This is a genomic window from Leisingera sp. S2M4 (assembly GCF_055398055.1).
Window position 1 is genome coordinate 2,491,240 of record NZ_AP040861.1, and the last position, 53,821, is coordinate 2,545,060.

58 protein-coding genes and 2 riboswitches (2 of these 60 running past the window's edge) are annotated in these 53,821 nt (G+C 65.3%); of the genes, 22 read left to right on the plus strand and 36 right to left on the minus strand.

Going from position 1 to position 53,821, the window contains the following annotated elements:
• The 4 genes from ACZ52D_RS12060 to ACZ52D_RS12075 all read left to right on the plus strand — a co-directional run.
• On the plus strand, window positions 1-727 hold the 3' portion of the coding sequence (locus ACZ52D_RS12060) for a response regulator transcription factor (protein WP_222455737.1). It extends 11 nt beyond the left edge of the window; the window shows 727 of its 738 coding nt (coding positions 12-738); its start codon lies off the left edge, out of view; its stop codon occupies window positions 725-727.
• Window positions 724-2,175: a sensor histidine kinase gene (locus ACZ52D_RS12065; RefSeq protein ID WP_464441466.1), complete on the plus strand. Its 1,452-nt coding sequence runs from the start codon at window positions 724-726 to the stop codon at window positions 2,173-2,175. Before ACZ52D_RS12060 ends, ACZ52D_RS12065 begins: the two co-directional genes overlap by 4 nt.
• A gap of 321 nt (window positions 2,176-2,496) precedes the next feature.
• A complete protein-coding gene (locus ACZ52D_RS12070) occupies window positions 2,497-4,245 on the plus strand; it encodes an ATP-binding protein (RefSeq protein WP_464441467.1) in 1,749 nt (582 codons plus the stop codon).
• 177 nt (window positions 4,246-4,422) lie between these two features.
• Window positions 4,423-5,079, plus strand: a complete 657-nt coding sequence (locus tag ACZ52D_RS12075) for an acyl-homoserine-lactone synthase (RefSeq protein WP_464441468.1) — start codon at window positions 4,423-4,425, stop codon at window positions 5,077-5,079.
• An 84-nt stretch (window positions 5,080-5,163) separates the two neighbouring features.
• Here ACZ52D_RS12075 and cobF read toward each other — a convergent pair whose 3' ends face one another.
• The 10 genes from cobF to cbiE form a co-directional block, all read right to left on the minus strand.
• Entirely contained in the window at window positions 5,164-5,922 is a 759-nt protein-coding gene (cobF, locus tag ACZ52D_RS12080) for a precorrin-6A synthase (deacetylating) (RefSeq protein WP_464443136.1), read from the minus strand.
• A 72-nt stretch (window positions 5,923-5,994) separates the two neighbouring features.
• On the minus strand, window positions 5,995-6,498 hold the full coding sequence (locus tag ACZ52D_RS12085) for a hypothetical protein (protein ID WP_464441469.1): 504 nt from the start codon (window positions 6,496-6,498) through the stop codon (window positions 5,995-5,997).
• A gap of 67 nt (window positions 6,499-6,565) precedes the next feature.
• Window positions 6,566-7,264: a CbtA family protein gene (locus ACZ52D_RS12090; protein ID WP_417474792.1), complete on the minus strand. Its 699-nt coding sequence runs from the start codon at window positions 7,262-7,264 to the stop codon at window positions 6,566-6,568.
• 4 nt (window positions 7,265-7,268) lie between these two features.
• Window positions 7,269-7,439 carry a CbtB domain-containing protein gene (locus ACZ52D_RS12095; protein WP_222455744.1) on the minus strand — a complete coding sequence of 57 codons (171 nt, stop codon included), beginning with the start codon at window positions 7,437-7,439 and terminating at the stop codon, window positions 7,269-7,271.
• A gap of 33 nt (window positions 7,440-7,472) precedes the next feature.
• A riboswitch (cobalamin riboswitch) is annotated at window positions 7,473-7,691 on the minus strand.
• Between the two features lie 94 nt (window positions 7,692-7,785).
• Window positions 7,786-8,112: a DUF1636 family protein gene (locus tag ACZ52D_RS12100; RefSeq protein ID WP_464441470.1), complete on the minus strand. Its 327-nt coding sequence runs from the start codon at window positions 8,110-8,112 to the stop codon at window positions 7,786-7,788.
• Entirely contained in the window at window positions 8,109-8,843 is a 735-nt protein-coding gene (gene cobA / locus ACZ52D_RS12105) for a uroporphyrinogen-III C-methyltransferase (protein ID WP_464441471.1), read from the minus strand. The genes ACZ52D_RS12100 and cobA overlap by 4 nt, the downstream gene beginning before the upstream one ends.
• Window positions 8,840-10,150, minus strand: coding sequence for a cobyrinate a,c-diamide synthase (locus ACZ52D_RS12110; RefSeq protein WP_464441472.1), 1,311 nt, complete (start codon window positions 10,148-10,150; stop codon window positions 8,840-8,842). The genes cobA and ACZ52D_RS12110 overlap by 4 nt, the downstream gene beginning before the upstream one ends.
• 117 nt (window positions 10,151-10,267) lie before the next feature.
• A complete protein-coding gene (gene cobM / locus ACZ52D_RS12115) occupies window positions 10,268-11,062 on the minus strand; it encodes a precorrin-4 C(11)-methyltransferase (RefSeq protein WP_464441473.1) in 795 nt (264 codons plus the stop codon).
• Window positions 11,059-11,436, minus strand: a complete 378-nt coding sequence (locus tag ACZ52D_RS12120; RefSeq protein WP_464441474.1) for a cobalamin biosynthesis protein — start codon at window positions 11,434-11,436, stop codon at window positions 11,059-11,061. Before ACZ52D_RS12120 ends, cobM begins: the two co-directional genes overlap by 4 nt.
• On the minus strand, window positions 11,433-12,620 hold the full coding sequence (gene cbiE / locus ACZ52D_RS12125) for a precorrin-6y C5,15-methyltransferase (decarboxylating) subunit CbiE (RefSeq protein WP_464441475.1): 1,188 nt from the start codon (window positions 12,618-12,620) through the stop codon (window positions 11,433-11,435). The genes ACZ52D_RS12120 and cbiE overlap by 4 nt, the downstream gene beginning before the upstream one ends.
• Between cbiE and ACZ52D_RS12130 the strand changes: the two genes are divergently transcribed.
• The gene (locus tag ACZ52D_RS12130; RefSeq protein WP_464441476.1) at window positions 12,619-13,362 is read left to right on the plus strand and encodes a cobalt-precorrin-6A reductase; all 744 of its coding nucleotides are present in this window, start codon (window positions 12,619-12,621) and stop codon (window positions 13,360-13,362) included. The two genes, cbiE and ACZ52D_RS12130, sit on opposite strands and share 2 nt — an antisense overlap.
• On the opposite strand, the gene cobJ is transcribed toward ACZ52D_RS12130, so the two are convergent.
• The 7 genes from cobJ to ACZ52D_RS12165 form a co-directional block, all read right to left on the minus strand.
• A complete protein-coding gene (gene cobJ / locus ACZ52D_RS12135) occupies window positions 13,344-14,108 on the minus strand; it encodes a precorrin-3B C(17)-methyltransferase (RefSeq protein WP_417474805.1) in 765 nt (254 codons plus the stop codon). The two genes, ACZ52D_RS12130 and cobJ, sit on opposite strands and share 19 nt — an antisense overlap.
• On the minus strand, window positions 14,105-14,821 hold the full coding sequence (locus tag ACZ52D_RS12140; RefSeq protein ID WP_464441477.1) for a precorrin-2 C(20)-methyltransferase: 717 nt from the start codon (window positions 14,819-14,821) through the stop codon (window positions 14,105-14,107). The genes cobJ and ACZ52D_RS12140 overlap by 4 nt, the downstream gene beginning before the upstream one ends.
• A 3-nt stretch (window positions 14,822-14,824) precedes the next feature.
• Window positions 14,825-15,454: a precorrin-8X methylmutase gene (locus ACZ52D_RS12145; RefSeq protein WP_464441478.1), complete on the minus strand. Its 630-nt coding sequence runs from the start codon at window positions 15,452-15,454 to the stop codon at window positions 14,825-14,827.
• 1 nt (window position 15,455) lies between these two features.
• Window positions 15,456-16,619, minus strand: coding sequence for a precorrin-3B synthase (gene cobG, locus ACZ52D_RS12150; RefSeq protein WP_464441479.1), 1,164 nt, complete (start codon window positions 16,617-16,619; stop codon window positions 15,456-15,458).
• On the minus strand, window positions 16,616-19,861 hold the full coding sequence (cobN, locus tag ACZ52D_RS12155) for a cobaltochelatase subunit CobN (protein WP_464441480.1): 3,246 nt from the start codon (window positions 19,859-19,861) through the stop codon (window positions 16,616-16,618). The genes cobG and cobN overlap by 4 nt, the downstream gene beginning before the upstream one ends.
• Window positions 19,862-20,022: 161 nt before the next feature.
• Window positions 20,023-21,057 (minus strand): cobalamin biosynthesis protein CobW, encoded by a 1,035-nt coding sequence (gene cobW / locus ACZ52D_RS12160; protein ID WP_222455757.1) that lies wholly within the window; start codon window positions 21,055-21,057, stop codon window positions 20,023-20,025.
• A 3-nt stretch (window positions 21,058-21,060) separates the two neighbouring features.
• Window positions 21,061-21,468, minus strand: coding sequence for a DUF1636 family protein (locus tag ACZ52D_RS12165; RefSeq protein WP_222455758.1), 408 nt, complete (start codon window positions 21,466-21,468; stop codon window positions 21,061-21,063).
• Between the two features lie 96 nt (window positions 21,469-21,564).
• Window positions 21,565-21,771: riboswitch (cobalamin riboswitch) on the minus strand.
• A 50-nt stretch (window positions 21,772-21,821) separates the two neighbouring features.
• Between ACZ52D_RS12165 and cobO the strand changes: the two genes are divergently transcribed.
• Window positions 21,822-22,457, plus strand: coding sequence for a cob(I)yrinic acid a,c-diamide adenosyltransferase (cobO, locus tag ACZ52D_RS12170; RefSeq protein ID WP_222455759.1), 636 nt, complete (start codon window positions 21,822-21,824; stop codon window positions 22,455-22,457).
• A gap of 80 nt (window positions 22,458-22,537) precedes the next feature.
• Here the strand turns inward: cobO and glpD are convergent, their stop codons facing one another.
• The 11 genes from glpD to ACZ52D_RS12225 form a co-directional block, all read right to left on the minus strand.
• Complete coding sequence (gene glpD / locus ACZ52D_RS12175) at window positions 22,538-24,115, minus strand: glycerol-3-phosphate dehydrogenase (protein WP_464441481.1); 1,578 nt, start codon at window positions 24,113-24,115, stop codon at window positions 22,538-22,540.
• A complete protein-coding gene (locus ACZ52D_RS12180; protein WP_464441482.1) occupies window positions 24,108-24,893 on the minus strand; it encodes a DeoR/GlpR family DNA-binding transcription regulator in 786 nt (261 codons plus the stop codon). The genes glpD and ACZ52D_RS12180 overlap by 8 nt, the downstream gene beginning before the upstream one ends.
• Before the next feature lie 140 nt (window positions 24,894-25,033).
• Complete coding sequence (locus tag ACZ52D_RS12185) at window positions 25,034-26,113, minus strand: DUF1513 domain-containing protein (RefSeq protein ID WP_464441483.1); 1,080 nt, start codon at window positions 26,111-26,113, stop codon at window positions 25,034-25,036.
• Window positions 26,113-27,120, minus strand: coding sequence for an imelysin family protein (locus ACZ52D_RS12190; protein WP_464441484.1), 1,008 nt, complete (start codon window positions 27,118-27,120; stop codon window positions 26,113-26,115). The genes ACZ52D_RS12185 and ACZ52D_RS12190 overlap by 1 nt, the downstream gene beginning before the upstream one ends.
• Entirely contained in the window at window positions 27,120-28,619 is a 1,500-nt protein-coding gene (locus ACZ52D_RS12195; RefSeq protein ID WP_464441485.1) for a di-heme oxidoreductase family protein, read from the minus strand. The genes ACZ52D_RS12190 and ACZ52D_RS12195 overlap by 1 nt, the downstream gene beginning before the upstream one ends.
• A gap of 19 nt (window positions 28,620-28,638) precedes the next feature.
• Complete coding sequence (gene bfr, locus ACZ52D_RS12200) at window positions 28,639-29,127, minus strand: bacterioferritin (RefSeq protein WP_222455765.1); 489 nt, start codon at window positions 29,125-29,127, stop codon at window positions 28,639-28,641.
• Window positions 29,075-29,368, minus strand: a complete 294-nt coding sequence (locus ACZ52D_RS12205; protein ID WP_369925565.1) for a (2Fe-2S)-binding protein — start codon at window positions 29,366-29,368, stop codon at window positions 29,075-29,077. The genes bfr and ACZ52D_RS12205 overlap by 53 nt, the downstream gene beginning before the upstream one ends.
• 206 nt (window positions 29,369-29,574) lie before the next feature.
• Entirely contained in the window at window positions 29,575-30,843 is a 1,269-nt protein-coding gene (locus ACZ52D_RS12210; RefSeq protein WP_464441486.1) for an imelysin family protein, read from the minus strand.
• Between the two features lie 26 nt (window positions 30,844-30,869).
• Window positions 30,870-31,358, minus strand: coding sequence for a hypothetical protein (locus ACZ52D_RS12215; protein WP_222455768.1), 489 nt, complete (start codon window positions 31,356-31,358; stop codon window positions 30,870-30,872).
• A 10-nt stretch (window positions 31,359-31,368) separates the two neighbouring features.
• On the minus strand, window positions 31,369-31,539 hold the full coding sequence (hemP, locus tag ACZ52D_RS12220) for a hemin uptake protein HemP (protein WP_008554566.1): 171 nt from the start codon (window positions 31,537-31,539) through the stop codon (window positions 31,369-31,371).
• Window positions 31,540-31,865: 326 nt separating this feature from the next.
• Window positions 31,866-32,669, minus strand: coding sequence for a LysR family transcriptional regulator (locus ACZ52D_RS12225; RefSeq protein ID WP_464441487.1), 804 nt, complete (start codon window positions 32,667-32,669; stop codon window positions 31,866-31,868).
• 94 nt (window positions 32,670-32,763) lie between these two features.
• On the opposite strand from ACZ52D_RS12225, the gene ACZ52D_RS12230 reads away from it, so the two are divergent.
• On the plus strand, window positions 32,764-33,660 hold the full coding sequence (locus ACZ52D_RS12230) for an MBL fold metallo-hydrolase (RefSeq protein WP_464441488.1): 897 nt from the start codon (window positions 32,764-32,766) through the stop codon (window positions 33,658-33,660).
• A gap of 82 nt (window positions 33,661-33,742) precedes the next feature.
• Here ACZ52D_RS12230 and metG read toward each other — a convergent pair whose 3' ends face one another.
• The 4 genes from metG to ACZ52D_RS12250 all read right to left on the minus strand — a co-directional run bounded on the left by metG (window position 33,743) and on the right by ACZ52D_RS12250 (window position 38,151).
• Window positions 33,743-35,461, minus strand: a complete 1,719-nt coding sequence (metG, locus tag ACZ52D_RS12235) for a methionine--tRNA ligase (RefSeq protein ID WP_464441489.1) — start codon at window positions 35,459-35,461, stop codon at window positions 33,743-33,745.
• Between the two features lie 105 nt (window positions 35,462-35,566).
• Entirely contained in the window at window positions 35,567-36,790 is a 1,224-nt protein-coding gene (locus ACZ52D_RS12240; protein WP_222455772.1) for an MFS transporter, read from the minus strand.
• Window positions 36,791-36,889: 99 nt separating this feature from the next.
• On the minus strand, window positions 36,890-37,660 hold the full coding sequence (locus tag ACZ52D_RS12245) for a hypothetical protein (RefSeq protein WP_464441490.1): 771 nt from the start codon (window positions 37,658-37,660) through the stop codon (window positions 36,890-36,892).
• Window positions 37,661-37,749: 89 nt separating this feature from the next.
• Window positions 37,750-38,151 (minus strand): rhodanese-like domain-containing protein, encoded by a 402-nt coding sequence (locus ACZ52D_RS12250; RefSeq protein WP_222455774.1) that lies wholly within the window; start codon window positions 38,149-38,151, stop codon window positions 37,750-37,752.
• A gap of 122 nt (window positions 38,152-38,273) precedes the next feature.
• On the opposite strand from ACZ52D_RS12250, the gene ACZ52D_RS12255 reads away from it, so the two are divergent.
• Window positions 38,274-39,317, plus strand: a complete 1,044-nt coding sequence (locus tag ACZ52D_RS12255; RefSeq protein WP_464441491.1) for an aldo/keto reductase — start codon at window positions 38,274-38,276, stop codon at window positions 39,315-39,317.
• A 152-nt stretch (window positions 39,318-39,469) separates the two neighbouring features.
• On the opposite strand, the gene ACZ52D_RS12260 is transcribed toward ACZ52D_RS12255, so the two are convergent.
• Window positions 39,470-40,459 (minus strand): GlxA family transcriptional regulator, encoded by a 990-nt coding sequence (locus ACZ52D_RS12260; RefSeq protein WP_222455776.1) that lies wholly within the window; start codon window positions 40,457-40,459, stop codon window positions 39,470-39,472.
• Window positions 40,460-40,592: 133 nt separating this feature from the next.
• On the opposite strand from ACZ52D_RS12260, the gene bcoG reads away from it, so the two are divergent.
• From bcoG to ACZ52D_RS12280, 4 genes are all read left to right on the plus strand, one after another.
• Window positions 40,593-41,510: a 3-dehydrocarnitine:acetyl-CoA trimethylamine transferase BcoG gene (bcoG, locus tag ACZ52D_RS12265; protein ID WP_464441492.1), complete on the plus strand. Its 918-nt coding sequence runs from the start codon at window positions 40,593-40,595 to the stop codon at window positions 41,508-41,510.
• Between the two features lie 92 nt (window positions 41,511-41,602).
• On the plus strand, window positions 41,603-42,151 hold the full coding sequence (locus ACZ52D_RS12270) for a lipocalin family protein (protein WP_464443137.1): 549 nt from the start codon (window positions 41,603-41,605) through the stop codon (window positions 42,149-42,151).
• 12 nt (window positions 42,152-42,163) lie between these two features.
• On the plus strand, window positions 42,164-43,639 hold the full coding sequence (locus ACZ52D_RS12275; protein WP_464441493.1) for a carnitine 3-dehydrogenase: 1,476 nt from the start codon (window positions 42,164-42,166) through the stop codon (window positions 43,637-43,639).
• On the plus strand, window positions 43,636-44,394 hold the full coding sequence (locus ACZ52D_RS12280) for an SDR family oxidoreductase (RefSeq protein ID WP_464441494.1): 759 nt from the start codon (window positions 43,636-43,638) through the stop codon (window positions 44,392-44,394). The genes ACZ52D_RS12275 and ACZ52D_RS12280 overlap by 4 nt, the downstream gene beginning before the upstream one ends.
• Window positions 44,395-44,545: 151 nt before the next feature.
• On the opposite strand, the gene ACZ52D_RS12285 is transcribed toward ACZ52D_RS12280, so the two are convergent.
• The gene (locus ACZ52D_RS12285; protein ID WP_464441495.1) at window positions 44,546-45,409 is read right to left on the minus strand and encodes a helix-turn-helix domain-containing protein; all 864 of its coding nucleotides are present in this window, start codon (window positions 45,407-45,409) and stop codon (window positions 44,546-44,548) included.
• Between the two features lie 113 nt (window positions 45,410-45,522).
• Between ACZ52D_RS12285 and ACZ52D_RS12290 the strand changes: the two genes are divergently transcribed.
• From ACZ52D_RS12290 to ACZ52D_RS12300, 3 genes are read left to right on the plus strand one after another with little or no spacing between them, the layout of a single operon-like run.
• Complete coding sequence (locus ACZ52D_RS12290; RefSeq protein ID WP_369925320.1) at window positions 45,523-45,729, plus strand: DUF2061 domain-containing protein; 207 nt, start codon at window positions 45,523-45,525, stop codon at window positions 45,727-45,729.
• The gene (locus ACZ52D_RS12295; RefSeq protein ID WP_464441496.1) at window positions 45,722-46,660 is read left to right on the plus strand and encodes a fatty acid desaturase; all 939 of its coding nucleotides are present in this window, start codon (window positions 45,722-45,724) and stop codon (window positions 46,658-46,660) included. Before ACZ52D_RS12290 ends, ACZ52D_RS12295 begins: the two co-directional genes overlap by 8 nt.
• 18 nt (window positions 46,661-46,678) lie before the next feature.
• Entirely contained in the window at window positions 46,679-47,581 is a 903-nt protein-coding gene (locus ACZ52D_RS12300) for an EamA family transporter (RefSeq protein WP_464441497.1), read from the plus strand.
• 20 nt (window positions 47,582-47,601) lie between these two features.
• Here the strand turns inward: ACZ52D_RS12300 and ACZ52D_RS12305 are convergent, their stop codons facing one another.
• Window positions 47,602-48,333 carry an NUDIX hydrolase gene (locus tag ACZ52D_RS12305; protein ID WP_464441498.1) on the minus strand — a complete coding sequence of 244 codons (732 nt, stop codon included), beginning with the start codon at window positions 48,331-48,333 and terminating at the stop codon, window positions 47,602-47,604.
• Window positions 48,334-48,584: 251 nt separating this feature from the next.
• Between ACZ52D_RS12305 and ACZ52D_RS12310 the strand changes: the two genes are divergently transcribed.
• The 5 genes from ACZ52D_RS12310 (at window position 48,585) to ACZ52D_RS12330 (ending at window position 51,337) form a co-directional block, all read left to right on the plus strand.
• Window positions 48,585-49,064 (plus strand): EF-hand domain-containing protein, encoded by a 480-nt coding sequence (locus ACZ52D_RS12310; RefSeq protein WP_222455786.1) that lies wholly within the window; start codon window positions 48,585-48,587, stop codon window positions 49,062-49,064.
• Window positions 49,065-49,131: 67 nt separating this feature from the next.
• Window positions 49,132-49,719: an RNA polymerase sigma factor gene (locus ACZ52D_RS12315; protein WP_464441499.1), complete on the plus strand. Its 588-nt coding sequence runs from the start codon at window positions 49,132-49,134 to the stop codon at window positions 49,717-49,719.
• Entirely contained in the window at window positions 49,712-50,131 is a 420-nt protein-coding gene (locus ACZ52D_RS12320; RefSeq protein ID WP_464441500.1) for a hypothetical protein, read from the plus strand. The genes ACZ52D_RS12315 and ACZ52D_RS12320 overlap by 8 nt, the downstream gene beginning before the upstream one ends.
• Window positions 50,128-50,619: a periplasmic heavy metal sensor gene (locus ACZ52D_RS12325; RefSeq protein WP_464441501.1), complete on the plus strand. Its 492-nt coding sequence runs from the start codon at window positions 50,128-50,130 to the stop codon at window positions 50,617-50,619. Before ACZ52D_RS12320 ends, ACZ52D_RS12325 begins: the two co-directional genes overlap by 4 nt.
• Window positions 50,620-50,833: 214 nt before the next feature.
• Entirely contained in the window at window positions 50,834-51,337 is a 504-nt protein-coding gene (locus ACZ52D_RS12330; RefSeq protein ID WP_464441502.1) for a GAF domain-containing protein, read from the plus strand.
• Here ACZ52D_RS12330 and ACZ52D_RS12335 read toward each other — a convergent pair.
• Window positions 51,325-52,719 (minus strand): diguanylate cyclase, encoded by a 1,395-nt coding sequence (locus ACZ52D_RS12335; protein ID WP_464441503.1) that lies wholly within the window; start codon window positions 52,717-52,719, stop codon window positions 51,325-51,327. The two genes, ACZ52D_RS12330 and ACZ52D_RS12335, sit on opposite strands and share 13 nt — an antisense overlap.
• Before the next feature lie 126 nt (window positions 52,720-52,845).
• Here ACZ52D_RS12335 and ACZ52D_RS12340 point away from each other — a divergent pair, with 126 nt between their 5' ends.
• On the plus strand, window positions 52,846-53,130 hold the full coding sequence (locus tag ACZ52D_RS12340) for a DUF3572 domain-containing protein (protein ID WP_222455792.1): 285 nt from the start codon (window positions 52,846-52,848) through the stop codon (window positions 53,128-53,130).
• A gap of 38 nt (window positions 53,131-53,168) precedes the next feature.
• Window positions 53,169-53,821: the 5' portion of an HAD family hydrolase gene (locus ACZ52D_RS12345; protein WP_464441504.1), read on the plus strand. It continues 37 nt past the right edge of the window; 653 of the gene's 690 nt are visible here — the first part of the coding sequence; its start codon is at window positions 53,169-53,171; the stop codon falls past the right edge of the window.

The window sequence follows — 53,821 nt, forward strand, 5'->3', positions numbered from 1 at the left end:
TCGGCTTCTTGTGGTCGATGACGATCAGGACACGCGGCAGATGCTGACCCAGTTTCTGCAACAGAACGGGTCGATCGCACTGCCGGCCGCGTCAGAGGCCGATGTGCGCAGGCATCTGGCAACCGGGCGCATTGATCTCATCCTTCTTGACGTGATGTTGGGGGATGAAAACGGGCTGGAGATCTGCGCCCGCCTGCGTGCCGAACAGGATGTGCCGATCATCATGATCTCTGCCTTGTCGGCCGACCACCAACGCATGTCAGGCTACCAGGTTGGCGCTGACGACTACATCGCGAAACCGTTCAACCCGCAGCTGCTGCTGGCCCGCATCAAGGCCGTTCTGGCGCGCGCGCATCGGTCGTCGTCGCTGGCCCATCGGCGCCAGAACAAGACATTCCGTTTTGCGGGGTGGACCTATGACGCCAAGCATGACGAGGTGCGCTCGCCGGAAGGATTTCAGGTGGCGTTATCGCGCCGCGAAACGGCGCTGTTGCAGGTGCTGCTGGCCAATCCACGCATCCCCCTGACGCGCGAGGAGATCGCCACGGCGCTGGATGTCACGGCGGAGTCCGACAGCGCCATGGGCGCCAGTGGCAGGGCCATCGATGTGCTGGTGGGGCGGCTGCGTTCAAAGATCGAGAAACAGCCGAAATCACCGCAGCTGCTGCGCACGGAGCGCGGCGTCGGCTACGTTTTTGCTGCCGATGTCATCGCCGAGGAGACATGAAGCAGGCGTTGCATTCGCTGCGGTTCTTCGGAATTGCCCTCGCCCTGACAGCCTTTGTCTGCGGTCTGGCCAGCGCGGTGCTGTGGATGCAGTCCGCCGCTGCATGGGAACGACATCTGACCCGCTCTTACTACACTGGCAAGGCGCTGTTTGCGACGCTGACCGCTGGGGGCAACCCGCCCGCGGGGGTGGAGATCACGCCGCTCTCACCGGCCGATCAGGCGTTGGCGGCGGAAGCTGCCTTCAGCCGGATCAGTGGCACGCCACGACCTGCGCTGGTCACCAATGTCACCATCCAGCAGGCGGCATCGGCGCAACAGCCTGCCCACACGCTGTCACTGGCGGTCGTCGCGGCGGAGCTGCGCTATCCGCTGGCAAAGATTTCGTTCCGGGACGACACCGGTGCGGCGGACACCCTTGGTGCCTTGACGCGTATCATGGCAAGCCATTGCAGTGATCCGGTCATGTTTGCCTCCGTCGACACTCAGCCGTGGCAACGCATTGATGGCACTGCCGTCTGGGGCTGTGCCGCGGCGCCGAGCGACTATCGCCTGATTGCGGTTCTTCTGGCCGTTGTCAGCCTGGGTGTGATGGTTACAGTGTTCCTGGACATGACTAGCCATTTCGACCGCTTTGCCGCGCTGTTGCGCAGTCGACGTCGGCTTGGGGGGCCGGACAGTTACGAAACCTCGGGACCGCGTGAGCTGCGTGCGATCGTGGCGGCGGTGAACAACTATCTGGAAACCGGGCGCGAGCAGCTTGAGAAACGCGCGATGGTGTTGTCCGGCGTGAGCCACGATCTGGGCACCCCGGCGACCCGTCTGCGGCTGCGGGCGGCCCTGATCGACGACCCTGATCTGCGTCAGCGGCTGGAGCGTGATATCGACCAGATGACCGGGATCATCGATAGCGTGCTGACCTATACCCGCACAGAGCTGGACTCAGAGGAACCGCGCCAGATCTCGTTGACCTCGCTGGTCGAAGCACTTGTTGCCGATTACAGCGATACGGGCCAGCCGGTGACGTTCCGCCCGTCTGGTGCCCAGAAGGTGCAGGGCGGGCGTTCGGTCTTCATGCTGCGGCGGGGGCAAGGCACGCTGCCTGAGGAACGCCGTGTCGTCGTAACGGCGCGGCCTGTGGCGCTTCAGCGGGCGCTCTCCAACCTGATCGACAACGCGTTGAAATATGGCCGTCGGGCCACGGTTGAACTGGAAGCCGATGCCGACACGGCCACGCTCATTGTCGAGGACGAGGGTGCGGATTATCTGCCCGAAGACCTTGAAAAACTGGTTGCGCCCTATCGGCGTGGCACGAACACGGACTCGGTTCAGGGGTTTGGCCTTGGCCTGACGATCGTCGCCAGCATTGCCAGCATGCACGGCGGGACCCTGAGCTTTGAGGCCGGGGCGACCGGCATCCGCGCACGGCTGAGTATTGAGCGGAATTGAAGGGCGCGCGTTTCGCGTCGTCGCCAACGGCTCGCGCCCGTGACGCGGAGGGCACGGACACCGCCCTGTTTGCAGCGCAATCCGGAGCGTCCAGCCGATAGACCTGGCTGTCGCAGAACCCAACTTCGATAACAATTGTTTAAGATTGCGCCTTTTTTTACGGGCGTCGGAGCGTCGGCAGCTGTTTGCGGGCCTTGTTTTGGCCTCAATCCCAAATGAAAAAAGAAAGGCCGCCTTTTTGAACGGGTGGAGAGTGTTTTTTCTTTGGCGCCCGTTGTCTTGGTATGAAGCGGCGCGGCCAGCAACGCAGTGAGGACGCGCATGCTGACTCTACGATCAAACCTCGAAAGTTCGGTGGCTGCCCAGAATGAGCTGGTGCGCGCGGATCTTCCGTCCCGGTTTGCGTCGATCTCGCTGGTCTCGGTTCTGTCGCTCCATTACCTGCCGGTGCAGATGGTCGGGATGGTCTATCTTGCCTATGTGCTGGTCGAAGCCATCGGCCTGATGGTCTACCGATGGTTGGAGCATCGGGTGACCTGGGGCGGGATCCTGCTGCTGTGCTCCTCTGCGTTCATCGGGGTGTGGGTGTTCAATGCCATCCCCTTGCTGTTGTTCGTACAGCCCGAGCCGTTTCCCAAGCTGATCGGGGTGATGCTGCTGATCATCGCGCTCAACCATTGTGTTGTCGCCCGATCGGCCTGGATGTTTTTTGGCGTTCTGACGGCCGTGCCCATCATTTGCGCGGTGGGCTACATGATCTTCAGCTTTCTCAATGCCTTCGCCAGCCCGATGGAAAAACTGATCGCCGCGGTGATCCTGATCCTTGGGGCAGCCTATGTGGCGCATAGCATGTGGGCGCTCAATCGGCTCACCGGGCGATTGCGCAGGGCTTTGCGGGATGCCAAGGCCGGGAGCCGCGCAAAGAGCCGCTTCCTGGCGGCCATGAGCCATGAGATCCGCACCCCCCTGAACGCAATTTGCGGGATGGCCGAGCTGATCGAAGAAGAGGATGTCGACCCTGAGACCCGCCGGGAGCGCACGGCACTGCTGCGCAAATCGGCGCAGGCGCTGACCAGCATCCTCGATGATGTGCTGGACCACGCCAAGGTTGAGGCCGGGCATTTCGAGTTGAGCCTCGCCGCCGCCGCGCCACGGCTGGAAATCATGAGCGTGGTGGAAATGTTTCGCACCTCCGCCGACGAAAAGGGGCTTCGCCTGGATGTCAGCATTGGACCGGGGCTGCCGGCTTATGCCGAGTTCGATGCGCTGCGGTTGCGTCAGGTGGTCGGCAATCTTCTGTCCAACGCGATCAAGTACACCGAAGCGGGCCATGTGTCTGTCGCTGTGAGTAGCGAGCAGGACGGTGGTCAGTCGACGCTCAAGATCGAGGTGTCCGACACTGGCCGTGGCATGACGGCGGAGCAGCTCTCGCACCTCTTCACCGACTTCTACCGGGTCGAGGACAAGAACGCCCCGAGCGTGCCCGGCACCGGTCTCGGCCTGGCGATCGCGCGTCGGCTGGCACAGATGATGGGCGGCGATATCACGGTTCAGTCCTGCCCGGCTGAAGGCAGCTGCTTTACCTTCACTTGCCGGGTCCGGGTGCTGGAAGCCTCCGAGATTGCCATTGACCAGAGCCAGTCGGAGACGCCGGATCAGGACGAAAGTGCCTTGGACCTTGGGGTGAAGTCGATCCTCTTGGTGGATGACACCCGCTCCAACAGAATGGTGGTCAGCGCCTTTCTGAAGAAGGGTGATTTCGAGATCATCGAAGCCACCAATGGGGCCGAAGCGCTGAGCTGTCTGGAGAGCAGACAGGTGGATCTTGTGCTGCTCGACATGAAGATGCCGGTGATGAATGGACGTGAAACCCTGACCGAGATGGCGCGGCGGGGCGGACGGATCGGCGCCACGCCCGTGATCATGCTCACGGCCAATGCCGCGCCCGAGGACCGCGCGCAATACCTGGCGCTGGGGGCTGCGGGGTATATCGCCAAGCCGGTCAAGAAATCCGTGCTGCTGTCGGAAATCCGCAAGGTTGCCACGGGGCGGGACACCCAAGCGGCCTGACCGGCCACTCTTAGGGGATTGGGCTCAGCCGTGTCGCGCGCCGCGGCGCGGCGCATCCGTCGCAATTTGGGCGCTGGCGTTAATCCAAAATTTACCTTTCTCAACAATGATTTTTAAAAATTTAGACAAATACCTCGATTCTTTTATCCAAATAGGCGCTATGAGTGGCCAGAGCCCATGCAGTCGACTGAAATCACCTTCGACAATCTGGGCAAAAGCGGCGGTCTGCTGACGTCGCTTTTGCGCGCAAGATATCATCATTTCATAGAAGCACGCGGCTGGGATTTGCCGAACACCCGCGGGCTGGAATTTGACCAGTACGACACGCCGGAAAGCATCTACTGCGCGATTCATGACGGCGGTATCATCCGTGGCGGTTTCAGGGTGACGCCGACGACGGCGCAATGCGTGAATGCGAGCTACATGCTCCGGGATGCGCAGCGGGGCTTGCTTCCGGGATTGCCCACAACCGTGCTTGACCATCCCGCCCCGCAAGATCCGAACATTTGGGAGGTCAGCAGGGTGTTCGTGGATGATAAGCTGAGCAGCCGCGACCGGATGCGTGTCAGGCAGGCGCTGGGAGTGAATTTTGCCCGGCTATCGCAGGAGCGTAGCATCGACAGCTTCCTGTGCCTGACCTCGGTATCGGCGGCCTTGCTGACGCGCCGGGCCGGGCTGGTGATGACCCCCGCCGGGCCGCGGTTCGAGGTGGCGGGGGAAACCTGTCAGGCGTATCGGATCACGGTGGACGTGGAGAAACTGCACGAGCAGGCGCCGGGGCTGCCGGAACCGGAGGCTGCGCATCTGCCGCTTCAGCAATCCAGTGGCGGCTAGTACCGTGGAAGGCTCACACGCGCGGCGCGCGAGGGGAGCCTAGGCTGAGCCGAGATCGACGCCGTCGCCCGCTCTTGCAGGTCTTCAGACCACGCGGCGGCGCAGCAGGTAGATGTCCATGATCCAGCCATGCTCGGCCCGGGCCGCCGCGCGGGTGCGGATGATCTCATCGCGCATTTCGCTCAGAGGTCCGGACAGGGAAATCTGGTTTTCCATTCCCGCATAGGCAGTCCAGTAGATCTCTACCCCCTGCGGCGCGATGGACTGGAAGGAACATTCTCCGTCCAGCATGATCACCAGCGTATCGGCGCTCTCCGGCCAGCCCTGTTCGCGCAGCTGGCGCCCGGTGGTGATGGTGAAAGGGGCACCGATCTCGTTGAGAGGGATCGCATGAGCCGCGGTCAGGGCCTGGATCGAGGTAATGCCCGGGATCACCGTCAGCTTGAGGTCAGCGCGCTGTTGCAGACGGCCGGCAATGCGCATGGTGCTGTCATAGAGCGAAGGATCGCCCCAGACGAGGAAACCCGCCTTGCCGCCGTCGGGCAGATGCGTGCTGATGTTCTGCCACCAGATCTCGGCAATGGCATCGTGCCAATCGTCGACCCGTTTGCGGTAGTCGCGGATGGTTTCGTCCCGCACCGGCAGGGAGAACTCGACGATCCGTGGGCCGTTGCCCTTGATTGCCTGGTGGCAGATTTCGCGCCGCAGCCCGGCCAGATCATCCTTGCCGACCCCTTTGTTGGGGATCAGGATCAGGTCCTGCGCGTTCAGCGCGTCGATTGCCTGCAGGGTCATGTGCTGCGGGTTTCCGGTGCCGATACCGATCAGGCTGAGTTCGATCATGGCGGGGCCTTTCATGCGTGGACACGCCCCCTATGGAGCCGTGCCGCTGGTCTTGCAAGCGCGGGGTGACGGTCAGGTGCCCTCAGCGTCGGACGGCACGGTTGTCGTGGCCTCGACGGGCTGTCCCCCCACCGTCAGCGCGCTGTGGTTGTTGGTGTTCAGCGAGACCTTGACGACTGCCCCGGCAGGCAGCGACGGCAGGTGAACCCACTCTGCATAGAGCCGGGCAAGCTTGTCACCGTTCACGTAGACATGGGCGTGGCCTTCACCGGGAACATTCTCCGCCGAAGCATTCTGCGGGGCAAAGCGGAAGTTCTGCGGCAGCACCTGCAGGTTCCAGCCGGACATGGGATCCTTGTGCAGACGTATGGCAACTCGGGGTGCATCCGGGCCCGACGGCAGATCGACCGCCGTCGCGTGGTCATGGGCCATCGCGCCCGCGTGGCCACCGCCGTGATGTGCCGGGTCGCCGTGGTCGTGGCCGTCAAAAGTGATGCCATTGCCAGCCGCGGTGACAAAGCCGATGCCGCCTCCGAACAGCAGTCCGATGGCAAAGAGAGCGAGAGAACGGGACATCAAGTCTTCCTCGGACAAGAACTGTCCCCGCCGGACTTCTCCGGCGGGGCGCAAGAGGGCAGCCGGGTCAGGCCGCTGCGAGCGAGCGCTTGCCTTCGGTCTGCCAGAAGTGGCCGGCAAAGGCCCCCAGCAGCACCCAGGCCGCCATTCCGATCCCGAAGGCACGGGCGGCAAACAGCGCGCCGATCTCGGTCGGCACCGGTCCCGAGAAACTCTCGGGTTCGGGGGCGCCGATGACATGCGGCGCCAGCAGCAGCAGCGCGGCGATCAGGTAGCTGACCATGTTGCCGCCAAAGGCGATCAGCCACATGGCCACGCCCGCGGTGGCTACGGTGGCGGTCCACCAGATCTGGCGCAGGCCGACATCCGCGGCCGCGACGCCGGGCACCTCGGGGGCCAGCGACAGGCCGGGCGCGAAGTGGAAGGTCACGAAGCCTGCCACACCCCAGAGCAAACCGCTGCGCGCGTTGATCGCATGGCCCTGACGCTCGGCCACCGACATCAATGCAACCATGACCAGCGCATAGCCGGTGTAGGTGAGCATGGTGAAGATGACGCTCAGCCCGTCGCGCACCGGATCGGCGAACAGGCCGGGCAGGTCGGGATGGGCCGACACGGCCTCGGCGCCGAAATGCACCAGTTCACCGCCCTCGTAGAGTTCGGCATGGAGCAGAACAGGCTGCACGAAATAAAGCTGCAGCAGGGCGGTGATCAGCCCTGCTGCAGCGCCAGCGAACAGGCCGCTGGTCAAAATACGACTGAACATGGCCTTAGTGGCAGGGGAAGCCGGTTGCGTGGCGTACATCGTGCGCCGCGTCATGCAGCGCGGATGCCTGCACATGGCCGGTCAGCGTGAGGATCCCCAGCCCGAGAACCACGGCAAACAGGGCCGGGATTACGGAAGTGCCTGCGGCAGAAGCGTTGAGCGTCTTGGTCGTCATTGATGGTCTCCTTGCCGTCACACCCGACGGCGTAAGTTTTCATTCGCACACGGCCGGTCTCCTGACTCGCGGGTCGCTGCTGCTCTCCTCCTTCCCGGCGTCTTACGCGCCAGTGGATGCCGAAGAGCCGCTCGCCGCTCACAGTCGCGGGGGCGGTTGAGGCTGCGGTGCCGCGATTTGGTCCACCGTCCTCATTCCCGTTTCAGTCCTGGTGCTTGGGCACCTTTGGACACCGTATCCAATGGTAATGCCTCGCGGGGGCGATTCCGGTCAAGGAAGAAACCGCCCCTTGACCGGTTGTCTGCGGCATATCTGCGGGCCGCGGGGGCAGATTGGCGGTGCGAGGTCAGCCCGGGATGCGGGCAATCGCCTTGTAGCGCAGCTTGCCCAGCGGGCGGGCATCGGCGAAATTCCCGTCAGCGCTGCGGGCGTACAGGTGCAAAAAGGTCAGCACGTCCGGCAGATCGTCAGCGGAGATTTCACCGAACAGATAGGCGGTCTTGCCGGATTGGCGCACCGCCAGTGTCTGCGGCCTGTGGCAACCGGACATGCAGTCCACCTGCGTCAGGCGGGCCGCGATCCCTGCGCGCTCCAGTGCCGCGGCGACCTGCCCGGGCAGGGCAGGGTCCGCATCGCGGCATGTGCGGCACAGGGTGAGGGTCGGCACGCTCATACGCCGGGCAGGTCCTGATCTGCCAGCGGCCCATAAAGGATCAGCACCGGGGCGGTGGTTTCCATGGCGCGCAGCACCTGCGGCAGTTCACCGACTGTGTGGCAGAACAGCTTCTGCTCCGGGGTGGAGACGCCCTGCGCCACCAGCGCGTGGGTCTCCGCAGGCAGCCCGGCCTCCATCAGCTTTTCCGCCAGCGCGGCGAAGGTACGCTTGCCCATGTAGACCACGGTGGTGGCCTGCGGGTCGGCCAGCGCCGCCATGTTCAGATCGTCCGGCAGCCCGCCGGTCACGTCATGGCCGGTGATGAACTGCAGCCGCCGCGCGGTCAGCCGACGGGTGAGCGGGATATTGGCCGCCGCCGCCGCCGCCGAGGCCGCGGTGACGCCGGGCACAATCTCAAACCCGATCCCGGCTTCGCGCAGGGCGGTGATTTCTTCCTCGAGGCGGCCGAAGACGCCCGAGTCGCCGGATTTCAGCCGTACCACCCGCAGCCCGGAGGAGGCATAATCGACCAGCAGCTGGCTGACATGGTCCTGCTTGGGCGAAGGTCGCCCGGCGCGTTTGCCCACGCCCACCAGGTCGGCATCGGCACGGGCATGGCTCAGGATCGGGCCAGAGGACAGATCATCGAACAGGATCGCATCCGCCGTCTCCAGCCGCTTGACGGCTTTCACGGTCAACAGCTCCGGATCGCCGGGCCCGGAGGAGACAAAGCTGACAAAGCCGCTCATGCGCGTTCTCCGGTGATCAGGTGGAAGAAGGTGCCGGTCACGTTGCCCTTGACCGATCCGGTCTCGGGCACCGGATTTCCATCGGCGTCCATGACATTGGCCAGCGGCGCGTCGGGTTCTTCCAGAATGGTGGAATAGTGGAATTCGTGTCCGCGCAAGGCGGTGCCGGCAGCAAAGCCGGGCATCTCCGCCTGCAGCACCGCGCGGCGGTAGCCGAGGTGGAACTTGCGCTTCTCGTAAGACGTCACCAGCCCCAGCAGGCCCAGCATCTGGTGGCGGTTGCCCTGCTTGTCGATCAGCGCTTCGCCAAGCGCCATGTAGCCGCCGCATTCGCCGTGCACCGGCTTGGTCTGCGCGTGTTTCTGAACGCCCGCGCGGAAGCTCTCTGCCGCTGCCAGCGCCCCGCCGTGCAGTTCGGGATAGCCTCCGGGCAGCCAGACCAGGTCAGCGTCCAGGGCCGGGGCCTCATCCGCCAAGGGCGAGAACGGCAGGATCTCGGCGCCAGCGGCACGCCAGCCCTCCAGCAGATGCGGGTAGGTGAAGGAAAACGCCGCATCGCGCGCCAGCGCAATGCGCTGTGCGGGCGGTGTGGGCAGGCTGGCGGGTGCCGGGGCCTGACCGGCCAGCGCCGCGGATTTGATTGCTTCCAGATCGACATGCTCGCGCAGGAAGGCGGCGTAGCCTGCGATCGCGGCTTCCAGATCGGGGTGTTCGACCGCCTGGATGAGGCCGAGATGCCGCTCCGGCAGGGTCAGATCACCGCGGCGGGGCAGAGAGCCCAGCACCTTGATGCCCGCCTTTTCCATCCCCAGACGGGTCAGCCGCTCATGCCGCGGGCTGGCGACGCGGTTTAGGATAACGCCGGCAAAGGGCAGCTCAGGGTCGTAGTTCCTGAACCCCAGCGCCGTGGCCGCAGCGGACTGTGCCTGGCCGCCCACATCGACGACCAGCACCACCGGCCAGCCCATGCGCTTGGCGGTCTCGGCAGAGGAGCCAAAGCCCGACTGGCCGCGGGTGGCAACGCCGTCGTAAAGCCCCATGGAGCCTTCGCCGATGCAGATTTCGGCACCTGCCGACTGGCCGGTGACCGCATCCAGCAGCCCGCCGTCCATCGCCCAGGTGTCCAGGTTGAAGCTGGGGCGCTTGGCGGCTGCCAGATGAAAGGCGGGGTCGATATAATCCGGCCCGCTCTTGTAGGGCTGCACGGTGAGGCCGTCCTCGGCCAGCGCCCGCAGCAGGCCCAGCATCACGGTGGTCTTGCCAGTGCCCGAAGAGGGTGCCGAGATCATCAGTCCGGGAGGTGTCATTGAACGATCTCCTCTTTGCCCGCCCGGGTCGCTTGCGGCCCGGGCTGCGCCCGCCCGCCCCCACGGCGGGCGCATTCGCGCCCACCACGGACGGGCGCCGCCCTTAGTTGCTTAAAATCAATCATCGCCATGGCTCCAGCTCGACCACGGGCTGTCGGCGCTCTGCGGCCGGTAGCGGCGGTCGTAGTCGGTGGAATAGAGGCAGCTTTCGTCAAAGCCTTCGCCCTTCAGCACCGGCCCCACAAGGATCAGCGCGGTGCGGGAGATCTTCTCGTCCAGCGACTCTTTCAGGGTCGCCAGCGTGGCGCGGATGATCTGCTGGTCCGGCCAGCTGGCGCGGTAAACCACGGCGACAGGGCAGTCCGGGCCGTAGTGCGGGGTGAGGCTGTCGACCACATGGTCGAGATTGCCGATCGACAGGTGGATCGCCAGCGTGGTGCCGGTGCGTGCAAAATTCTCCAGCGTCTCACCTTCGGGCATCGAGGACGCCCGGCCCGGAGTCCGCGTCAGCACCACCGACTGGCCGAGGCCGGGCAGGGTCAGCTCGGTTCCCAGCGCCGCAGCCGCAGCGGCAAAGGACGGCACGCCGGGAGTGACGCTGACGGGGATGCCTTCGGCTTTCAGGCGGCGGATCTGTTCGCCCATCGCCGACCACACCGACAGATCGCCTGAATGCAGCCGCGCCACGTCCTGTTCCGCCTCATGCGCCGCCTTGATCTCGGCCACGATGGCATCCAGGTCCATCGACGCGGTGTTCACGATTTTCGCGTCCGCCGGGCAGTGGCTCAGGATTTCCTCCGGCACCAGCGAGCCCGCATAGAGGCACACCGGACAGGCGGCGATGATGTCGCGTCCGCGCAGGGTCAGAAGGTCGGCAGCGCCCGGTCCGGCGCCAATGAAGTGAACGGTCATGGCTCAAGTCTTTCTGCTATGGCCGCGGTGGCAAGCCCATCCGCGGTGACAACTCTGGGGGCGATCAGGCGCGCACGCGCACCCGGCACCCCGTGGCGCGCGCCCGCAAGCGCCGCGGCTTCCGCCAGCGACCCGGTGCCGAACCGCGCCTTGATCCGGGGCGAGCAGGTGAGGGTCTGCTCCCCGGCAATATCCTGATCTTTCAGCGCAATCACCGGCAAGCCGGTGCTGCGCGCAAGGTCCTGCATGGCCGGGGCCGCGGCTTTCTCAGCAATGGAAGCCAGCGCATCCACGTCTTCGCCTGCCAGCGCCAGCGCTGCCTGCAAATCGGCTGCCGTGGCAGCGCTACGAAATCCGATGCCTGCCACCCTCATCGCGTAACACTCCACTGGATGACGGGCCGGGCCCGCTGCCAGCCGCGCATCGACCCCAGGGGGGCGGCCTCGGCGATCTCTGCCTTCAGAAGATGGCCGCCGCGCCGGGCATGGGCCTGCATCAAGAGGGTCTCGGTTTCCAGAGTGACGCCATTGACGACCAGCCGTGTGCCCTTGGGCAGGATCTCCCACAGATGGTCCAACAGCGCTTGCGAGCCGCCGCCGCCGATGAACACGCAATCGGGCAGCGGCTGGCCTTCCAGCACCTGCGGTGCCTTGCCCAGAACCGCTGTCATCCGGTGGTTCAGCCCAAAGGCGGTTGCGTTCGCCCGGATGTTGTCCAGTCGGCTCTCGCGCGGCTCAAAGCTGATCGCCCGCGCGCCTGAAGCCGCGAGGCACCACTCAACCGAGACCGAGCCGGAGCCGCCGCCGATATCCCACAGCAGCTCCCCCGCTCGCGGAGCGAGGGCCGAAAGGGTCAGCGCCCGGATGGGACGTTTGGTGATCTGCCCGTCACTGGCAAAGAGGTCGTCCGCCAGACCGGAAGCCTGCGGCAGGCCCTTGCTCCCGGCGGCTTCGATCGCCACCGCAACAGGCGCCTCAATGTCCTGAAGCTCAAAACCGTCCGCAGTGGCCGGTCGCACCCGCTGGCGCGGCCCGCCCAAGGCCTCCATCACGGTCAGCTTGGAAGCGCCAAAGCCTTCAGCGGTCAGCCATTCCGCCAGTTCCGCCGGGGCAGCCCCGTCCCGCATGGTGCAGATCACGCGCGTGCCGCGCCCCAAGAGCGGGCGCAGCCGCGCGTAAGGGGCCGCGTGCAGGCCGAGGCACAGCGTCTCTTCCAATTTCCACGCAAGATGGTTCGCGGCCAGGGCAAAGGTGGAGGGAACCGGGTGCGACACCCATTCGCCATCCTCCAGGTGCCGCGCGAGCGAACCGCCTGCGCCGTGCCAGAACGGATCACCAGACGCCAGAACGGCCACCTTGCGGCCGCGCATCTCCAGCACCGGGTCTATGGAGAACGGCACGGGCCACGGCTGGCCCTTGCTGCCTGCGCCTGCCAGTTCCAGATGCCGCGGGCCGCCGAATACGACCTCGGCCTGCGCCAGCGCCTTCCGGCTTGCATCGCCCAAGCCTTCCAGTCCATTTTCGCCCAGACCGATAATCGTAAGCCATGGATCAGACATGACACGCATCCTTCTTCTCGGCGGCACCACCGAAGCGTCGGCGTTGGCCAAAACCCTGGCCGAGGCAGGGATGGATGCGGTGTTTTCCTACGCGGGCCGCACGGCGCGGCCTGTCAACCAGCCCCTGCCGACCCGCGTGGGCGGCTTTGGCGGTGCGGAGGGGCTCGCGGAATTCCTGAGGGCCGAAGGCATCACGCATATGGTGGACGCGACCCACCCGTTCGCGGCCCAGATGAGCCTCAATGCGGTTTATGCCTGTGACGCAGTGGATGTGCCTCTGTGTGCCTTCGAACGCCCGGCCTGGCAGGAGAGGGACGGCGATCAATGGGTGCATGTGGACACTCTCGCCGAGGCCGTCAACGTGCTGCCAGAGGCCGCTGCGCGGGTGTTCCTGGCAATCGGAAAGCAGAACCTTCCCCTGTTTGCTGCTAAGCCCCAGCATCACTACCTGCTGCGGCTGGTGGATGCGCCGGAGGCCCCGTTGCCGTTGCCGCACACTGCGGTCGAGATTGCGCGCGGACCGTTTGATGTTGCGGGGGACAGTGCACTGATGCAGCGCCATGGCATCACCCATGTGGTCGCCAAGAACGCGGGCGGCGCGGGGGCCGCAGCCAAGCTTGCCGCCGCGCGCAGGCTGGGGCTGCCGGTCATCATGATCGGCAGGCCGCAGGTGCCTGACCGCCCCATCAAGGGCAGCGTGGCAGAGGTTATGGAGTGGCTCGCTCATCCCTCAGCCGCGTAGCGTGGGGTGTAGACATGCTTGCCCACCCGGCGGGTGTCACGATTGCCGACGATCACCACGGTGCGCATGTCTGCCATTTCCGGCGTGGCCTCTTTCAGCGGTACCGTCAGCAGCTCCTGCCCGGGTTTGGTCACGTCGCGGGCGAAGGTGATGAGGGTGTCCTCACCGCAGGCCTCGCGCAGGATTTCCAGCGCGCGGGCAAACTGATGCGGCCGTGACTTGGAGCGCGGGTTGTAAAACGCCATCGCCAGACCGGCCTCGCCGACCAGCTGCAAGCGCTTTTCGATCAGGCTCCAGGGCTTCAGGTTGTCGCTGAGGTTGATGGCGGCAAAGTCATGTCCCAGAGGTGCGCCGATGGCAGCAGCGGCGGCCAGCATCGCGGTGATGCCCGGCAGCACCCTGATGTCCAGCTCCAGCCAGTCCGGGTGGCGTTCGGCGTTATTCTCCAGCGCCTCGAACACGGCGGAGGCCATGGCAAACACTCCCGGATCACCAGAGGATACAACGACGACCCGCTTGCCCTCGGCGGCCATCTCCAGCGCGTGGGTGGCGCGGTCGACCTCAACCCGGTTGTCGCTGGCGTGCAGGGTCAGGCCTGCACGCGGCTCGATGCGTTTGACGTAGGGAATGTAGCCGACGATATCGGTCGCCTCCGCGATGGCGTCGCGCACTTCCTGCGTCACCAGCGCCTCGTTGCCGGGCCCAAGCCCCGCGATCACCACCCAGCCATCTTGCGAAACAGTCATGGCCGCCGCCCCTGTCCATGAACCAGCACGATAGAGAAATAGGGCACCTCGCCCGTGACCTCGGAGAGTTTCTGCACGGTCTGGCCCGGCATGGTGCCACGCTCGACCAGCCAGGCGTCCTCGGCACGGCCCGCGCGTTCCAGTGCGCGGCGCAGCTTGGGAAGGTTGCGGCCGATCTTCATGACCACCAGCGCATCGGTCTCCGACGCGCGCTTGGTCAGTTCGTCCTCGCTGAGCGTGGCCATCGCCACCGTCAGCACGTCATCCCCCCAGGTGATCGGCTGGCCGGAGGCGGTCCAGCAGCCGGACATGCCGGTGATGCCGGGCACGATCTCCTGCTCGGCGCGGCCCTGCAGGCGGGTGTAGAGGTGCATGTAGGAGCCGTAGAGAAACGGATCGCCCTCGCAGAGCACCACCACGTCTTCGTCCTGGGCGATTTCGGCCAGCGTGTCGGCCCAGCGGTCATAGAACTCCGCCAGCACCCGGTTGTATTCGGGGTCGGAAAAATGGATCTCGGTCGTAACCGGGTATTCCATCGCGTGTTCCGTTGCCCCCTCGGCAAGCAGCCCTTCGACGATTGCACGGGCCTGCCCCTGACGCCCCGCCTTGCGGAAATAGGCAACGTGGCGCGCCGAGCCGATCAGCCGGTGCGCGCGCACGCTCATCAGGTCGGGGTCTCCGGGGCCAAGCCCTGTGCAGATAACCTTGCCCATCGCTTACTCTTTCCAGCTCGCCAGGGCGTTGACGGCAGCAACGGTGATGGCAGAGCCCCCAAGACGGCCTTTCACAATCATCGAGGGGACCGGCAGGTCTTCCATCAGCGCCTCTTTCGATTCCATAGCGCCGACAAAGCCCACCGGGCAGCCGATGATGGCGGCGGGGCGCGGGCAGGCGGGATCTTTCAGCATGTTCAGCAGGTGGAACAGCGCCGTGGGGGCGTTTCCGATGGCCACCACGGCGCCTTCCAGTTTCGGGCGCCACAGCTCCAGCGCCGCGGCCGAGCGGGTGTTGGACATTTCCTTGGCCAGCTCCGGCACCTTCGGGTCGCGCAGGGTGCAGATTACCTCGTTGTCCGCAGGCAGGCGCGGACGGGTGATGCCTTCGCTGACCATATACGCGTCGCAGAGGATCGGCGCACCGTTGGCAAGTGCTGCGCGGGCGGTCTCGGCCATGCCGTCGGAAAAGCGCACGTGCTCTTCCAGCCCGACCATCCCCGCCGCGTGGATCATGCGCACGACGACGACTTCCTCGTCCTTGGTGAACCGGGCCAGATTGGCCTCGCGGCGAATGGTGGCAAAGCTTTCGGCGTAGATCTTGGCGCCGTCGGTTTCATAGGTGTGGAGCATGTCAGCTGCCCTCTGTCAGAAGTTCGGGAGCGGCGCGCAAGCGGTCGGCGCTCAGGTTGGTTATTAGCGGTTGATCCGCGGCGGTGCCATTGCGGATCAGAGAGAATTCGTCCGCGCCGGTTGCTGTAAGGGCAACAGGCGAGGGGCCAGGGCAAGCGCAGCCTTTGGCGCAGCCGGAGACATGCAAGCGCGTGCCTTCGGGGAGCTGTGGCGCAAGATCACGCGCCAGGTCGCGGGTTGCGGAGAGCGCCTGCAGGCAACCGGGCGCTCCGGTGCAGGCGGTCACTTGCAGGCGCGGATCCGTGGCGTCCAGGATCAGGCCGGGCAGGGGCGGCAGGTCGCGCGCGCCCTCGATCAACAGCATCCGCCAGGGCGTGAGGCGGATCTCGCCGTGCGCGGCCAGTTCCACGAGTGTCGCGGCGGGCGTCTGGCCGAACTCCAAAGCAGCAAGCGTCCCCGCGGGCGTGTCGCCCGGTGCGGCGGCAAACGGGCGCTGGAGCGCCGTTGCGTCATGCGACGGCGGCGGCCCGCGGCGCGCGATGAGACGCTGCATCCTGCCGCGACCCTCCGGCGCGCCGCCCTGGTCGAGGAACCAGCGCGCCAGCGCAAGAGCCTCGGCAGCGGCCGATTCACGTGTGACGGTTTTGCCAGTCGTGGCCCCATCCGCGCGCAGGATCAGCCCGGCAGGGCCGCGCTCGATGCGGATGTCGGCGGCGCAGTCCTGCAGCACCGGGGCCGCGCCGCAGTCGACGGCAAAGCCGAATTTGCCGGGCAGGGTCAGCCCGGTTGCCGCCGTCAGCGCGGCGCTGAGGGCTGAGGCGATGGTGTGGGTGTCGTCGCCTTCCTCCCAGAACGGGGCAAGCACGATATTACGGCGGGCTTCGGCGGCGGCATCGAGGTCGACAAGGCCAAGGGTGCGCAGGCCTGCAATCAGGTCCTCAAACCTGTCTTCGCGGATGCCACGCAGCTGCAGGTTCGCGCGAGCGGAGATGTCCAGAAGACCATTGCCGAAGGTCTGCGCAAGTTCTGCTACGCCGTTCGCCTGTGCTGCGGACAGCCTGCCCAGCGGCGCGCGGATACGCACCACCAGCCCGTCGCCGGACATCATCGGCCGCAGGGCGCCGGGGCACCAGCCATAGACCTTAGGGGCGGCGGACCCGCTCATGCGGCGCCCTCCAGGGCTGCCATGATGGAGTTGCGCCGGGTGGTCCAGAGACCCGCATCGTGCAGCGCACGGAAACGGTCCCGCATGGCCTGGAGGGCGGCCGGGTTTTCGCGCTGCATGAAGTCGACCAAGTCCTCGCGTCCCAGGGTGGCCTCGAAGTAGAGGTCGAAAAGATGCGGCTGCACCACCTGGGCAAGATGCGCAAAGGCCGCCATATGGTCGAGCGTCGCCGCGATCTCGGCGGCGCCGCGGAAGCCGTGAGACATCATCGAGGTGGCCCAGTCCGGATTGGCGGCGCGGGCGCGGGTCACCCGGGCGATTTCCTCGCCCAAGCTGCGCGCCTGCGGCTTGTCCGGCCGGGTTGCGTCGAGGTGATAGAGCGCGGGCGCGGCCTGGCCGATGCGGGCCATGGCGGCGGCAAATCCTGCCTCATGCGCGGCGTAATCAGACGCGATGAGTAGGTCTGTCTCCGGCAGGTCCTGCAGATGTACGAAACTGTCGGCGCCCTGCAGCCGGGTTTCCAGCGCCTCGCGGGCATCGGTGATTGCGCCCTTGGCGTCGATGGCGTGCGAGGAGGCGTTGAGCCAGGCCTCGCCCGCGGCCAGTCGCGCCTCGTCGGTGTAGTCGTCCAGATGCGGGGTCATCGACAGGCCGTATTGGCCGGGCTTGGGGCCGAAGACGCGCGGCGTTTCGGTCAGATAGGGGTTGTCGGCCGCGGCTTCCTCGCGCGCGGCCAATGCGGCGGCGGCGGTTTCGAACATCTGCGCAAGGCCCGGAAAGACATCGCGGAACAGGCCGGAGACGCGCAGGGTCACGTCAATGCGCGGCCGGTTCAGCATCGACAGCGGCAAAACCTCGAAGCCCGACACCCGCTCGGAGCCTTCATCCCATTTGGGCGCGAGCCCTGCGAGGTGCAGGGCCATGGCAAATTCCTCGCCCGCGGTGCGCATGGTGGCCGAGCCCCAGAGGTCGATCACCAGCCCCTTGGGCCAGTCGCCGTGGTCCTGAAGGTGGCGGCGCAGCAGCTCTTCCGCCAACTTGACCCCCTGCGCATGCGCCGCCCGCGACGGTACCGCCCGCGGGTCGGTGGTAAAGAGGTTGCGCCCCGTCGGGATCACATCCTCGCGGCCGCGAAAGGGCGAGCCGGAGGGGCCGGGGGTGACGATCTTGCCGTCCAGCGCGGCAATCAGCCCGGCGCGTTCCTCAGCCCCGCATTGGCCGGTGCCGAAGATATGCAGGCCTTCGCCGTACTGGCTTTCCTTGATGTCGCAGACAAAGGCGTCGATGCGGGTGATCGCTTCCGCCGGCGAGGTCTCGGGCGTCAGGCCCAGATCGGCCTCGACGCCGGTGCCCTGCGCCTCGGCGCGAATGTCGTCGATCAGCCGGTCGCGGCGGGCCGGGTCCAACCCGTCGGCGGTGGAGTATTCATCCAGCAGGCTTTCCAACCGGGCCATGCCCTCGGGAAGGTTCGTTTGGGCAAGCGGCGGTGGCAGGTGCCCGATGGTGACAGCGCCGATGCGGCGCTTGGCCTGCGCGGCCTCGCCCGGGTCGTTCACGATGAAAGGGTAGATCACCGGTAGCGGCCCGGTCAGCACCTCGGGCCAACAGAGGCCGGAGAGCGCCACCGCCTTGCCGGGCAACCATTCCAGCGTGCCATGCGCCCCGATGTGGATGAGGGCGTCCGTCTGGCCGCGCAGCCACAGATAAAAGGCCACATAGGCGTGGCGCGGGGTGCGGTCGAGGTCGTGGTAGTCGTCGACGCGGGTTTTCACCTCGCCCCGCTCGGGCTGCAGCGCGACGAGGGCGCTGCCTGCGCGCAGGGCCTTGAAGTGAAAGGCGCCATCGCGGCAATCGGGGTCTTCTTCCGGGCGGCCCCAGGCCTCGGCCAGCGTGTCCTGCAGGTCTTGTGGCAGGGTGGCGAGCGCAGCTTTGTAGTCAGCAAGGGCGACGCTCAGCGTCTCCTCCATCAGCCGCAGGCCGGTGTTTTCGAGGGCTTCGACGGCGTAGCCTTGGGCGGAGAGCTCGCGCAGGATTTCGTCGCAGGAGGCCAGCGCGTCGAGGCCGACGGCATGGGCCAGGTTGTGGTCGCGGCCGGGGTAGGTGGAGAGGATCAGCGCAAGACGCTTGTCGGCGTTCGGCAGCTTTGCCAGCCGCAGCCAGCCTTCGACGCGGTCGACGGCGGATTTGATGCGGTCCGCATCGGCGCGGTGGGCGAAGCGGGAATATTGCAGGTCCGGGTCTTTCTTGCCCGGCGATTTGAAACTGACCACGCCTGCAAAGATGCGGCCGTCCACCTCGGGCAGGACCACGTGCATGGCAAGGTCGGCAGGGGAGAGGCCGCGGTCGGCCTCGCGCCAGTCCTTCTTGCGCGCGGTGGAGAGCGCCACCTGGAACACCGGGCAGCCGGTTGTCGACAGCGGCGAGGCGCTGCCGTCGGTGCCTTGGGCCGAGAAAGCCGTCGCATTGATGATCGCGGCGGGGGTCAGCGCGGGCAGCTTTTCACGCAGCCAATTGGCTGCCGTCGGCGCCTTGAGACTGGCGGCGAAGGCACCAAAGGCCGCATAGCCGCGGATGCGCAGCTCGGCAATCAGGGCATCGACGGGCGCAGTGTCTGCGGCGGTGAGGTAGGAGCGGTAGAAGCTCACCAGAACCAGCGGCTTGTCCTGCGGCGGAAGGGCCGCCAGCACGCCCTTGTCCGGATCATAAAACCCGTGGTCCGGCATGGATTTGAGGCCCAGAACCGGCCCGGCATAAAGCCCTGCCGCCAGCGACAGCTGGGCGAGTGCGGCCTGCGCGGCCACCGCGCCGCCCGTATCACACAGGGCTTGCAGCCGTCGCAGTGTGGAAACGGGCAGGGTGGACAGGGCATCCAGCCGCGCGTCCTCGCGCCCGTCAGCGGGCAGGATCGCCAGCGCAATCCCCTTGCGGCGGGCGAGATCCTGCAACGTGGCGAGGCCATAGGACCAATAGCTTTCGCCGCCGATCAGCCGGACGAGGATGCCCTTGGCGCCCTCCAGCGTCTGTTCCGCGTAAACGTCGACCGACAGCGGGTGCTTCAGCGCCACCAGATTGGCAAGGCGCAAAGTCGGCAGCTTGCCGCCCGCGCGGTGCCAGCCTGCCGCGAAGGCACCGAGGTCGCTGTCGGAGAAGGACAGCACCACGAGATCCGCAGGCGTCTGGCCGAGATCCTGCGGCGTGTCGGTCTCGTCAAGGCCGTGGCTTTCGCGGAAGACGACGTGCATGGGTCAGGCCTTTCGCGAGTGGTGCTTCAAAGCGCTGAGGGCAGCGCCCGGCCCGGCGGGGCGGGAAGCGAAGCGCCCGCCCTGTGGGGGGCGGGACGGGCGCTGCCCGGCGTGCCGCCGGGCCGAGACGCTCGAAATCTGGCACTTCGCTTCCATTGCTATCAGGCCCCCAGCTCGGCGCGGATCGCCTGTTCGTCGATGTTGTCATGCTCGGCAATGACCACCAGGGCGGTCTTGCGCGGCTGCGCCCCCCAGGGCTGGTCGTACTGGGCGCGCAAACGCTCACCCACGGCCTGAACCAGCATCCGCATCGGTTTTCCCTCCACCGCGACATAGCCTTTGACGCGCAGGATGTTGCGTTCGCGGGCGAGTTTCACGATGGCATTCTGCAGCGCTTCCGGGTCGGAGACTTCGCCCATTTCGACCACGATGCTTTCAAAATCGTCATGCTCATGGTCGTGGTGGCCGTCGTGGTGGCTGGGGCGGGCATCGAGATCGTCCTCGGCCGCCGCACCGAGACCCAGGATGATGCGCGGGTCGATGACGCCTTCGCTCATCGGCAGGATCGGCAACTTGCGCGGCGCCTCGGCTTCGATCACTGCGCGGGCTTTCTCGACGCCTGCGTCGCCGGCCAGGTCGGCCTTGGACAAAAGCACGATGTCGGCGCAGGAGATCTGGTCCTCGAATACCTCGGACAGCGGGGTTTCGTGGTCGAGGCTGTCATCCGCCTCGCGCTGGGCCTGAACGGCGTCCAGATCCGGCGCGAACTGGCCTTTGGCGACGGCCTCGGCATCGGCCAGCGCAATCACCCCGTCAACGGTGATGCGGGAGCGGATCGCGGGCCAGTCGAAGGCCTTCAAGAGCGGCTTGGGCAGCGCCAGGCCGGACGTCTCGATCACGATGTGGTCGGGTTTTTCCGGCAGTGCCATCAACTGTTCGATGGTGGGGATGAAGTCATCCGCCACGGTGCAGCAGATGCAGCCGTTGGCGAGCTCCATGATGTTTTCCGCCGGGCAATTGTCGTCGGCGCAGGATTTCAGGATATCGCCGTCGACCCCGGCGGTGCCGAACTCGTTCACCACCACGGCCAGGCGCTTGCCTTGCGGGTTCTGCATCAGGTGGCGGATCAGCGTGGTCTTGCCCGCACCCAGAAAGCCGGTGATGACGGTGACGGGGATCTTGTTGAGATCGCTCATGAATTACTCCTCAGAAGGAAAGGCGGCCGGCGGGATGCGGGCGACGGATTGTTTGCGGAAGACGGTGGGGCGCTCGCGCCAGGGCACCAGCCCGTCGGCGGTGGCGGCATAGGCGGCGGTGCCTGCGAGGATTTCGGCGACATGCGCGTCCGGGTCCATGTCGCCGTAGATGTAGCTCCAACGCGCCTCGCCGCCGGTCAGCGCAACGGAGCAGCCGCGCGAGCAGGCCGACAGGCATTTCACACCGCGCAGGGTGACGCCCTCGGGCATGCCCGCTTCTTTCAGGGCAGCGTGCAGGATGGCGCCGGGACGGGTGGCCTCTGGATCGGCGCCTTCGGTGCGGCAGGTCAGGCACACGGTCAGGGTGACCGGGTCTTTCGGGGCGGCGGTGGGCGCCTGTTCGTCAGCCAAAGGCACGTCTCCTGTCGTTGCAGGCATGCGGGATGGCCGAAAAGGGGCGGCGGTCTGCCTGCCTCTCACCCGGTCGCGGAACACCCCGCCCGCCCGTTGATCTCTCACACGCTGGCAGGTCTCCCGGCTTGCGGATGCCAGGGCGTTCGCCCTGTCGGCCATCCTGCCTTCCCGGGCTGTCCCAGTGGCATGGCGGCCTCATCCGGTCACGGTCGCGGGGGCGGCTGTGCTTGGGCCGTCAGTGGCCGCTGTCACATTCCCTCTTCGCCTGCAATTGCAGGAACCAGCGAAACCCCCTTGCGCTATCGCGCCCTTCTTTGTCAAGACTTGCGCCAAACAGCTGGAGAGCCCCCATGAGCGAAAAGTCTGAAACCGGCATTTCAGAAGAAGAAGCCGCCCGTCACGCGTCCAAGATGGCCAAGAAAAAGGCCGCGCGCGACCGGATGATGAAAACCAAGGACGGCGAGAAGGGGCTGATCATTGTCCACACCGGGCCGGGCAAGGGCAAGTCCTCGTCCGGCTTTGGCATGATCATGCGCTGCATCGCCCACAAGATGCCCTGTGCCGTGGTGCAGTTCATCAAGGGCGCCTGGCAGACCGGCGAGCGCACGCTGATCGAGGAGAACTTCAGCGATCTCTGCCAGTTCTACGCGATGGGCGAGGGCTTCACCTGGGAGACCCAGGACAAGGCCCGCGACATCGCCGCCGCGCAAAAGGGCTGGGAGAAGGCCAAGGAGATGATCCTCGACGAGCGCAACACCATGGTGCTGCTGGACGAGATCAACATCGCGTTGCGCTATGAGTATCTGGACCTGGAAGAGGTGCTGGAGTTCCTGGTGGAGAAGAAGCCGCCGATGACCCATGTGGTGCTGACGGGGCGCAACGCCAAGGAAGAGCTGATCGAGATCGCCGATCTGGTGACCGAGATGGGCCAGATCAAGCACCCGTTCCGCGCCGGGGTGAAGGCGCAGAAGGGCGTCGAGTTTTAAGCTGAGGGCGTAGCCTGCCTTGGTAGGCGCGAGTGCGCCTGCCGGGGGGCAGCCCGGCGGTGCCGCCGGGCAAAACACTTTTATGCGGCGAGCTGGGCTGCCTTGCCTTGGATGTAGGTATCCACCGCCGCGCGCTGGGCCTCATCCAGCCGCAGGCCCAGCTTGGTGCGCCGCCACAGGAAATCGTCACCTGCGCGCACCCATTCGCGGGCAATCGCCCAGTCGAGCTCCCGCGCGGTGATCGTTGCGCCGAAGTCCTCGCCCAGATCGCCGGCGGTCTTGGCATCGCCGAGCACTTCCCAGGCCTCGGTGCCATAGGCGCGGATCATCCGGCCCGCCCAGTAGGGCGTCAGGAAGGGGTAGTCCGCCGCCAATTTCGCAGTCAGCTTCTCGACATCCGTCACTGCAAAATCGCCGCCGGGAAGCGCCACGCCCGCGGTCCAATCATCGGGCAGCTGCGGAAATGCCTCGCCGATCTTGGCCAGCGCCGCCTCTGCCAGCTTGCGGTAGGTGGTGATCTTGCCGCCAAAAACGTTCAGCAGCGGCGCCTGTGCCTGATCCAGCGTCAGCACATATTCGCGGGTCGCCGCGGTGGCCGAGCTGGCACCGTCGTCATACAGCGGGCGCACCCCGGAGTAGGTCCAGACAATGTCGTCCCGCGTCACCGGTTTCTCAAAGTATTCAGATGCGAAATCAGCAAGATACTGCTGCTCTTCAGGGGTGCATTCCGGGGCGGTGTCGGGATCCGGGTGGTCGGCGTCGGTGGTGCCGATCAGGGTGAAATCCTGCTCGTAAGGTATGGCGAAGATGATCCGCCCGTCGGTGCCTTGGAAGAAATAGCAACGCCCGTGATCGAACAGCTTCGGCACGACGATGTGGCTGCCGCGCACCAAGCGGACGTTCTCGCGGCTGTTCTGGCCCAGTTTCTGGTGCAGCACATCCGCAACCCATGGCCCGCCTGCATTGACCAGCATCTTGGCGCGGTGCTCCTGCTCCTTGCCGCTGGCGTGATCGCGGGTGCGGATCACCCAGTGATCGGAATGGCGTTCTGCCGACAGCACTTCGGTGCGGGTCAGGATCTGCGCACCGCGCGCCTGCGCGTCGCGGGCGTTCAGCACCACCAGCCGGGCGTCTTCGACCCAGCAGTCGGAGTACTCGAATGCGGTCTGGAACTTGTCCTTCAGCACCTTGCCCGCCTCGTCCCGAGTCAGGTCCAGCTTGGCGGTGCCGGGCAGGATGCCGCGTTTGCCCAAGGAGTCGTACAGGAACAGTCCCAGCCGGATCAGCCAGGCCGGGCGACGGCCCTTCATCCAGGGCATGAAGGTCGTCAGCAGTTTCGAGGTCGGTGTTTCGCTGTCAAACCGCATGTCCTTGTGAAACGGCAGCACAAAGCGCATCGGCCAGGAGATGTGCGGCATTGCCTTCAACAGCACCTCGCGCTCGATCAGCGCCTCGCGCACCAGGCGGAACTCGAAATACTCCAGATAGCGCAGCCCCCCGTGGAACAGCTTGGTCGAGGCGGAGGAGGTGGCCCAGCCGAGATCCTTCATCTCCGCCAGCGTCACCGATAATCCGCGCCCGGCGGCATCGCGGGCAATGCCGCAGCCATTGATGCCGCCGCCGATGATGAACAGGTCTGTAACAGGGGTGTCAGTCATTTTCGCTGCTTTCGTTTTGTCCGGCGGTCAGGATACGGGTGCCTGCGGCCTGCGCGGCCTCGGCAAATTCCGCGGGTACGGGGCGGTCGGTGATTACCACGTCGAGGTCTGACAAGTCGCAGATCCGCACCGGTGCGGAGCGCTCGAACTTGCTGCCGTCGCAGACCAGAACCCGCTGACGGGCGTTTTTGAGGATGGCACGGGCCACGGACACTTCGCGCGGGTCGTGGTCCATCACCGCGCCGTCGGCATCCAGGGCCGAGGCGCCTATGACGGCGAAATCCACCTTGTAGCGGGCGATGAACGCCACCGCGTCTTCGCCGACGATGGCGCCGTCGCTTTGTCGTACCGTGCCGCCAGCCAGGATCAGCTCCTTGGCCTGACCGCCCATCATCATATTGATAATGTTTATGTTGTTGGAAAGGATGGTTAGCCCGCGGTGACCTGAAAGGGCACGGGCGACCTGTTCGGTGGACGTGCCGATGTTGAGGCTGATCGAGCAGTTGTCCGGGATCAACTCTGCAGCCAAGGTCGCCATCGCCTGTTTGCCGCCTGCGTTCAGGCGGCGGCGGTCGGCGTAGTCCTGGCTGGCAGCGGAGCTAATGCGCACGGCACCGCCATGCACCCGTGACAGCGCGCCGCGCGCCGAAAGATCTCGCAAGTCCGCGCGGACGGTCTGCAAGGACACTCCAAAGCGCTGCGCCAGATCCTCGACCTCGACGCGATCTTGCTGGTTCAGCAGCGCGATGATTTCGTTTTGACGGCTGGAGGCGTCCATTTGCTTTCCTTTCGGGGTGATTCCTTAGCGTATCGCGCCTGAAGAGTCACGTGCCGATTTCGTTTTGCAGGATTGCGCAATTAAAACTCAAAGGCGCGCCCGATCGGGGCGCGCCTTTGCGTGCTGCAATAGGAGAAATGTCAGCCGAGCGCGATCAGGTGGTTGTCCCAGGCCAGATCGGTGCGTTGCAGCGGCTCACTGCCGTGTTCGGTTAGGTGAAGAAATTGGCCGTTGCCGGTGCTTGCGGCAAACGCGGTCCCCAAGCGCGCAATGCCGCAGACGTCCGCCATGCGTTCTTCCCGCAGAATCGCACCGCTGTCGCTCGACATCAGCTGCACCACCCCTCCGCGGGGCGAGGTGACCGCGACCTGCGCTCCGTCCGCCGAAAAGGCGATCGATCCGCCGTATCCGTTGAGGTTCAAGACCCGTGGATCACCGTCGGCCAGCAGCTTGACCGGTGCGCCGGGGCGATGCAGCCCGGCGATCGGCACCAACTCACCCAGGTCTCCCTGCCACTGCATGGCAAAGGCCACTGTGCCGTCCCGGCGGGTTGCCAAATGTCGGATCGAGTTCAGGTGCAGCTCGGGTGGGAGTTCGAGCTGCTCCAGCAGCGCGCCGTCAAAGTCCAGATAGCTGAGATTGGGGCGCATATCGGGCAGGTTCAGCTTGGCGCGGCCGCTATCGGGATGGGTCTCGATCCCGCCGTTCGCCACCACCAGCCCCGGAGCATCGCGGCGCAGCGTGATGTCATGTGGGCCGATGCCGCCAGAAGCGAAGGCCGTCAGTCGTCTGTAGCCGGAGGCCGTATCCCAAACACCGACCATGCCACGGGCGGCGTCATACTCGTTTTCGCTCGTGAACAGGAGGCGGCCATCCGGGGAAAACGTGCCGTGGCCATAAAAGTGAAAACCCGCGGGCGGCTCCAGCCGGGCAATGGCTGTGCCGGTACGGCAGTCGATGACATCGGCAAATCGCCCGGGACGCCGGGCAAAGGCCACGGCCTCGGGGCGGGTTGGATGGGCGGCGGCGGCATGGCCGCGACCGGGGAGCAGATGGCGGAACAGGATTTCGCCACTTGCCGTCATGCCAGCCAGGAAAAAGCGGCCCTGCGTATCGCGCCCGGCCGACAGGAAAGCCGGGTTGCCGACGCTGGCCCAGCTTGCCTGCGGCGCCAGCCCGGTTGCCAGCAGTCCGGCGAGGAACCCACGACGCGACGGCATCAGTCGCCGTCCAGCGCGTTGAAGCCCGCGGCAACACCCAGCACGGGACCCAGTCGGGCCGCCACCAGTGCCCGCAGATCCTGCACGTCCTGGCGCAAAGCTTCGATCCGGATGCGCCCTGCGGGATCGGCGACGCTGGCAAATGTCGGATCCTCCACAGCCTCGGCGCGATCGCGGATCTTGGCAAAACTCTGCGTGAGTTCAGCCTTCAGCGACGGGTCTGCAGCGCTGTCGGCCTCGGCGAGGGCCAGCGCCAGGGGTTCCAGCGCGTTCAGGGATACCAAGAGATGGCGCAAGCTGCGGTCGGAGCGCCGGGCCTCGGCCCGCAGGGGGCGGGGCCGGTCGAAGGTGCCCAGCGGGCGGCCGAGGCGCAGATCTTCCATCACCTGAAGACCGGTGTTCAACGCCTTGAACAATTCGTGGGCAATCTCCTCGTCGCTTTGATAGCGGTTGCCGGGGCTGCGCATCTCGGCTGCGTAGGTTTGCTGCCAGTCGGTCAGAATTGCTGCTGCGGTGGCAGCGATGTCGTGGCTGATTGCCCGCGTCAGTGTACAGCGGTAGGCGGGCTGGCCAGCGGTGGAAAGTTCCGGGTCGTAGAGCAAGTATTCCAGCGCATAGAAGCCGCGTGCGGCGATGGTGTAGCTGGAAAAGCTATCCGGGTCGCTGACGGCTGCGTCCTCTTCGTGGATCAGTTTGGCCAGGGCCTTGGGGGTCTTGCCGCGGCTGTCCGGCCAGAACGCCAGAGCGAACGCACGATTGTCGGTTTCGGTCGGGCCGAAGCGGTAGTGGCTGGCTGCAATCCAGCTATCGAAAGCCTCACCAAATGCCGCGCGCAGGTCTGGTGACTGCGCGTCGCACTCCTTTTGCGCGGTCTGCGCCAGCGCGGAGGAGGAGTGGGCCAGCGCCTGGAAGGCGGGAAGGATGTGCTGGTCCGTGATGTGCGTGGTCAGCTCCGACGCTGCTGCGGGCGCGGCCATCAGGGTCAGGGCAAATGCAATGAAACGCATTAAAGACTCTCCAGAAATGAAATGAGCGCGGCACGGTCGGCAGGCGGCAAGGCAACCACCTTGTCGCGAGCAGCCTCGGCCTCGCCGCCATGCCAGAGAATGGCCTCCAGCAGGGTGCGGGCGCGACCGTCGTGCAGAAATGTGGCCCGGGGCGAGACTTGTTGGGTCAGGCCGATGCCCCAAAGGGGCGCCGTGCGCCACTCGCGCCCCGTCGCGCGCCCCTCGGGGCGGTTGTCGGCCAGACCCTCGCCCATGTCGTGCAGCAAAAGGTCGGAATAGGGCCAGATCAGCTGGAAGCTGTGCTCCTCCCGGTTCGCCAACCGGTGGGTGACGAATTTCGGCACGTGGCAACTGGTGCAGCCGACATCATAGAACACTTTCTTGCCACGCAGCACATGCGGATCGCCGCTGTTGCGGCGGGCGGGCACACCGAGGTTCCGGCTGTAGAAGGTGACCAGGTCCATGTTGGCCTGGTCGATCTCGGTTTCACGGGAATCATCGCCCCCATGCGGCGCGGCGCGGCAATCGGTCTGCCGCGCGGTGCAGTCGCCGGTATGTGCCGGAAACAGCGGTGTCGAGATGCCGATATCGCCAGAGAATGCCGCGGCAGATTGTTCGTGCACCGTGGCCATCCCGGCCTTCAGTCCAAAGCGGCCCAGCATGATGCGATCGAATTCGGTCGACCAGACCAGATTGGCGCGCCCGGAGATGCCATCCCCATCGGCGTCTTCCTCATCCGAATGGACGAGGATGTCGGCAGCGGGGATCGCCTCCAGCAGCCCGAGGCCGATCATCGGCGGCGCCACCCTGGGCGACAGCATGGCGCCCTCGGCCAGAGGGCCGTAGCCCAGATTGCTGGCCGTGTAGGTCGGGCGCCGCAGCCGGGCGGTCTCGCCGCCGTTCAATGAGACCTCGAATTCCTCGTATTCCACCTTGAGACGGTACTCGGGCGGTACTCCGGGCGCAGAGAAATCCTGTAACTGGTGGCCGTAAACGGGGTCCGGGGCGGTGCCGATATAGTCATGCACCGCCTGCATCTGTGGCGGCACTGGGCCGGGGACCGAGACCCGCAGGAACATCGTGCTTGAGGCATAGTCCGGGCTTTCCGGCACATGGCCGCGGCCATCCTTCACGTGGCAGCGCTGGCAGGCGCGTGCATTGTACAGCGGTCCCAGGCCGTCGGAGGCCAGGGTGGAGGCGGGGGAAAACACCCAGATCTTTTTGAACAGCCCGTTACCCAATTTGAACTCCAGCTCCTGCTCGAAGCTGAGATTGGCGGAATGCTGGGAGAAGGCCTCGTCATCGCGCCGGGCGCGGACGGTCGCGGCCCCGGCGGGGAGATCCTCGAACTGTTCGGGCTGGGTGAAATCCGTCGGGGGCGACAGGACCGCGTCGATGCGGGCGCGTTCGGACTGTGTGCGGGGCAGAGGGGTAAGGTGCGGCTCCTCCTTGAACTGGCTGGCCAGATCAAGCGCCGCGAGGGGGCTGGCCGCTGCCATTGCAGCGGCCAGTGCGAGGTTAGTCTTCGACCTCTTCCATCTTGGTTGCGTTGAGCTGGGCATAGTTTTCCGCACCGATCCGGTCGTGCAGCTCAAGCTGCGTTTCGAGGAAGTCGATATGGCCTTCCTCGTCGGCCATCAATTCCTCGAACAGTTTCATGGTTACATAGTCGCCCGCATCGTGGCAGGCCTCGCGGGCTTCCTTGTAGAGCGCGCGTGCCTCGATCTCCGCGGCAAGGTCGCATTCCAGGGTTTCCTTGGGGGTCTGGCCGATCCGCAGCGGGTCCAGTTTTTGCAGGTTGGGGTGCCCGCCCAGAAATAGGATCCGCTCGATCAGCTTGTCCGCGTGTTCCATTTCCTCGATGGATTCTTCGCGGCTCTTCTTGGCCATGCTGCCCAGGCCCCAGTCGTCCTGCATCCGGTAATGCAGCCAGTACTGGCTGACAGCGGTCAGCTCATGGCGCAGCGCCTTGTTGAGATAATCGATGACCTTGGGGTCGCCCTGCATGATCTTTCTCCCGATGTGTTGCCTCGCGCAAATTCGCTAACTGCGCAGGTACTTCCAGCTTACTGCTGGAACGCATGGTGTCGAGGAAAAGCGGCATGCACCCACCGCAATCGGCGGTTTTTCCCAATGCGTGATAGATCTTCCCAGGGGTGATAATGGTCTGGGGATCGGCCTTGCGCATCCAGTTGATCGCAGCGCGAATGTCGTGATCGCTGATATGGGTGCAGTGGCAAATGATCATGCTGCTCACCTTTGTTCCGGGTGGCCGGGGGGATGATTCCATCTCCGTTTTTTCCGATTAAAACAGTCGGAATACAAGTGTTAACCAGAGTGATTTACTCGGTTATCGCTTGATGACGGCAGATTTCCGCTCGGGGCGGGAGGCAGAGCGACCGGTTTTAGCCGCTCTGCACGGTGTTTCGTGGCCGCGCTGAGCGGCCGCCGAGATCAGTTGAAGACAGCCGTGGGGTTGTCGAGGCTGTCGGAACCTTCGATGGCGACGTCCTCCAGTTCCAGCGCGGTCACCACGCGTTCGATGGAGCGGGTCTGCTCGATCAGCCCGTCGACGCCCCCCATCACAAGGGCTTCGCCCGCGGCATTGCCCTGCGCCAGCATCTGGTCATAGGACAGACCTGCCTCGGCCGCGGTCTTGATCCGTCCCAGCGCGTGCATGGTGTTGGCCAGCTTGCTGCGCATCTCGGCGTCCAGATCGGCGTCCTTGGCGGCCACCAGGTCCGACAGCGACGCGCCAGAAACCAGTTCGCCGTTCACCCGCACATATTCTCCCAGGTAGACGTTTTGCACGCCCAGGCCATCGTAGTAGTGGCTGTTGTGGGTGTTGTCGGAGAAGCAGTCGTGCTCCTCCTCGGGGTCATTCAGCATCAGCCCCAGGCGCATGCGTTCACCGGCGGTTTCACCGTAAGACAGCGATCCCATGCCGGTCAGCATGGCGGTGATACCGGCGTCTTCGTCTGCCAGCAGGGTGGTGCGGGCCGCGCCATCGCTGCCCCATTGCTGGGCCATCCATTCCAGATCGGAGACCAGCAGATCGGTGGCTGCCTGAAGATAGTCGCCACGGCGATCACAGTTGCCGTTGGTGCAGGGATCACCGTCGGCGTAATCGGTCCAGGGGCGGTCGCCCGCGCCGTGCTCGGTGCCGTTCAGATCCTGGCCCCACAGCAGGAATTCGATGGCGTGATACCCGGTTGCCACATTGGCTTCGACCCCGTCTGCCTCGTGCAGGGCGCTTTCCAGCAATTCCGGGGTGATCTCCGTGGCGTCGATGGTCTTGCCGGAGAGTTCAAACTGCGGGTTCGCGATGACGTTCAGTGCTGCGAGGGTGTTTTCCTCGGTCGGACCGCCATAGGAGGCATCCACGTAGTCGATCAGCCCTTCATCGAGCGGCCAGGCGTTTACCTTGCCTTCCCAGTCATCGACGATGGCATTGCCAAAGCGAAACACCTCGGACTGCTGATAGGGGACGCGAGCGGCCAGCCAGGCGGCGCGGGCGGCTTGCAGGTTCTCGGCGGAAGGCTCCGCGACCAGCGCGTCTACCGCGGCTTTCAGCGCCTTGGCGGTGATCAGGCTGTCCTGGTATTTCGCCTCGGCGATGTTTGCGTAATTGGTCAGCACCGCGGCCTTGTCGGCGGCAAAAGCGGCGGTTGTGCCGAAGGCCAGACCGGCAAGGGCAGTGCCCGCGAGAAACAGATTTTTCATCAGCTAAGTCCTTGGTCTATTGTATTTCAATGAAGTGTAGCGGTCATCGGGTGGGCTGCCCGCGCAAGCGGTGGGGTGCCCGTGATCTGTTGAAGGAAGGTGCTGCAATCGTCGGCCAGCCGGGCCAGCTCCCGGGCTTTTCGGGGCTGCACTATCAGCGAGGCCAGGATTTGCGTGTCTTCTTCATGGCCATCCGCCGCGGCGGCAAGGAGATTGGCAAAGCAGTTTTCATCCGCGCCGAGGCAATTGCAGCTCATGCCATGGCGCACCAGTGGACGACGGCCGTGGGTGACGCAGAAGTTGCACAGGTAGCCAAAGGCCTCAAAGGCGGCTTCGGCCAGGCCGGGGCCGAAATTCACCTCGAAATCGCGGCGCATCTGGGCCCGCGTCTCGGCGCTGGAAAACCAGTGTCGCAGATAGATCACCGCGCCGGCCTCCAGTGGCGGCAATTCCGACAGGGTGCCGACGGTGATGCCGCCGCGCGACGGTTTGGCTTGGGGCTGTGCGGAGGTCATTCGGGCGCGCTCACTTGGTCAGGATCAGTTTGCCTGCACGGGTGATGCGCAGCGAATAGATCTGCCCGTTCAGTAGGATGCGGGCCTGCACGCCGCCGCGGGTCAGGTCTTCGGCGTGGTAGGTCGGGAAAACTTCGGTGGTCGCGGTGGTAGGCACCGGCTTGGATGCGATCTGGTTCATGACTTCCGCCCATTGCTGAATTCCGCCCGGTCCAGAAGCCATTCCAGACAAAAGCCGCAGAGGGTACCGGAGGCGGCAAAGACCTGTGGCCAGATGTGGCGTCTGTCTTCGGCTTCCAGGTCAGTCACAGTCGGTCCGCAGTTGCGGCTGTCTCTGCTTGGCATCGGGCGATCTCGGTTGATTGTGGCTCACTCGGGCTCGCCCGACACGAGTCAGGCTGGCTGGATGCCGTATTCCTGATTTATTTGATCGGGTATGTCAATCCGACTTTTTTAATAAGGAATAAATTTAGTGCCAGTCCGGGTGTTTAACGGCGACGCCACCGGTCAGGCGAATTCCGCGATCAGGAAATCCATGAAGGATCTTACGCGGCGCGGCAGGTGGCGGCGGTCGTGGTAGACAAGATACAGGGCCAGTGTTTCCGGCACGCCTTGGGGAACTGGTCCCAGCTCCAGCCCGCGACCGTCGCAAAGGGAGGTCGGCAGACAGGCCCGGGCCATGCCAAGCGCGACCAGTTCCAGCGCCAGTGCGAAGGAGGTGCAGCGGGCCGTGCCCGGCAAGTCGGGGCGTGGCAGGTGGCGCGCAAGGGGGCCGAGTATCGGCAGGCTCTCATCCGACAGACGCCCGGGGAGGGCTGCCAGCACCACTGGGGTGCGGGTCAACTGACGGGCGATGGTGCCGTCACCGCCGGGGTGATTGCCGCGCAGCGCCAGGTCGACATTGTCGCGAACGAAATCAACCGGCGTGTCTTCAACCGATATATCCAGTGTGACCTGCGGATACGCCTGCAGAAATCTGCGGCAGAGATCGGCCAGCTGCGCCATGGGGAAGGCGACCGGGACGGACAGGCGCAAGGGGCCGGACAGGCTGCTGGTCGCCGAAATCTGCTCCTGCCCCGTGGCAAGCGCGTCCAGCGCGGTTCGGCAGCTGTCCAGGTAGATCAACCCTTCCGAGGTCAGCGCCACGTTGCGGGTTGAGCGCTCCAGCAGGCGCACGCCGAGGGAGTCCTCCAATGCGCGGACCCGCGTTGTCACGGTCGAGGGGGGGATCCCCAATCGGCGGGCGGCTGCCGCGAAACTCAGCTGCGTGGCCACTTCCACAAAGGTTTCGATATGCTGCAACTGGCTCATTGTGCGACTTTTCCGTTCTAGTTGTTCGACATTATGCGGATTTTTCGCGCTCGCCCCAAGCCTTACTTCGGAAGAAGTGACAACGGAGAGCTCGATGAAAAAACGTGATTTTCTGAAACTTGCCGGGGCCGGGGTCGCGGCAGGTTTGATGCCTGCTGTGGCGCGGAGCGCGGCAGATCCCTTGCGTGTGCGCTGGCTGGGCAGCGCCATGCTGGAGATCGAGGCGGCTGGTTTGCGCATCCTGTGTGATCCGTGCCTCGGGGAGGGGCCGGAGGCCTTCCTGATGGGGGATCCGAACGAGATGTTCGACCTGGCCAAGGGGCCGCAGGTCAAGCCGCATGCGCGGCTGACGCCCTTCCCGGGACTGGGGCATGACGCGTATGATCTGGTGCTGCTCAGCCACGCGCATGAGGATCACTTTGACCAGAAGGCGCAGGCCTGGCTGGATCGTCAACTGCCGATGATCGCGCCAGAGCATGATGGACCGGGGCTTGCAGAGAAAGGCTTTGCGCCGCAACCTCTGCGCCATGGCGCCGCCCGGCAGTTCGACGCGCCGCAGGGGCGTGTCACCATCACCGCCGTACCGGCGGTGCATTCACAGAACCCGCAGATCTCAGCCATTTTGGGGCTGGGTAATGGTTACGTGATCGAGGTCGAGAGTGACGGACGACTGCAGCGGATCTACTGGGCGGGGGACAGTTTCCATGCCGATCCGGTGGCCGATGCGCTGGCGGGACAGCCGCCTGCGGATCTGTTCATTCCGCATATCGGTGCGGTCGGCGGCGCGGGCGCGCTGGGACTGCTGAGCATGACCGGTGTGCAGGCCGCCGAATTTGCTGACCGCATCGCGGCCCAATCCGTGCTGCCGGTGCATCACTCCACCTATGAGCTCTACCGCGAAGGGCCGGAGGTCCTGCAGGCCGAGCATCGTCGACTGGCGCCCCGCTGGCAGCTGCTGCTGCCGCAGGAGGGGGAGGCGATCTCCCTGTAGGCAAACGCAAGTGCAAGCAAACGAAAAGGCCGCCCCGAGGGCGGCCTTTTTATGTCTCATGCTGTTACGGCGAAGCCTAAGGTCAGCTGCGGGTGCCTGCGAACCGCGCCTGCCAGTCTTCGCGTTGCTCATCGGTGATCTTCGCGAACAGCACGTCCGGCACGGTGAAGCCATGGCCTGCGGGCAGCGCCGACAGGGCGGCGGCGACATCTTCGGGCCAGCTGCGGTCATCCGAGTTCAGGGCCGCCATCAGCGTGTCTGCGGCATGCGGAATGAAGGGCGCCGAGAGCACCGCGTAGAGGCGGATCAGGTTGAGGCCGAGGCGGACCTGGGCGGCGGCGCGCTCGGGGGCTTCCTTGAACACCGACCAGGGCGCGGCGGATTGCAGGTATTCGTTGCCTGCCACCCAGATCGCACGCAACTCCTGCGCCGACTTGCGCACCTCCATCGCCTCCATATGGCCCTCATAGGCGCGGATGCGGGCGGTGAGTTCGGCAATCAACGCCTGTTCCTGTTCACCGTATTCGCCGCCTGCGGGGACTTCCTCGCCGAACTTGGAGCGGCAGAACTTGGTGATGCGGGAGACGAAGTTGCCCAGAACATCCGCCAGATCCTTGTTCACCGACTGCTGGAAGTTCTCCCAGGTGAACTCGGAATCCGAGCTTTCCGGCGCGTGGGACAACAGCCACCAACGCCAGTAGTCGGCGGGCAGGATCTCCAGCGCCTGGTCCATGAACACGCCACGGCCCTGCGAGGTAGAGAACTGGCCGCCGTCGTAGTTCAGGTAGTTGAAGGACTTGAGGTGGTCGACCATCTTCCACGGCTCGCCAGAGCCCAGAATGGTCGCCGGGAAGCTCAGCGTGTGGAAGGGCACGTTGTCCTTGCCCATGAACTGGACGTATTTCACATCGTCCGCGCCCTTGTCGGTGCGCCACCAGCGCTGCCAGTCGGCGTCGGTCTTGCCGTTGGCCTCGGCCCATTCTCCGGCGGCGGCGATATATTCGATCGGCGCGTCGAACCAGACGTAGAAGACCTTGCCTTCCATGCCCGGCCAGTCGGCATCGCCCTTCTTGACCGGCACGCCCCAGTCCAGATCGCGGGTGATGCCGCGGTCCTGCAGCCCGTCGCCGTCGTGCAGCCATTTCTTGGCGATGGAGGTGGTCAGCACCGGCCAGTCGGTCTTGCTGTCGATCCACTGGTCCAACTGGTCGCGCATCGCGGATTGGCGCAGGAACAGGTGCTTGGTTTCGCGGACCTCCAGATCGGTGGAGCCGGAAATGGCCGAGCGCGGGTTGATCAGGTCGGTCGGATCCAGCTGCTTGGTGCATTCCTCGCATTGGTCGCCGCGGGCCTTCTCGAAACCGCAGTTGGGGCAGGTGCCCTCGATGTAGCGGTCCGGCAGGAAGCGGCCGTCAGCGTTGGAGTAGACCTGCTTTTCCGACACTTCGGTAATCAGTCCGGCCTCTTCCAGCTTGCCCGCGAAATGCTGGGTCAGCGCGTGGTTCTGCGGGCTGGACGATCGCCCGTAGTGATCAAAAGACAAGCCAAAGCTGTCGGCGATCCGGCTTTGGACCTCGTGCATTTCGGCGCAGTAGTCGGCCACCGGCTTGCCCGCCTTGGCGGCAGCCAGCTCGGCCGGGGTGCCGTGTTCGTCGGTGGCGCAAAGGAATAGCACCTCATGGCCGCGGCCGCGGTTGTAGCGGGCGTAAAGATCCGCGGGCAGCTGGCTGCCCACCAGGTTGCCCAGATGCTTGATCCCGTTGATGTAGGGAAGCGCCGAAGTAATCAGAATGCGTGCCATGCCGTCCATCCAGGTAATGTGTCAGTGGCCCGTCTAGCGCATGGCGCGCACGGCGAAAACCCCGGTGGTGAGTTTCCCTTGAAATAAGGACTGTCCTGCTGTCGTTCAGCGCCGCTGTCGGGCGCGCTTCAGCAGGCGTCCGATGATGAAGGACGTGCGGGGTGCGTAGACATAGGGGGTGCGTTCTTCCGGCGTCGGCCGGACTTTCATGCGGCTCAGCCCGAAGACGATCAGCAGCAGATGGCCGCAGGCGACATAGGCAAACAGCGCGGCTGGGCCATAGGCGCTGATCAGCGCCGAGGAGACATAGGGGCTGGCAATTGCGCCGAGGGCAAAGAAGAACATCAACGCGGCCGCCAGTTCGACCCGCTCGGAGGAGGTCGCGAAATCATGGGCGTGGGCGGCTGAGACCGAGAAGATCGGAAAGGTGGTGAAGCCGAAGAACACCGCGGCCAGCATCACCCCGGTGGTGCCAGTGCCGCTGGCGGCCATGGTCACGCCGCAGCTGAGAATGGCGGCGGCGGAGAGCCAGATCAACACCCAGCGGCGGTCGTATTTGTCGGCCAGCCAGCCGAGCGGATATTGCGCCAGCGCGCCGCCCAGCACGAAGGCGGCCAGGAAAAAGGCGATCTGGCCGACTTCCAGCCCGACCTCGCGGCCATAGACCGGGCCGACCATGCGGAAGGAGGCGGAGCTGAGCGCGGCCACGATGACCCCGGCCACCGCCAAGGGTGAGCAGCGCCAGGCCAGGTCCGGCCGCAGGCGCGGTGCGTCTGGCGTCTCCGGCTGGTTGGCCTTGGTGAGGGTGAGCGGGATCAGGGCCGCGCAGCACAGCACCGCCAGAAGGTTGTAGGACACATAGGCAGCAGGGGGCAGCACCGCGATGATGAGCTGCGCCGCCAATGACGCGCCCATGTCGACGATCCGGTAAGTGCCCATCGCGCGACCGCGGGTTTCATTTGTGACCTTGGCATTCAGCCAGGCCTCGATCACCGTATAGGCGCCTGCCACGCAGAGACCGGAGGCGGCGCGCATCAGCGCCCAGAGGTAGGGGCTTTGGGTCAGCGTATGTCCGATAAGGCCGATGGCGCCCAGTGCGGTAAACGCGGCAAAAGCCCGGGAATGGCCGACATTGCCCATCAGTCGCGGCGCCCACCAGCAACCGACGAAAAAGCCCATGAAATGCGCCGACCCCAACAGGCCGATCTGTTCCTTGGTGAAACCCAGCGTCAGCCCGGAGATTGCATCCAGCGGGCCAACGCCGCCAGTTGAGAGCTGCAACAGAATGACGGAAACGAATAGGGCGGCAAAGGAGACGATCAGGCGCATAATGGCCTGACCATGACAGGCTGCAGCAGGAATGCCAGTCGAAATTCGCCATCTCGCGTCGTATTTGGTCCTGTTTCGCTCTGGCCCCGTCGGGGCGGGCTAGGCGCGTTCCGCCTGTGGCGCCGGGTGACGGGGGGCGCAGGGCGCAGGCGGTGGTTCTGGGGGGCGATGCAACGCCACTGGGGGATTGTTGCCGGATTGGCTCACCAGCCAGTCGCGGGGGGGCTGCATGCGGGCACGCAGGCGCTGCAACCGCCAGCAGTCTTGCAAACCGGGTGGCGCGTCGGTGGAGCGTTGCGCGGCTGCGGGTCGGGCCGGATGCGGCGCGGGTGGATCGGAGACCGCAGAGAGCAAGGCGGTGGCTGCCAGGTGATGGGCAGGGGCCAGATGCCAACGGGTTTCGATGCCCTGCGCGCCGCCTTCGCCGGGGGTCAGCAGCAGGCCCAGCGGCGCGGGCGCGCTGTCTGTGCTGCCATGGCCGGCGTTCTCGGCCGCCAGATGCAGCCGCCGCACGGCGGTCATGCTGGGCAGGTCATCTGTCTCGGCCACCACCAGCGCCGCTGCGCCGCTGCGCAGGCTTTCTTCCATTGCCCAGAGCTGCTGTTCGCTCCGCAAGGTCTGAACGAACAGCAGCCGGGCGGGGCTGGCAAGATGCGCCATCCCGTCCGGGTTCAACCGTTGGTCGCCGCGGGGGCTGGGCAGCCACAGCACCGCTCCCGGTGCCGCCGCGGCTGCCAGCCACAGTGCAAATCGATGTCGGGCCGGACCGCAGGCTTCATGCAGGCGGCCACGTGCCAGCGCCACCCCCTCCATCAGCTGCAAGGCGGGGCGGGGTGCGTGGCGGCGAGGGGCAAGCAGGTGAGTCGGCATGTCGCCAGTTTACAGTGTTCGCTGTTTGTTCTCAATATGCCTGCAATCCTGCCCCGCGCGCGCCATGGCAAGGCAGGCCCGGTCGCGGCTCAGCCCTCGCGCGGCACCACCGGGCCGTCCTGCTTCACCCATTCGCCAAAGCCGCCCTCAAGATGCAGGACCGGGTTCAGCCCCATCTCCATCGCGGTGCGGGCGCTGAGCGCCGAGCGCCAGGCGCTGGCGCAGTAGAACACATATGTCTTGTCCTGGTTGAAGATCGGCTTGTGGTAGGGGCTGTCGGGATCGATCCAGAATTCCAGCATGCCGCGCGGGCAGGAAAACGCACCCGGGATCATGCCACTGCGCTGCAGCTCGCGGATGTCGCGCAGATCGACGAAGACATAGGCGTCGTCCTGATAGGCCTGCTTTGCCTGCGCGACCGACAGGGTGGCGACCCTGTCGTTGGCTTCGGCCAGCAGCGCCTTGATGCCCTTGGTGATGGTCTGTGGCATCGGGTTTCCTCCTGCTCTTTCGGCTGGCAGGCTGGCCGTTTTGGCGCCCAGACGCAAGCGGGTTGCACTTTTGCGGCATCCGCCTAAGGTCGCGGCCAAATCTGCATCAGAGGAACCGAGTTATGAAAATGAACCCGTTGGGCCGCACCGGCATCATGGTGTCTGAGCTGTGCCTGGGCACGATGACCTTTGGTACCCAGACACCGGAGGACGAGGCGCATGCGCAGATCGACATGGCTCTGGCGCAGGGCGTGAACTTTCTGGATACGGCTGAGATGTATCCGGTCAACCCCATTCGAGCCGAGACCATCGGCGACAGCGAGCGCATTATCGGCAACTGGAATGCGGCGACCGGGCGGCGCGCTGAGTACATCCTGGCGACCAAACATTCCGGCGAAGGCATGCAGCATGTCCGCGGCGGCGCGCCGATCTCGGCCGCGACCATCGCGCCCACCATCGAAGCCTCGCTCAAGCGGTTGAAGACCGATTACATCGACCTCTACCAGTTTCACTGGCCCAACCGCGGCAGCTACATGTTCCGCAAGAACTGGGACTATGACCCGTCCCAACAGGACCGCGCTGCAACGCTGGCCAACATGGAAGACTGCCTGCAGGCGCTCCAGAAGGAGGTTGACCGCGGCACCATCCGGGCCTTCGGCCTGTCGAACGAAAGCGCCTGGGGAACCGCGCAGTGGTTGCGCCTGTCCGAGGAGATGGGCTGGCCGCGGGTGGCCTCGATCCAGAACGAATATTCGCTGCTCTGCCGCCTCTATGACACCGATCTCGCCGAATTGAGCGTGAACGAGGATGTGGGCCTGCTGGCATTTTCGCCGCTGGCCACCGGGCTGCTGACGGGCAAGTACCAAGAGGGCGGTCTTCCCGAGGGCTCGCGCAAGACGATCAACACCGACCTTGGTGGACGTGACACACCGCGGGTCTATGCGGCGGTGGATGCCTATTTGGAAATTGCGGCCCGGCACGGACTGGATCCGGTGCATATGGCGCTGGCCTGGTGCCGGACCCGACCGTTCATGGCCTCGGCCATTTTCGGCGCCACCCGGCTGTCGCAACTGGAGCATGCACTGAAATCCGTGGAGGTCGAGCTGAGCCAGGAGGTGCTGGATGAAATCAATGCCGCGCACCGCGCTCACCCGATGCCGTATTGAGGCTGACCGCCTAGGTCGCGCCTGAGCAGCCGATCGTTTCAGGGCGGGCGGGGCGCGGCTCCCGCCCGTCCGGCGGGCATTGACATGCCCTCGGCCGGTTGGGCCCGGCGCTGCTGACGCAGCGCAGGCGGACGGTCGGGCCTGCGCACTCCTCAGTGCGCGGTGGGGCGTTCCTGCTCCCGCTCCTGCCGCAGTTCCCGCGCGGAGGTGCCATGGGCCGTGCGAAAGGCACGGGCAAAGCTCGATTGCGATGAAAAGCCGGTGGCCATTGCCACCTCCATCAGCGGCAGGTTAGTGTCGGTGACAAGACGGCGGGCCTCGGCCAGACGCAGCTGCAGGTAGTGGTCCTGCGGCGTGGTGTTGAGCTTGAGACGGAACTGCTGTTGCAGGCTGCGCGGGCTGGTGCCCAGTGTCTCGGCAATCTGCGACAGCGGCAGCGGCTCATCCAATGAAGCCTCCATCAAGGCATTGGCGCGCGCGGTCAGAGCGCTGTGCTTGTGGCCGCCCAGGCGGCTTTGTGGACGCGGCTCGGCGGCGGGGCCATCGTAGAGGAACAGGCCGGCAACGCGGGAGGCAAATCCCGCACCGTGACGTGCCCCGATGATATGCAGCATCATCTCGATCGCCGGTGTCGCGCCGCCGGAGGTCATGCGGGCCTCGGAGACCGTGAACCGGTCGGTGCGGACATCCACCTCAGGGAAGCGTGTGGCGAAGTTGTCCAGATCTTCCCAATGGGTGGTGGCCGGGTGCCCGTCCAGCAGGCCCGCTTCTGCCAGCAACCAGGGGCCGCCGTCGATGCCCGCAATGGTGGCTCCCGTCGCGGCGATCCGGCGCAATCCGGCCAGGAGGCTCGGCGTGGCATGTCGCGCCAGCTGAAAGCCCGCAACCACGATCAGCAGCTCGCAGCCCTCCAGCCGCGCCAGCGGGATGCTGGGCACGGTCAGCCCGCTGGTCAGCATTGGCGGTTCATTGGTGGCGCTGATGTAATCCCAGTCGAAGGCCGCGCGCCCTGCCAGCCGGTTGGCCGCACGCATGGGGTCGACGGTGGCCGCGAAGGACAAGGTGTTGCATTCGTCCAGCACGAGAACCGCGGTTTTCAGCGGCCGGTGCTCCGGTTGCAGGATGTTTTTTGCGGATTTCATCAACTTCGATTCGCCTAGTGTAAACTGTGTTTCACGAGGCTGCGGCACAGTGGGTCTTAGCGCAAATCGGAATCTGGGGAGGAGCCTGGGGATAACCCGGGGCAAAACCCTGTACATCGACGGGAGAAGAAAAATGCCGCTGGAAATGAACCGCGAGGTCTTCATCACCTGTGCCGTGACCGGCTCGGGCAGCACCCAGGACCGCAGCCCGCATGTGCCGCGCTCCCCGAAGGAAATCGCCGAGTCGGCCATCGCCGCGGCCAAGGCAGGCGCTGCGGTGGTGCACTGCCACGTGCGCGATCCCGAGACCGGCGTCCCCTCGCGCGATCTGGCTCTGTACCGCGAGGTGACCGACCGCATTCGCGATGCCGAGGTGGACGTGGTGCTGAACCTGACCGCAGGCATGGGCGGCGACATGGTGTTCGGAGACACGGAAAACCCGCTGCCTTTGCAGGACGCAGGCACCGACATGATCGGCGCCAGCGCCCGCGTCGCGCATGTGGCGGAATGCCTGCCGGAGATCTGCACGCTGGACTGCGGCACCATGAACTTTGCCGAAGCCGACTACGTGATGACCAACACGCCCGGCATGCTGCGCGCCATGGGGCAGATGATGACCGATCTGGGCGTGAAGCCGGAGATCGAGGCCTTCGATACCGGCCATCTGTGGTTCGCCAAGCAGCTGGTGAAAGAAGGCGTGCTGGAGCCGAACGCGCTGGTGCAGCTGTGCATGGGGGTACCGTGGGGCGCGCCGGATGATCTGAACACCTTCATGGCGATGGTCAACAACGTGCCTGACGACTGGACCTTCTCGGCGTTCTCGCTGGGGCGCAACCAGATGGCCTATGCGGCGGCGGCGGTGCTGGCGGGCGGCAACGTGCGTGTCGGCCTGGAGGACAACCTGTGGCTGGGCAAGGGCGAGCTGGCACAGAACTGGCAGCTGGTGGAGCGTGCCGCGGACATCGTGACCAACATGGGCGCGCGGGTGATCGGCCCGGATGAGGTCCGCGAGAAGCTGGGGCTGGTGAAGCGCGCGCCGGTGGCGCAATAGGCCGCGGCGAAACTTGTGCTGGAAGCAGGCGTTGCGGGTTGGAGCCTATCCCCCAATTCCTGCCCCTGGAGACTGAATTCATGACCGGCCCAATGACCCGTGCTGCCCTTGCCTTTTCCTTCGCGGCTTTTGCCCTGCCGCCAGCCGCTATGGCGGAGGGCTACCGCGACACTGATGTGCCGATGGCGGTGGAGACCGGTCTGGATCTCTCCCGCTACCTCGGCACGTGGTATGAAATCGCCCGGTTCCCCAACGACTTCGAAAAAGGCTGCGAGGGCGTCACGGCAGAATACAGCGCGCTGCCGGAGGGGCGGATCAAGGTCGTGAACACCTGTCGCAAAGGAGCACTCGACGGCCCCGCCGAGAGTGCGGAGGGCAAAGCGCGCGTTGTGGCGCCGGGAATGTTGGAGGTCAACTTCGTCCCCTGGCTGAGCTTCCTGCCGTTCACCTGGGGCGACTACTGGGTGCTGGATGTGGATGACGATTACCGGGTGGCCGTGGTCGGCACACCAAATGGCAAGCAGGGCTGGATCCTGGCCAGGTCCCCCGAGATCAGCGCAGAACAGCTGTCCGATGCGAAATCGGTCCTGCGCGGCAATGGCTATGACATCAGGGCGCTGAAGATGGTGCCCCAGAATTGAGGATCAAGGTGAATGACTAAGACGGCGGCAATCATCGGCGGTGGGGTTATCGGCGGCGGCTGGGCCGCGCGGTTCCTGCTGAATGGCTGGAACGTGCGGGTCTTCGACCCCGACCCGGAGGCCGGGCGCAAGATCGGCGCGGTTCTGGACAACGCGCGACGCAGCCTGCCGGGGCTGGGCAACGTGGCGCTGCCCGCCGAAGGCCAGCTGAGCTGGCACGCCACCATCGCCGAGGCTGTCGAGGGTGCCGACTGGGTGCAGGAAAGCGTGCCGGAACGGCTGGAGCTGAAGCAGAAAGTCTATGGCGAGCTGCAGCAGCATGTTGGGCAGGGCGCCGTCATCGGGTCCTCCACCTCTGGCTACAAGCCCTCGCAGCTGCAGGACGGCTTTGCCAACGCCGCGCAGATCGTGGTCGCGCATCCCTTCAACCCGGTCTACCTGATGCCGCTGGTCGAGGTGGTCACCACCGAGGCCAACAGCCCCGAGGTGATCGCCAAGGCCAAGGAGATCATCACCGGCATCGGCATGTATCCCCTGCATCTGAAGAAGGAGATTGACGCCCATGTCGCCGACCGCTTCCTCGAGGCGGTCTGGCGCGAGGCGCTGTGGCTGGTCAAGGACGGCATCGCCACCACGGAAGAGATCGACAACGCCATCCGCTATGGCTTTGGCATCCGCTGGGCGCAGATGGGCCTGTTCGAGACCTACCGGGTGGCGGGCGGCGAAGCCGGGATGAAGCACTTCCTGGCGCAGTTCGGACCTTGTCTCAGCTGGCCGTGGACTAAGCTGATGGATGTTCCGGAATACAACGATGAGCTGGTCGAGCTGATCGCGGGCCAGTCCGATGCACAATCGGGCCAGTATTCGATCCGCGAGCTGGAGCGAATCCGCGATGACAACCTGGTCGGCATCATGCGGGCGCTGGGCGCCAACGACTGGGGGGCAGGGGCGTTGCAGAACGCCCATGACGCTGCCCGCATGGGCGAGGCGGGGCTTGCTCGCAGCATGGCGGAGGTCGACGACATCACCCAGCCGGTGCAGACTCTGAACCGCGTGGTGCCGCTGGACTGGACCGACTACAACGGGCACATGACCGAAAGCCGCTATCTGGATGCCTTCGCGCAATCCACCGACCGGCTGATGGAGATCATCGGCTGCGATGCCGAGTACATCGCCAATGGCGGCAGCTATTTTACCGCCGAGACCCATATCCGCCACCTCGACGAGGTGCATGCGGGCGATCCCATTCAGGTGCGCACCCGTGTGATCCTGGGGCAGGGCAAGAAGATGCACCTTTGGCACGAGATGTTCTCGGGCGAGCGCCTGCTCGCAACGGGGGAGCATATGCTGCTGCATGTAGATCTGAAAACTCGTCGCTCGGCCCCGCCGACACCGCATGTGGAGGCCAATCTTGTCGCGCTGGCAGAGGCGCATGCGGCCTTGCCTGCGCCTGATGGGCTGGGACGCGCGATCGGAGCCGCCAGATGAGCCGGGTGTTGATCACCGCCGGTGGCTCCGGCATCGGTCGGGCAATGGCGACAGCATTCGCAGCGGCCGGTCACCAGGTCTGGGTAACGGATGTGGATGCCGCCAGCCTTGCGGATGTTCCGTCGGATTGGCGCGCAACGGTGGTGGACGTCACCGACGAGCCGGGCATGACGGCGCTGTTTGCTGCGATCGACGAGACCTGGGGCGGATTGGATGCGCTATGCGCCAATGCCGGTATCGCCGGACCGACCGCACGGGTCGAAGACATCGCGCTGGACGACTGGCGCGCCTGCGTCAGTGTCAACCTCGAGGGGGCGTTTCTTGCCGCCAAACACGCCGCCCCGATGATGAAGGCCGCCGGTTCGGGGGCCATGGTGCTGACGTCCTCGACCGCGGGGCTATACGGCTATCCCAACCGCGCGCCCTATGCCGCGGCGAAATGGGCCGTCATCGGCCTGATGAAGACGCTGGCGATGGAGCTTGGCCCCTTTGGTATCCGGGCCAATGCCATCTGCCCCGGCGCCGTCGAAGGCCCGCGCATGGAAGGGGTTCTGCAGCGCGAGGCCGCGGCCAAGGGCATGACCCGGGATCAGGTCTACGAGGGCTATGCCTCCGGCACCTCGATGGGGCGTTTTGTCGAAGCGCGCGACATTGCCAATATGGCGGTGTTTCTGGCTTCGGATGCCGCCCGGCTGGTCTCGGGGCAGGTGATCGCCGTGGACGGGCATACGGTAAACCCGGACCCCAAGGTGTAGGACCGATCCGGCGGGCGGAACCGTCCGCCTGCCGGTGGTGCTAACGGCAAGGGGGCTGGAGGAGCTGTCAGGGCCAGGTCCGTCTGCCGACGCCTCGGCCGACAGATCCGACACTCAGGCCATTGGGGTGCAGACCGGTCGGTTCGCAGGGTTAGCCGCCAATGGCTGCCCGCAACGCCCTGAGCCGACCGGGCAGTTGCCGGGCGGTGATGTCGGCCTCCCGCACCAGATTGTCAAAATGGCTGGTAAAGGTGCTGACCCGCTCCCTGTCGCGAAAGGCCAGATAATGCGTACCCGCATAGAACACGCAGAGGAGCGGGCCGAAGATGGTGATCGGCGAGGAATACAGCCGCTTGGCGTCAAATAGGTAGATGCGCAGGCGCGGGTATAGCTGTTCGCACAGGCGTTCGAACTGGCAGAGCTGCTCCAGCCGGATGTCCAGCGGCAGCCCTTCGTAATACCCGACCGCATGGGCAAAGCTGTCCAGCTCGTACAGCGGCATCGCGATTTCGTAGTCCGATGGCGACTGCCGCATCCAGGCCAACCTGTCCTCGGAGGCGCCGATGGCTTGGTCGGCGGTCCGCCCCAGATGTGGTGCGTATTCCCACTCCAGAAGGGTGCGTGTCTTCAGCATGTCGGGCAGGGCGGCGGGCACATGGCGGATCTTGTATCCAAGCGCCTCCTGATGCCATTCAAAGATGCGCTCATCCACCAGTGCGCGCGGGGCTTCGGACAGGCTCAGGCTGGAAGCCAGAAGTTCTGCCGCGCTTTCAGGGCGATCCGACAGGCTGAGCAGCCAATCCGCCGAAACCCCGAGTGCCGCGGCGCAGGCACCGACGACGTGCGCATTGGGCAGCCGCGCGCCTGCATCGCTCAGCAGTTGCGAAATGGTGGACCGATCCACCCCGGTTGCGCGTGCGAGTGCGCTTTGGCTGAGACCGCTGTCCTGCAAAGCGCGGTTCAGTCGCTGGCGAAACTGTGCGGCGCGCAGGCGTTTGTCGACTATTTCCTGCATCTATTGATAAATATCACAGTTGTCTCTTTTTGTTAACTACATTCGGAATTCTGCACATAAGGGCTGCGCCTTATCCTTTTCCTGCAAAACCAACATCGAAAGCAGGAGGACACATGGAGACGCGTAGCCGATCAGTGGTGAAGGCGCTTTTGTGGAATGCCATCGGGCTGGCGGTAATGACGCTGGCCGGGTTTGCCGTGACGGGGTCGCTGCGACAGGGCGGTGGGCTTGCGTTACTGAACACCTCCATCGGCTTTGCCACCTACCTGGCTTACGAGCGCGCCTGGGCCCGGGTTGCATGGGGGCGGCGCGATGGCTGACCCGGTTCGCGGTATCCGTACCAAACGGCCCGCCGACTATCTGCCAAGCGGGGTGGAGTGGGGCACGCTGGCGCTGATCTTGTTCTGTTATGCGGCTTGGCTGGCCGCGCTCTGGCTGCTGCCCGAGGTCAGCCTTCTGCCGGCCGTTCTGGCGCTGGGCGGTCTCAGCGCGCTGCATTCATCGCTCAGTCATGAGGCGCTGCATGGCCATCCCTTCCGCCGAGCCTGGCTCAACGAGGCGCTGATGTTCCTGCCGCTCAGCGTGGCGGTCCCCTACGGGCGGTTTCGCGATACCCATCTTGCACATCACAGGGACGAACGGCTCACCGATCCGTATGACGACCCGGAGAGCAATTTTCAGGACCCGCAGGTCTGGGCGCGTCTACCGCGTTGGTGGCGCTACCTGCTGCAGGTCAACAACACGTTGCTGGGACGCGTGACACTCGGACCGCTGATCGGTCAGGTTCGTTTCATGGCATCGGACTGGCGGCTGATCCGAGCGGGGCAGCCGGGTGTACTGCGTGACTGGATCCTGCATGGCGTTGGGCTGGTCGGCGTCCTGGGCGTGGTCTGGCTGTCACCCGCCCCCATGTGGGTGGCCTTGGCGGGCGCCTATCTGGGGCTGGGGCTGCTGAAGATCCGGACCTTCCTGGAGCATCGCGCCCACGAAGTCGTGCATGGTCGCTGCGTGGTGATCGAGGATCGAGGGCCGCTGGCCTTCCTGTTCCTGAACAACAACCTGCATCTGGTCCATCACATGTATCCGGGCGTGCCCTGGTACGCGCTGCCGCGGCTCTACCGGGCCGAGCGGCGGCGGTTCCTGCGGGCCAACGGCGGTTATGTCTACCGCAGCTACGCCGAGGTCTTCCGCCGCTTCCTGCTGCGCGCCAAGGACCCGGTGCCGCATCCGCTCTGGTCGCCGCGGGATTAATCGCCCATAAGCAGGCTCATGATAGCCTGGATACCCGTCTCGATTGCCGCGGCCGCGTTTCAAACCGTGCGCTTCATGCTGCAGAAGATCCTCAGCAGTGTCACCCTGTCGCCGGGCGGAGCAACGTTTGCGCGCTTTGTCTACTCGGCCCCTTTCATTCTATGTGGGCTGGCGGTCTACCTGGGGATCAGCGGCACCGCCTTGCCTGCATTGGGGCTGCTGTTCTGGGCCTTTGTGGTGTTCGGCGGTACCGCGCAGATCCTGGCCACGATCTGCACGGTGGCCTTGTTCAAACAGCGCAATTTCGCCGTCGGCATCACCTTCACCAAGACCGAAGTCGTTCAGACCGCACTTGTTGGCCTCGTGGTGCTGGGCGATCCGGTCAGCCTGTGGGGCTGGGTGGCCATCCTGATCGGGTTGGGCGGCGTCCTGGTGTTGTCGCGGGCGCCTGATGCTGTCGGCGCGTGGTGGCGTCATCTGACACATCGCGCGGCGCTGCTGGGGCTGGCTTCGGGCGTGCTGTTTGCCTGTTCCGCCGTCAGCTACCGCGGCGCATCCTTGCAGCTACCGGAACTGGAGCCTGCCGTGCGCGCAGCGGTCACGTTGGCAGCCGTGGTCAGCCTTCAGACCGTGCTGATGGTCGCCTGGCTGGGGCTGCGGCAGCCGGGTGAGATCGCCCGTGTATGGGCGGCGCGACGCGTCGCGGTCTGGGTCGGCCTGACCAGCATGGCGGGCTCATTTTGCTGGTTCTGGGCCTTCAGCTTGCAGAACGCAGCCTATGTCAAGGCGGTGGGCCAGGTGGAGTTGCTGCTGTCGCTGCTCGCCTCGGTGCTGTTTTTCAAGGAAACCGTCACCCGACGCGAGATGCTGGGGATGGCGCTGCTGGTGCTGTCGATCCTTGCGCTGGTGCTGGCTGGGTAACCAACGCAGCGCGGTTGGGATCAGCCATCCGCCGGCATCGGGTAGCCTTTCAGGCGCAGAAACAGGCTGGCCTCATCGTGGTTCTGAAAGAATGGAACGCTGCCGGGCGGTTCGGCGTCCCGGATCCGCGCGGTGACTTCAGCCAGAACCACCTCGGTGATGAAGGGCAGATCGAAACTGCGGACGGCGCTCAGCGGGATCCACTGGAGATGGGACAGCTCGTCCGATGCGCGTGAGAAGTCATCTAGATCACCGTTGATCTGATCGGCATCCACCAGGAAGAAACGGGCATCGAACCGACGCGGCCGGCCCGGAGGTGTCAACGCGCGAAACACGAATTGCATGGCCCGCGCCGAGGGCAGATGGCCAGTGGCCGCGAAGCTGTGCCAATCCGGAGGCACCTCGCCGGGCCAGGTGCCGGGCTCCCCCAGGATCAGACCGGTTTCCTCCCACAGCTCGCGCACGGCGGCGACCGCGAGGGCGTGTTGCACATCCGACGGCGCATGGTCGCACAACCGCTGGCGGCAGAGGTCCGGCAGTGGCGAGGCCAGCGGAACCTGTTGGTCCGCGAGATCCACAGCGCCGCCGGGAAAGACGAACTTGTTGGGCATGAAGGCCGCTTTGGCGCCGCGTTGCCCCATCAGCACCTGTGGGTCATCCCCCATGCGGCCACGAACTGCGATGACGGTTGCGGCGTTGCGGATGGCTGTCTTGTCGGTGGTTGTCTGTCCGTAGGGAGCGCGGTCGGTCATGTTTGGTTTTTCTTTCTGTCTGCCGGGCGGCACGCGAGCGGCCCTTGCCTTGGCGCCGACGGTAGCGCGAAGCGGTGCGCCAGCCAATCGTGAAATCCGCCCTTCGCCGCGCTGCATGGCCGGGGTTAACCCCCGGGCGTTGGGCGGTGAAAATCGCAGGCGGAATTTTTTTCGACGGAACGGCGAAGCTGCGGCGTTTTTCTTGGGCATCGGGCAGCACGGAGCTGCCGATCGGACAAGGAGAAGATGACATGAAACACAACACGTTCATCGCCGCGATTGTAGCCGTCGCCTGCGCCACCGCTTCCGGGGTGGCCTTGGCCAAGGGCGGGCCTCACCACGGGCCGAAGATGTCATTTGAAGAACTCGATGCAGATGGCAGCGGTGAGGTCACCCAGGCCGAGTTGCAGGCGCACAAACAGGCTCGCTTTGCCTCCGCGGATGCCAATGGTGACGGCCTTCTGTCGCTGGACGAACTGCAGGCGCAGGCCAGCGCCAAGGCCGCAGAGCGCGCGGCGCGGATGCTGGAACGCTTTGACAAGAACGGCGATGGCAGTTTGAGTGAGGGCGAGATGCCGAAGCCGCGCGATGGCGCCCGTATGTTCGAGCGTATGGACCGTGATGGAAGCGGGGGCATCTCGAAACAGGAGTTTGAGGAAGCCCGGATGCATCGCGGTGGCAAGCATCGTCACGCGCCGGGGGCTGACGGGACCAAGACGGAGCAGAACTGATCGCTGACCAGTGCTGGACAAGGCGCAAACACAAGGGCGCCGGACCCCATCTCGGGGGCCGGCAGCCATGACGGCGGCGGATGCGAGCGACGAGCTTTCGGACGATGCGCTTTTGCGGCTCTATGCCAACGGCGACCGGCGCGCGGCGGCGGAGCTGACGACGCGTCTGGCGCCGCGGGTCTACGGGGTCGCGATGCGGGTGATGAACAGCCATGCCGAGGCCGAGGACGTCACGCAGGAGGCGATGCTGCGGCTGTGGAAGATGGCACCCGACTGGCAGCCCGGAGCGGCGAAAGTCTCGACCTGGCTTTACCGGGTGGCGATGAACCTGTGCATCGACCGCAAGCGGCGCGCCCGTGGCGGGCATGTGGACCTTGATGCGGTGCCGGAACCGCCGGACCAGGGGCAGTCTGCGGCTGAACAGATGCAGGAGACGGCGCGACAGGACGCGTTGCAGGGGGCGCTGATGAGGTTGCCGGAACGACAACGCCAGGCGGTGGTGCTGCGGCACCTGGAGGAACTCTCCAACCCGGAGATCGCCGCCATCATGGAAATCACTGTTGAGGCGGTGGAAAGTCTCACCGCCCGCGGTAAGAGGGCGCTTGCTGCGGCACTGGCCGGGCGGCGCGCAGAATTGGGGTATAGCGATGGCTGACATGGACAAGGCAGACCCGAACACACACGGGCGGGAGGACCCGGCCGATCTCGCGCATGTGGATGAGCTGTTCGCCACGGCACGTGCCGCCCGTCCGGCGCTTCCAGCGCATCTGGCCGCGGCCATCCTTGACGATGCGGCTGCGCAGCAACCCGATGGCCCGGTCGCCGCGTTGGCGCCGCGAAATGCGCGTGGAGGTCTTGGGCGCTGGCGGCAATTGTTGAATGCGGTCGGTGGTTGGCCTGCATTCGGCGGTTTTGCCATGGCCAGTGCGGCGGGCCTGTGGCTGGGGTTGTCGCCGCCGTCCTTCATCCCCGATCCGGTGGCCTTGGCGGGATTGGACGCCGACAGCCAGGGGATGCCCTTCGACGGATATGAAATGGCCATGGTGCTGAGCGAGGATATGCAATGAGCGAACAGGACGGGGCCCCGAAAAACGGTGCCAGAACCGGAATGCGCCGCTGGGTGAAACTGCTGCTGGCAGCGTCGCTGGCGCTGAACCTTGCGGTGATTGGCCTCGCCGCGGGGGCGGCACTGCGTCATGCCGGACAAAAGAAGAATTGGCACCGGCCACCAGACGTGGGGGCGATGATCTTTCGTGAACTGGACCGGGACACCCGCAGGAAGCTGCGGCAAGAGGCCGGTGGTCCGCACGGTAGCTATGTGCAGCGCCGTCATGCCGAGGCTGAGCGGGTGATTGCGATCCTGCGCAAGGACACCTTTGATGCGGAGGCGTTGCTGGCGGAACTGCGGCAACAGGCGGACGCCCGGCATGATTTTCATCTGAAGCTCCAGAACGCCTGGGTGCGCAAGCTCGCGGAGATGGCGCCGAAGGAGCGGCAGGACTTCGCTGATCGGGTGGCGGAACGCTTTGCCCGCGGGGCCGCAAAGCGGCCCTGACAATCGCAGGAAACTGTTTCGCGCTCTCTGTCAGGGGTTGTTGCGAGCGCCGCTGAAACCCCTTTGAATTGCAAATTGTCGCCTAATGCCCGTAACTTACACGTTGCCAAGTTTCGCCGCCCTGTGACAGGGTTGTCTGGTGGCCGCTCAGGTCACGGCTGCGGGGCTGGAGAGGGGGCCTGCGGTGCTTTGAGGCTGAAGGAGGAGCGCAGACATGTCAGGAGCCGATAATAGCGCGGCCGGTGCGGTCGAGACCGTAGAGGCCATCGCCCGCCGCGAGGATTTGACGTCATCAGACAAGCTGAAAGAGCTGCTGGTATTCGGCAACACCTTCTTCAAGACATCGTCAGGGCTGGTCAGCCGCGTCGAGGACAGCCGCTACACCGTCATGCACTGTGCGTCGCATGAGGTGGAGGTTGAACCCGGGACAGAGTTTGCACTGGAAGAGACCTACTGCAGCCACACGCTGAAGGCCGCCGGGCCGGTCGCCTTCCACCGCGCCGGCACGTCGGAGATTTCGGGACATCCCTGTTACGATATGTTCCAGCTGGAAACCTATGTCGGGGCCCCTGTCGTGATAGACGGGGCGACCTGGGGCACGGTGAACTTCACGGCGATCGAGGCGCGAGATCCGTTCGCACCAGAAGATCTCGAGGTCATGGCGGCCCTCAGCACTGCCGTGGGGCAAACGCTGGCGTCAGCCGATCACGCGGCCTGAATGCAGCCGGTCGGCAAGGTGACCTGGTTGCGCCCTGCATTCTTGGCATTGTAGAGCGCCTGATCTGCCTTTTCGATCAGCGTGGCGGCGTTGAGATCCTGTCCCCCGCCGCCCATCACAGCACCAATGCTGATGGTAACCCGCACCGGCTGGGCGGAACCGGGTACCTGAAAGGGTTTGCTGTTGATGGCGTTGCACAGCGCGATGGCAGCCATGCCGGCCTCTGCCTCGGTGGCTCCGGGCAACACCGCCATGAATTCCTCGCCGCCGACCCGGGCCAGCAGGTCTGCCGGGCGCAGGACGGCTTGCATGCGTCGGGCGGCCTCAATCAGCACCGCGTCGCCAGCGGGGTGGCCGTAGAGATCGTTGATCCTTTTGAAATGGTCGAGATCGGCGAGCATGACGGCGAATTTTTCGCCGCTCACGGCTGCGGCCTGGGTGGTTCGATCCAGGAACGGGCGGGCGTAACGTCGATTGTGCAGGCCCGTCATCGGATCCTGCACTGCGGCCCGCAGCCCGTTCCGGACGCTGTCGCGCAAGCGGTCCTGGTGTATCTTCTGACGCAGTTGGGCGGTCAGGCGCAGCTCCAGTTCGGCCACGTCGAATCCGTGTTGCAGCACGTCATGCGCCCCGCGGTCGAGGGCTTCGGCAGCCAGCTCTGCATCACCGGGGTTCGGTATCGCGATGACGACAGATTTTCGGGTTGCCGCACGGGCGCGCAGATCGGCCAGAAGCCGCAGCCCGGCGCTCGCGGATTGCTCGGTCAGCTCGATGATGATGGCATCCGCGACCGGCGCCTGCATAAGCCCCTGAATGTCGCTGATCGCATGGGTACGCAAGCCAAAGGGCAGGCAGGTCGCCAATTGGTCACGCCAGGTTTTGGCTGCGCGCGGATCCTGTGCCACCAGCGCGACGGTCGGTTGTTGCAGCTCCTCGCTGTTGCTTCGGTCGCTGAGGGGCAACATGAACCCATGAGACGCGTCGCGCTGCAGGTTCAGCTCCTCGGAGGCCGAGCGCGCGCGAAGCAGACTGCGGATGCGGGCTTGCAGGATCACGTTGTTCACTGGTTGCTGCAAGACGTCATCAATCCCTGCAGCCAGCGCGGCCAGTCGGGCTTGCGGTCCCTCGGTGTCGCTCACCGCGATCAGCGGCAGGTCGGCGAGGCTCTCGTCGTTGGACAACTCGCGCTTAACGTCAGCCGCAGTCCCATCGGGCAGCGACTTGGCGGAAAGCACCAGGTCGGGGCGATGCTGGCGAATGGCGGGCAGCACCTCGGCAAGGCTGCCAGCCTGAACCACATCGTAATAGGCGGCCGCCAGCTGCACCTTCAGCATGATGCGGTTGGTGGAGACGCCGTCGATGACCAGGATCGTTCCTTGCACGCGGTATCCTTTCGCCCCTTGCAAATCCTATGACTGGAAGTTTTGCTGAGACTGGTTAAGAAACCCTTTCGTATTTTTACTAAATTGGCCGCAATGCGGCGGGAAGGCGGGGCAAAAGTGGAGAATATGCGGTTTTCCGCTGACGCGGCGGAGACGCTGGCGCTGAAGGTTTTGGGCTGGCTGGCAGGCAATGATGAGCTTTTGCCGGTGTTTCTGGGCGCCACCGGCGCCAGCGAGGCGGATCTGCGGGCTCGGGCGACAGAACCTGAATTCCTGGGCTCGGTGCTCGATTTCTTAACGATGGACGACAATTGGGTGATGCAGTTCTGCGATGGGGCCGGTCTGCCCTATGAGGCGCCGATGATGGCGCGGATGGCGCTGCCGGGCGGTGCGCAGGTGAACTGGACCTGATAGGCTCGCCTGCGAATCCGCAGCTGCAAGGACCTGTCATGCCAATTGAAGCCCTCCTGTTCGACAAGGACGGAACCCTGTTCGATTTCGCGGCCACCTGGAACGGTTGGGCCGCGGCAGTTCTGGACCGGCTCTCCGGCGGCAACGCCCAGCGGCTGCAGATGATGGCAGCGGAAATCAGCTATGATCTGGACCGCAAGGCATTCAACCCGGACAGTCTCGTGATCGCGGGCAGCAATGACGAGGTTGCCGCGGTGCTGGCGCCGTTCGTCGATGACATGGATGCCGCGGCGCTGGCAGACTACCTGGCCGAAAGTGCTGCCGCGGCGGAACTGGCTCCGGCTGTGCCGCTAGCAGCCTTTCTCGACGGCCTCAGGACGCGTGGTCTGGTGCTGGGGGTGATGACCAACGATGCCGAAGTCTCGGCCGTCAGCCAGCTGCGGCGGGCGGGGGTGCTGGACCGGTTTGCCTTCGTGGCGGGCTGCGACAGCGGCCACGGCGCGAAACCGGATCCGGCGCCGCTTCTGGCCTTCTGCGCCGCAACTGGCGTGGCCCCGGAACGGACGGCGATGGTGGGCGACAGCTTGCATGACCTGGCGGCTGGGGCGGCGGCAGGAATGCAGCGGATCGGCGTTTTGACCGGTATGGCGCTGCAAGCGGAGCTGGCACCGCATGCCGATGTGGTGCTGCC

What these genes read in the sequence shown, in the direction of transcription:
- ACZ52D_RS12065 (WP_464441466.1), top strand. Translation starts at nt 724, where the DNA reads ATGAAGCAGGCGTTGCATTCGCTGCGGTTCTTCGGAATTGCCCTCGCC.
- ACZ52D_RS12070 (WP_464441467.1), top strand. Translation starts at nt 2,497, where the DNA reads ATGCTGACTCTACGATCAAACCTCGAAAGTTCGGTGGCTGCCCAGAAT.
- ACZ52D_RS12075 (WP_464441468.1), top strand. Translation starts at nt 4,423, where the DNA reads ATGCAGTCGACTGAAATCACCTTCGACAATCTGGGCAAAAGCGGCGGT.
- cobF (WP_464443136.1), bottom strand. Translation starts at nt 5,922, where the DNA reads ATGATCGAACTCAGCCTGATCGGTATCGGCACCGGAAACCCGCAGCAC.
- ACZ52D_RS12085 (WP_464441469.1), bottom strand. Translation starts at nt 6,498, where the DNA reads ATGTCCCGTTCTCTCGCTCTCTTTGCCATCGGACTGCTGTTCGGAGGC.
- ACZ52D_RS12090 (WP_417474792.1), bottom strand. Translation starts at nt 7,264, where the DNA reads ATGTTCAGTCGTATTTTGACCAGCGGCCTGTTCGCTGGCGCTGCAGCA.
- ACZ52D_RS12095 (WP_222455744.1), bottom strand. Translation starts at nt 7,439, where the DNA reads ATGACGACCAAGACGCTCAACGCTTCTGCCGCAGGCACTTCCGTAATC.
- ACZ52D_RS12100 (WP_464441470.1), bottom strand. Translation starts at nt 8,112, where the DNA reads ATGAGCGTGCCGACCCTCACCCTGTGCCGCACATGCCGCGATGCGGAC.
- cobA (WP_464441471.1), bottom strand. Translation starts at nt 8,843, where the DNA reads ATGAGCGGCTTTGTCAGCTTTGTCTCCTCCGGGCCCGGCGATCCGGAG.
- ACZ52D_RS12110 (WP_464441472.1), bottom strand. Translation starts at nt 10,150, where the DNA reads ATGACACCTCCCGGACTGATGATCTCGGCACCCTCTTCGGGCACTGGC.
- cobM (WP_464441473.1), bottom strand. Translation starts at nt 11,062, where the DNA reads ATGACCGTTCACTTCATTGGCGCCGGACCGGGCGCTGCCGACCTTCTG.
- ACZ52D_RS12120 (WP_464441474.1), bottom strand. Translation starts at nt 11,436, where the DNA reads ATGAGGGTGGCAGGCATCGGATTTCGTAGCGCTGCCACGGCAGCCGAT.
- ACZ52D_RS12130 (WP_464441476.1), top strand. Translation starts at nt 12,619, where the DNA reads ATGACACGCATCCTTCTTCTCGGCGGCACCACCGAAGCGTCGGCGTTG.
- cbiE (WP_464441475.1), bottom strand. Translation starts at nt 12,620, where the DNA reads ATGTCTGATCCATGGCTTACGATTATCGGTCTGGGCGAAAATGGACTG.
- cobJ (WP_417474805.1), bottom strand. Translation starts at nt 14,108, where the DNA reads ATGACTGTTTCGCAAGATGGCTGGGTGGTGATCGCGGGGCTTGGGCCC.
- ACZ52D_RS12140 (WP_464441477.1), bottom strand. Translation starts at nt 14,821, where the DNA reads ATGGGCAAGGTTATCTGCACAGGGCTTGGCCCCGGAGACCCCGACCTG.
- ACZ52D_RS12145 (WP_464441478.1), bottom strand. Translation starts at nt 15,454, where the DNA reads ATGCTCCACACCTATGAAACCGACGGCGCCAAGATCTACGCCGAAAGC.
- cobG (WP_464441479.1), bottom strand. Translation starts at nt 16,619, where the DNA reads ATGAGCGGGTCCGCCGCCCCTAAGGTCTATGGCTGGTGCCCCGGCGCC.
- cobN (WP_464441480.1), bottom strand. Translation starts at nt 19,861, where the DNA reads ATGCACGTCGTCTTCCGCGAAAGCCACGGCCTTGACGAGACCGACACG.
- cobW (WP_222455757.1), bottom strand. Translation starts at nt 21,057, where the DNA reads ATGAGCGATCTCAACAAGATCCCCGTCACCGTCATCACCGGCTTTCTG.
- cobO (WP_222455759.1), top strand. Translation starts at nt 21,822, where the DNA reads ATGAGCGAAAAGTCTGAAACCGGCATTTCAGAAGAAGAAGCCGCCCGT.
- glpD (WP_464441481.1), bottom strand. Translation starts at nt 24,115, where the DNA reads ATGACTGACACCCCTGTTACAGACCTGTTCATCATCGGCGGCGGCATC.
- ACZ52D_RS12180 (WP_464441482.1), bottom strand. Translation starts at nt 24,893, where the DNA reads ATGGACGCCTCCAGCCGTCAAAACGAAATCATCGCGCTGCTGAACCAG.
- ACZ52D_RS12185 (WP_464441483.1), bottom strand. Translation starts at nt 26,113, where the DNA reads ATGCCGTCGCGTCGTGGGTTCCTCGCCGGACTGCTGGCAACCGGGCTG.
- ACZ52D_RS12190 (WP_464441484.1), bottom strand. Translation starts at nt 27,120, where the DNA reads ATGCGTTTCATTGCATTTGCCCTGACCCTGATGGCCGCGCCCGCAGCA.
- ACZ52D_RS12195 (WP_464441485.1), bottom strand. Translation starts at nt 28,619, where the DNA reads ATGGCAGCGGCCAGCCCCCTCGCGGCGCTTGATCTGGCCAGCCAGTTC.
- bfr (WP_222455765.1), bottom strand. Translation starts at nt 29,127, where the DNA reads ATGCAGGGCGACCCCAAGGTCATCGATTATCTCAACAAGGCGCTGCGC.
- ACZ52D_RS12205 (WP_369925565.1), bottom strand. Translation starts at nt 29,368, where the DNA reads ATGATCATTTGCCACTGCACCCATATCAGCGATCACGACATTCGCGCT.
- ACZ52D_RS12210 (WP_464441486.1), bottom strand. Translation starts at nt 30,843, where the DNA reads ATGAAAAATCTGTTTCTCGCGGGCACTGCCCTTGCCGGTCTGGCCTTC.
- ACZ52D_RS12215 (WP_222455768.1), bottom strand. Translation starts at nt 31,358, where the DNA reads ATGACCTCCGCACAGCCCCAAGCCAAACCGTCGCGCGGCGGCATCACC.
- hemP (WP_008554566.1), bottom strand. Translation starts at nt 31,539, where the DNA reads ATGAACCAGATCGCATCCAAGCCGGTGCCTACCACCGCGACCACCGAA.
- ACZ52D_RS12225 (WP_464441487.1), bottom strand. Translation starts at nt 32,669, where the DNA reads ATGAGCCAGTTGCAGCATATCGAAACCTTTGTGGAAGTGGCCACGCAG.
- ACZ52D_RS12230 (WP_464441488.1), top strand. Translation starts at nt 32,764, where the DNA reads ATGAAAAAACGTGATTTTCTGAAACTTGCCGGGGCCGGGGTCGCGGCA.
- metG (WP_464441489.1), bottom strand. Translation starts at nt 35,461, where the DNA reads ATGGCACGCATTCTGATTACTTCGGCGCTTCCCTACATCAACGGGATC.
- ACZ52D_RS12240 (WP_222455772.1), bottom strand. Translation starts at nt 36,790, where the DNA reads ATGCGCCTGATCGTCTCCTTTGCCGCCCTATTCGTTTCCGTCATTCTG.
- ACZ52D_RS12245 (WP_464441490.1), bottom strand. Translation starts at nt 37,660, where the DNA reads ATGCCGACTCACCTGCTTGCCCCTCGCCGCCACGCACCCCGCCCCGCC.
- ACZ52D_RS12250 (WP_222455774.1), bottom strand. Translation starts at nt 38,151, where the DNA reads ATGCCACAGACCATCACCAAGGGCATCAAGGCGCTGCTGGCCGAAGCC.
- ACZ52D_RS12255 (WP_464441491.1), top strand. Translation starts at nt 38,274, where the DNA reads ATGAAAATGAACCCGTTGGGCCGCACCGGCATCATGGTGTCTGAGCTG.
- ACZ52D_RS12260 (WP_222455776.1), bottom strand. Translation starts at nt 40,459, where the DNA reads ATGAAATCCGCAAAAAACATCCTGCAACCGGAGCACCGGCCGCTGAAA.
- bcoG (WP_464441492.1), top strand. Translation starts at nt 40,593, where the DNA reads ATGCCGCTGGAAATGAACCGCGAGGTCTTCATCACCTGTGCCGTGACC.
- ACZ52D_RS12270 (WP_464443137.1), top strand. Translation starts at nt 41,603, where the DNA reads ATGACCCGTGCTGCCCTTGCCTTTTCCTTCGCGGCTTTTGCCCTGCCG.
- ACZ52D_RS12275 (WP_464441493.1), top strand. Translation starts at nt 42,164, where the DNA reads ATGACTAAGACGGCGGCAATCATCGGCGGTGGGGTTATCGGCGGCGGC.
- ACZ52D_RS12280 (WP_464441494.1), top strand. Translation starts at nt 43,636, where the DNA reads ATGAGCCGGGTGTTGATCACCGCCGGTGGCTCCGGCATCGGTCGGGCA.
- ACZ52D_RS12285 (WP_464441495.1), bottom strand. Translation starts at nt 45,409, where the DNA reads ATGCAGGAAATAGTCGACAAACGCCTGCGCGCCGCACAGTTTCGCCAG.
- ACZ52D_RS12290 (WP_369925320.1), top strand. Translation starts at nt 45,523, where the DNA reads ATGGAGACGCGTAGCCGATCAGTGGTGAAGGCGCTTTTGTGGAATGCC.
- ACZ52D_RS12295 (WP_464441496.1), top strand. Translation starts at nt 45,722, where the DNA reads ATGGCTGACCCGGTTCGCGGTATCCGTACCAAACGGCCCGCCGACTAT.
- ACZ52D_RS12300 (WP_464441497.1), top strand. Translation starts at nt 46,679, where the DNA reads ATGATAGCCTGGATACCCGTCTCGATTGCCGCGGCCGCGTTTCAAACC.
- ACZ52D_RS12305 (WP_464441498.1), bottom strand. Translation starts at nt 48,333, where the DNA reads ATGACCGACCGCGCTCCCTACGGACAGACAACCACCGACAAGACAGCC.
- ACZ52D_RS12310 (WP_222455786.1), top strand. Translation starts at nt 48,585, where the DNA reads ATGAAACACAACACGTTCATCGCCGCGATTGTAGCCGTCGCCTGCGCC.
- ACZ52D_RS12315 (WP_464441499.1), top strand. Translation starts at nt 49,132, where the DNA reads ATGACGGCGGCGGATGCGAGCGACGAGCTTTCGGACGATGCGCTTTTG.
- ACZ52D_RS12320 (WP_464441500.1), top strand. Translation starts at nt 49,712, where the DNA reads ATGGCTGACATGGACAAGGCAGACCCGAACACACACGGGCGGGAGGAC.
- ACZ52D_RS12325 (WP_464441501.1), top strand. Translation starts at nt 50,128, where the DNA reads ATGAGCGAACAGGACGGGGCCCCGAAAAACGGTGCCAGAACCGGAATG.
- ACZ52D_RS12330 (WP_464441502.1), top strand. Translation starts at nt 50,834, where the DNA reads ATGTCAGGAGCCGATAATAGCGCGGCCGGTGCGGTCGAGACCGTAGAG.
- ACZ52D_RS12340 (WP_222455792.1), top strand. Translation starts at nt 52,846, where the DNA reads ATGCGGTTTTCCGCTGACGCGGCGGAGACGCTGGCGCTGAAGGTTTTG.